The 57,671-nt window shown below is 50.5% G+C and carries 47 protein-coding genes and 1 pseudogene (2 of these 48 running past the window's edge); 32 read left to right on the top strand and 16 right to left on the bottom strand.

Annotated elements, in window-relative coordinates; translation table 11 throughout:
• The 15 genes from purQ to M1D61_RS18900 form a co-directional block, all read left to right on the top strand.
• Positions 1-165: the 3' portion of a phosphoribosylformylglycinamidine synthase subunit PurQ gene (purQ, locus tag M1D61_RS18970; protein ID WP_046213912.1), read on the top strand. It extends 525 nt beyond the left edge of the window; 165 of the gene's 690 nt are visible here — the last part of the coding sequence; its start codon lies beyond the left edge, outside the window; the stop codon is at positions 163-165.
• The gene (gene purL / locus M1D61_RS18965; RefSeq protein WP_458120151.1) at positions 143-2,392 is read left to right on the top strand and encodes a phosphoribosylformylglycinamidine synthase subunit PurL; all 2,250 of its coding nucleotides are present in this window, start codon (positions 143-145) and stop codon (positions 2,390-2,392) included. The genes purQ and purL overlap by 23 nt, the downstream gene beginning before the upstream one ends.
• Positions 2,377-3,855, top strand: coding sequence for an amidophosphoribosyltransferase (gene purF / locus M1D61_RS18960; RefSeq protein WP_458120150.1), 1,479 nt, complete (start codon positions 2,377-2,379; stop codon positions 3,853-3,855). Before purL ends, purF begins: the two co-directional genes overlap by 16 nt.
• A gap of 799 nt (positions 3,856-4,654) precedes the next feature.
• Positions 4,655-5,701 (top strand): phosphoribosylformylglycinamidine cyclo-ligase, encoded by a 1,047-nt coding sequence (gene purM / locus M1D61_RS18955; RefSeq protein WP_458120149.1) that lies wholly within the window; start codon positions 4,655-4,657, stop codon positions 5,699-5,701.
• Entirely contained in the window at positions 5,698-6,318 is a 621-nt protein-coding gene (gene purN, locus M1D61_RS18950; RefSeq protein WP_458120148.1) for a phosphoribosylglycinamide formyltransferase, read from the top strand. The genes purM and purN overlap by 4 nt, the downstream gene beginning before the upstream one ends.
• Before the next feature lie 39 nt (positions 6,319-6,357).
• Entirely contained in the window at positions 6,358-7,905 is a 1,548-nt protein-coding gene (purH, locus tag M1D61_RS18945) for a bifunctional phosphoribosylaminoimidazolecarboxamide formyltransferase/IMP cyclohydrolase (RefSeq protein WP_458120147.1), read from the top strand.
• 196 nt (positions 7,906-8,101) lie between these two features.
• Positions 8,102-9,373, top strand: a complete 1,272-nt coding sequence (gene purD / locus M1D61_RS18940) for a phosphoribosylamine--glycine ligase (RefSeq protein ID WP_458120146.1) — start codon at positions 8,102-8,104, stop codon at positions 9,371-9,373.
• Between the two features lie 239 nt (positions 9,374-9,612).
• Complete coding sequence (locus M1D61_RS18935; RefSeq protein ID WP_458120145.1) at positions 9,613-12,216, top strand: polymorphic toxin-type HINT domain-containing protein; 2,604 nt, start codon at positions 9,613-9,615, stop codon at positions 12,214-12,216.
• Between the two features lie 8 nt (positions 12,217-12,224).
• Positions 12,225-12,734, top strand: a complete 510-nt coding sequence (locus M1D61_RS18930) for a hypothetical protein (RefSeq protein WP_458120144.1) — start codon at positions 12,225-12,227, stop codon at positions 12,732-12,734.
• 204 nt (positions 12,735-12,938) lie between these two features.
• Positions 12,939-13,745: a pre-toxin TG domain-containing protein gene (locus M1D61_RS18925; RefSeq protein WP_458120143.1), complete on the top strand. Its 807-nt coding sequence runs from the start codon at positions 12,939-12,941 to the stop codon at positions 13,743-13,745.
• Between the two features lie 28 nt (positions 13,746-13,773).
• Positions 13,774-13,983, top strand: coding sequence for a hypothetical protein (locus tag M1D61_RS18920; protein ID WP_458120142.1), 210 nt, complete (start codon positions 13,774-13,776; stop codon positions 13,981-13,983).
• Positions 13,984-14,138: 155 nt separating this feature from the next.
• Complete coding sequence (locus tag M1D61_RS18915) at positions 14,139-14,795, top strand: pre-toxin TG domain-containing protein (RefSeq protein ID WP_458120141.1); 657 nt, start codon at positions 14,139-14,141, stop codon at positions 14,793-14,795.
• A gap of 112 nt (positions 14,796-14,907) precedes the next feature.
• Complete coding sequence (locus M1D61_RS18910) at positions 14,908-15,366, top strand: hypothetical protein (RefSeq protein ID WP_458120140.1); 459 nt, start codon at positions 14,908-14,910, stop codon at positions 15,364-15,366.
• A gap of 232 nt (positions 15,367-15,598) precedes the next feature.
• Positions 15,599-15,853: a DUF7660 family protein gene (locus M1D61_RS18905; protein ID WP_458120139.1), complete on the top strand. Its 255-nt coding sequence runs from the start codon at positions 15,599-15,601 to the stop codon at positions 15,851-15,853.
• Positions 15,854-15,967: 114 nt separating this feature from the next.
• Positions 15,968-16,291: a hypothetical protein gene (locus M1D61_RS18900; RefSeq protein WP_458120138.1), complete on the top strand. Its 324-nt coding sequence runs from the start codon at positions 15,968-15,970 to the stop codon at positions 16,289-16,291.
• A 299-nt stretch (positions 16,292-16,590) separates the two neighbouring features.
• Here the strand turns inward: M1D61_RS18900 and M1D61_RS18895 are convergent, their stop codons facing one another.
• A complete protein-coding gene (locus tag M1D61_RS18895; protein ID WP_458120137.1) occupies positions 16,591-17,016 on the bottom strand; it encodes a hypothetical protein in 426 nt (141 codons plus the stop codon).
• A 464-nt stretch (positions 17,017-17,480) separates the two neighbouring features.
• Between M1D61_RS18895 and M1D61_RS18890 the strand changes: the two genes are divergently transcribed.
• The 7 genes from M1D61_RS18890 (at position 17,481) to hxlB (ending at position 25,888) form a co-directional block, all read left to right on the top strand.
• Positions 17,481-17,951: a hypothetical protein gene (locus M1D61_RS18890; RefSeq protein WP_458120136.1), complete on the top strand. Its 471-nt coding sequence runs from the start codon at positions 17,481-17,483 to the stop codon at positions 17,949-17,951.
• 356 nt (positions 17,952-18,307) lie between these two features.
• Complete coding sequence (locus M1D61_RS18885; RefSeq protein WP_458120135.1) at positions 18,308-19,147, top strand: methyl-accepting chemotaxis protein; 840 nt, start codon at positions 18,308-18,310, stop codon at positions 19,145-19,147.
• Between the two features lie 265 nt (positions 19,148-19,412).
• The gene (locus tag M1D61_RS18880) at positions 19,413-20,435 is read left to right on the top strand and encodes a LacI family DNA-binding transcriptional regulator (protein ID WP_458120134.1); all 1,023 of its coding nucleotides are present in this window, start codon (positions 19,413-19,415) and stop codon (positions 20,433-20,435) included.
• Positions 20,436-20,935: 500 nt separating this feature from the next.
• Positions 20,936-22,843, top strand: coding sequence for a PfkB family carbohydrate kinase (locus tag M1D61_RS18875; protein ID WP_458120133.1), 1,908 nt, complete (start codon positions 20,936-20,938; stop codon positions 22,841-22,843).
• 1 nt (position 22,844) lies between these two features.
• Positions 22,845-24,206 (top strand): MFS transporter, encoded by a 1,362-nt coding sequence (locus M1D61_RS18870; protein WP_458120132.1) that lies wholly within the window; start codon positions 22,845-22,847, stop codon positions 24,204-24,206.
• A 163-nt stretch (positions 24,207-24,369) separates the two neighbouring features.
• Complete coding sequence (locus M1D61_RS18865; RefSeq protein ID WP_458120131.1) at positions 24,370-25,329, top strand: orotidine 5'-phosphate decarboxylase / HUMPS family protein; 960 nt, start codon at positions 24,370-24,372, stop codon at positions 25,327-25,329.
• A complete protein-coding gene (gene hxlB, locus M1D61_RS18860; RefSeq protein ID WP_458120130.1) occupies positions 25,322-25,888 on the top strand; it encodes a 6-phospho-3-hexuloisomerase in 567 nt (188 codons plus the stop codon). Before M1D61_RS18865 ends, hxlB begins: the two co-directional genes overlap by 8 nt.
• 240 nt (positions 25,889-26,128) lie before the next feature.
• Here the strand turns inward: hxlB and M1D61_RS18855 are convergent, their stop codons facing one another.
• The 3 genes from M1D61_RS18855 to M1D61_RS18845 all read right to left on the bottom strand — a co-directional run bounded on the left by M1D61_RS18855 (position 26,129) and on the right by M1D61_RS18845 (position 29,442).
• Positions 26,129-26,881 carry an amino acid ABC transporter ATP-binding protein gene (locus M1D61_RS18855; protein ID WP_458120129.1) on the bottom strand — a complete coding sequence of 251 codons (753 nt, stop codon included), beginning with the start codon at positions 26,879-26,881 and terminating at the stop codon, positions 26,129-26,131.
• Entirely contained in the window at positions 26,850-28,313 is a 1,464-nt protein-coding gene (locus M1D61_RS18850) for an amino acid ABC transporter substrate-binding protein/permease (RefSeq protein WP_458120128.1), read from the bottom strand. The genes M1D61_RS18855 and M1D61_RS18850 overlap by 32 nt, the downstream gene beginning before the upstream one ends.
• Positions 28,314-28,647: 334 nt before the next feature.
• Entirely contained in the window at positions 28,648-29,442 is a 795-nt protein-coding gene (locus tag M1D61_RS18845; protein WP_458120127.1) for a hypothetical protein, read from the bottom strand.
• Positions 29,443-29,705: 263 nt separating this feature from the next.
• Between M1D61_RS18845 and M1D61_RS18840 the strand changes: the two genes are divergently transcribed.
• A complete protein-coding gene (locus M1D61_RS18840) occupies positions 29,706-30,629 on the top strand; it encodes a nucleoside hydrolase (protein WP_458120126.1) in 924 nt (307 codons plus the stop codon).
• Between the two features lie 265 nt (positions 30,630-30,894).
• Here M1D61_RS18840 and M1D61_RS18835 read toward each other — a convergent pair whose 3' ends face one another.
• The gene (locus M1D61_RS18835) at positions 30,895-31,872 is read right to left on the bottom strand and encodes an iron-hydroxamate ABC transporter substrate-binding protein (protein ID WP_458120125.1); all 978 of its coding nucleotides are present in this window, start codon (positions 31,870-31,872) and stop codon (positions 30,895-30,897) included.
• A 558-nt stretch (positions 31,873-32,430) separates the two neighbouring features.
• Here M1D61_RS18835 and M1D61_RS18830 point away from each other — a divergent pair.
• Positions 32,431-33,228, top strand: a complete 798-nt coding sequence (locus M1D61_RS18830) for a DeoR/GlpR family DNA-binding transcription regulator (RefSeq protein WP_017814577.1) — start codon at positions 32,431-32,433, stop codon at positions 33,226-33,228.
• Positions 33,229-33,322: 94 nt separating this feature from the next.
• Here the strand turns inward: M1D61_RS18830 and M1D61_RS18825 are convergent.
• Positions 33,323-33,421, bottom strand: a pseudogene (locus M1D61_RS18825) (IS30 family transposase); the annotation flags it as partial.
• A 767-nt stretch (positions 33,422-34,188) separates the two neighbouring features.
• Between M1D61_RS18825 and ilvA the strand changes: the two are divergent.
• From ilvA to M1D61_RS18805, 4 genes are all read left to right on the top strand, one after another.
• Entirely contained in the window at positions 34,189-35,460 is a 1,272-nt protein-coding gene (ilvA, locus tag M1D61_RS18820) for a threonine ammonia-lyase IlvA (RefSeq protein WP_458120124.1), read from the top strand.
• Positions 35,461-35,611: 151 nt separating this feature from the next.
• Positions 35,612-35,911 (top strand): putative quinol monooxygenase, encoded by a 300-nt coding sequence (locus M1D61_RS18815; RefSeq protein ID WP_458120123.1) that lies wholly within the window; start codon positions 35,612-35,614, stop codon positions 35,909-35,911.
• A gap of 493 nt (positions 35,912-36,404) precedes the next feature.
• Positions 36,405-38,558: a S8 family serine peptidase gene (locus M1D61_RS18810; RefSeq protein ID WP_458120122.1), complete on the top strand. Its 2,154-nt coding sequence runs from the start codon at positions 36,405-36,407 to the stop codon at positions 38,556-38,558.
• 145 nt (positions 38,559-38,703) lie between these two features.
• Positions 38,704-39,351 carry an S-layer homology domain-containing protein gene (locus M1D61_RS18805; RefSeq protein WP_458120121.1) on the top strand — a complete coding sequence of 216 codons (648 nt, stop codon included), beginning with the start codon at positions 38,704-38,706 and terminating at the stop codon, positions 39,349-39,351.
• Between the two features lie 195 nt (positions 39,352-39,546).
• Here M1D61_RS18805 and M1D61_RS18800 read toward each other — a convergent pair whose 3' ends face one another.
• Positions 39,547-40,506 (bottom strand): polysaccharide deacetylase family protein, encoded by a 960-nt coding sequence (locus tag M1D61_RS18800; protein ID WP_046216605.1) that lies wholly within the window; start codon positions 40,504-40,506, stop codon positions 39,547-39,549.
• Between the two features lie 358 nt (positions 40,507-40,864).
• Entirely contained in the window at positions 40,865-44,134 is a 3,270-nt protein-coding gene (locus M1D61_RS18795) for an alpha-mannosidase (RefSeq protein ID WP_458120120.1), read from the bottom strand.
• 430 nt (positions 44,135-44,564) lie between these two features.
• Here M1D61_RS18795 and M1D61_RS18790 point away from each other — a divergent pair, with 430 nt between their 5' ends.
• Positions 44,565-45,455 carry a DMT family transporter gene (locus M1D61_RS18790; protein WP_458120119.1) on the top strand — a complete coding sequence of 297 codons (891 nt, stop codon included), beginning with the start codon at positions 44,565-44,567 and terminating at the stop codon, positions 45,453-45,455.
• Here M1D61_RS18790 and M1D61_RS18785 read toward each other — a convergent pair.
• Together M1D61_RS18785 and M1D61_RS18780 are read right to left on the bottom strand one after the other, a co-directional pair.
• Positions 45,424-46,113 carry an ArsR/SmtB family transcription factor gene (locus M1D61_RS18785; RefSeq protein WP_458120118.1) on the bottom strand — a complete coding sequence of 230 codons (690 nt, stop codon included), beginning with the start codon at positions 46,111-46,113 and terminating at the stop codon, positions 45,424-45,426. The two genes, M1D61_RS18790 and M1D61_RS18785, sit on opposite strands and share 32 nt — an antisense overlap.
• A gap of 63 nt (positions 46,114-46,176) precedes the next feature.
• Positions 46,177-46,599, bottom strand: a complete 423-nt coding sequence (locus M1D61_RS18780) for a VOC family protein (protein WP_458120117.1) — start codon at positions 46,597-46,599, stop codon at positions 46,177-46,179.
• 164 nt (positions 46,600-46,763) lie between these two features.
• On the opposite strand from M1D61_RS18780, the gene M1D61_RS18775 reads away from it, so the two are divergent.
• Positions 46,764-47,009, top strand: a complete 246-nt coding sequence (locus M1D61_RS18775; protein ID WP_458120116.1) for a hypothetical protein — start codon at positions 46,764-46,766, stop codon at positions 47,007-47,009.
• A gap of 106 nt (positions 47,010-47,115) precedes the next feature.
• Here the strand turns inward: M1D61_RS18775 and M1D61_RS18770 are convergent, their stop codons facing one another.
• From M1D61_RS18770 to M1D61_RS18750, 5 genes are read right to left on the bottom strand one after another with little or no spacing between them, the layout of a single operon-like run.
• Positions 47,116-51,249 (bottom strand): S-layer homology domain-containing protein, encoded by a 4,134-nt coding sequence (locus tag M1D61_RS18770; protein ID WP_458120115.1) that lies wholly within the window; start codon positions 51,247-51,249, stop codon positions 47,116-47,118.
• Between the two features lie 48 nt (positions 51,250-51,297).
• Positions 51,298-51,846 carry a phage tail protein gene (locus M1D61_RS18765; RefSeq protein ID WP_458120114.1) on the bottom strand — a complete coding sequence of 183 codons (549 nt, stop codon included), beginning with the start codon at positions 51,844-51,846 and terminating at the stop codon, positions 51,298-51,300.
• 19 nt (positions 51,847-51,865) lie between these two features.
• The gene (locus M1D61_RS18760; protein WP_458120113.1) at positions 51,866-52,387 is read right to left on the bottom strand and encodes a phage tail protein; all 522 of its coding nucleotides are present in this window, start codon (positions 52,385-52,387) and stop codon (positions 51,866-51,868) included.
• Positions 52,388-52,432: 45 nt separating this feature from the next.
• The gene (locus M1D61_RS18755; RefSeq protein ID WP_458120112.1) at positions 52,433-52,948 is read right to left on the bottom strand and encodes a phage tail protein; all 516 of its coding nucleotides are present in this window, start codon (positions 52,946-52,948) and stop codon (positions 52,433-52,435) included.
• Positions 52,941-53,453, bottom strand: a complete 513-nt coding sequence (locus tag M1D61_RS18750) for a GNAT family N-acetyltransferase (RefSeq protein WP_458122560.1) — start codon at positions 53,451-53,453, stop codon at positions 52,941-52,943. The genes M1D61_RS18755 and M1D61_RS18750 overlap by 8 nt, the downstream gene beginning before the upstream one ends.
• 291 nt (positions 53,454-53,744) lie before the next feature.
• Here M1D61_RS18750 and M1D61_RS18745 point away from each other — a divergent pair, with 291 nt between their 5' ends.
• Positions 53,745-55,820, top strand: coding sequence for a Na+/H+ antiporter (locus M1D61_RS18745; RefSeq protein ID WP_458120111.1), 2,076 nt, complete (start codon positions 53,745-53,747; stop codon positions 55,818-55,820).
• 239 nt (positions 55,821-56,059) lie between these two features.
• Here the strand turns inward: M1D61_RS18745 and M1D61_RS18740 are convergent, their stop codons facing one another.
• Complete coding sequence (locus tag M1D61_RS18740; RefSeq protein ID WP_458120110.1) at positions 56,060-56,791, bottom strand: HAD family hydrolase; 732 nt, start codon at positions 56,789-56,791, stop codon at positions 56,060-56,062.
• Between the two features lie 232 nt (positions 56,792-57,023).
• On the opposite strand from M1D61_RS18740, the gene M1D61_RS18735 reads away from it, so the two are divergent.
• On the top strand, positions 57,024-57,671 hold the beginning of the coding sequence (locus M1D61_RS18735; RefSeq protein WP_458120109.1) for a Ppx/GppA phosphatase family protein. It continues 909 nt past the right edge of the window; only the first 648 of its 1,557 coding nucleotides appear in the window; its start codon is at positions 57,024-57,026; its stop codon lies off the right edge, out of view.

Genomic DNA, 57,671 nt, shown 5'->3' with positions numbered 1-57,671 from the left:
CATGATATCGCAGGCATCAGCAATGAACGCGGCAATGTGGTCGGCATGATGCCGCATCCGGAGCGCGCGGTCAATGAACTGCTCGGCTCAACAGACGGCAAGAAAATGTTCACATCTATTCTAAAAGCCTGGAGGGATCAACATGACGCAGCAAACACCCGTTAAGGAACCGACGGCGGAGCAAGTCGCAGACCAGCAGTTATACAAACAAATGGGTGTATCCGACACCGAGTTTGATTTGATCTGCGGTTTCCTCGGACGTAAACCGAACTACACGGAAATCGGCGTATTCAGTGTAATGTGGTCGGAACATTGCGCGTATAAAAACTCCAAGCCGCTGCTGAGACGTTTCCCGACCGATGGCCCGCGTGTTCTCATGGGACCGGGTGAAGGTGCAGGGATCGTCGATATCGGTGACAACCAGGCAGTTGTATTCAAGATTGAAAGTCATAACCATCCCTCTGCAGTAGAACCGTACCAGGGTGCAGCGACAGGCGTAGGCGGCATTATCCGTGATATCTTCTCCATGGGTGCCCGTCCGATCGCTTCCCTGAACTCCCTGCGCTTTGGCAAACTGGAGAGCGACCGGGTCAAATATTTGTTTGAGCATGTGGTAGGCGGCATCGCCGGCTATGGCAACTGTATCGGTATTCCGACCGTTGGCGGCGAAGTGATGTTCGACGAGAGCTATGAAGGCAACCCGCTCGTGAACGCGATGTGTGTCGGTCTGATCGATCATGACAAGATCCAGCGCGGCGTAGCCAAAGGGGTAGGCAACCCGGTCTTTTACGTAGGCCCTCCAACCGGACGCGACGGTATCCACGGCGCGACATTTGCTTCCGAGGAGCTGACCGAGGAATCTGAAGCACGCAAGACAGCGGTACAGGTCGGCGATCCATTTATGGAAAAGTTGGTTATGGAATCCTGTCTCGAACTGATCGACTCCGGCATCGTGCTCGGTATTCAGGATATGGGTGCAGCCGGTCTGACATGCTCCAGTGCCGAGATGGCGAGCAAGGCGGGCAATGGTCTGGAGCTGTATCTGGATCAGGTGCCGCAGCGTGAGCATGGCATGACCCCTTATGAAATGATGCTGTCCGAATCCCAGGAGCGTATGCTGTTCGTCGTGGAACCCAAGGACGAAGCACAGGCGATGGAGATCTTCGAACGCTGGGGCGTTATCTGTGCCAAAGTAGGTAAAGTGACGGACGATGGACGTCTCAAGCTGTATCATCACGGCGAAGTGGTCGGCGATATGCCGGTCCATGCGCTGGTGGACGAGTGCCCGGTCTACAATAAGCCTTCTTCGGTTCCGGCTTATTATGAGCAGATGGCCAACATTGATACAGCGGCCTTTGATGAAGTAACCGATCTGGGCGGCGCCCTCAAGTCCATACTCGCTTCTCCGACGGTAGCGAGCAAGGCATGGGTGTATGACCAGTATGATTACATGGTGCGTACGAGTACGGCTGTTCGTCCGGGTTCGGATGCCGCGGTGGTACTGGTCAACGGCACATGCAAAGCACTGGCGATGACGACAGACTGCAACTCTCGCTTCGTCTATCTTGATCCGGAAGTGGGCGGCAAAATCGCGGTCAGCGAAGCGGCGCGCAATATCGTCTGCTCTGGTGCCGAACCGCTGGCGATCACGGATAACCTGAACTTTGGCAGCCCGGAGAAACCGGATATTTTCTGGCAAATGGAGCAATCGGTTGACGGTATGGCAACCGCCTGCCGCGCACTGGAGACGCCGGTTATCGGCGGTAATGTGAGTCTGTACAACGAAAATACACGCGGCTCGATCTATCCGACACCTGTGGTCGGCATGGTCGGTCTGGTACATGATACCGATCATATTACGACGCAAGGCTTCAAACAGGATGGCGATGTGATCTTCCTGCTCGGCGAGACCAAAGCGGAACTGGGCGGCAGTGAATTCCAGTACATCGTACAGGGCAAGACCGAAGGCCGCCCGCCAGGACTGGATCTGGTCGTAGAGAAGCAGCTGCTGGACGGCGTACTGGATTGCATCCAGAGCGGTCTGGTACAGTCTGCGCATGATCTGTCTGAAGGCGGTCTCGCAGTGGCACTGGCCGAATCCTGTATCAGCGGCAAGCTGGGTGCAGAGATTGCCCTCAAAAGCATCGGTTTGCGTAATGACCATCTGCTGTTCAGTGAAAGCCAGTCCCGCATCCTGCTGTCTGCAACCGCAGCACAGGCAGATGTTCTGGAAAGCAAGCTGGCCGAGCACAAAGTACCTGCTCGCCGCATCGGTAAAGTCACATCTGCAGCACAACTACAAATCACAGTGGACGGCAAACAAGTCCTGGCGGAAGAGGTAAGCAGTCTGCGTCAGGTCTGGGAGGATGCGATTCCATGTCTGATGAATTAAATAATCAGCCGCTCTGGACCGGCGACTACTATAATCAGGGGACCGGTCCGAACGATATTTTCGATACATTAAAAGAGGAATGCGGCGTCTTCGGTGTCTACGGACATCCGGGGGCCGCGTCCCTTTCTTATTATGGTCTGCATGCACTCCAGCACCGTGGTGAAGAGAGCTGCGGCATCTGTGTCAGCGACCATACCGAATTTCATTATCACCGTGGCATGGGACTGGTCAAGGAAGTATTCGATAAAGAGACGATGGCTACGCTGACCGGCGATATCTCGATCGGTCATGTACGCTATTCCACCAGTGGCAGCAGTCATCTCGGTAATGCCCAGCCGCTCGTATTCCGCTATCGTGCAGGCGAGCTGGCACTGGCGACCAACGGCAACATCGTCAACGCACCGCAGATCCGGCGCGAGCTGGAGGAGATGGGTTCCATTTTCCAGACGACCAGTGATACGGAAGTGCTGGCGCATCTGATCGCTCGTTCGTCCAAGCCGCTCGTGGAAGCGGCCAAGGATGCATTTCGCCGTATTGTAGGCGGATTTGCCTTTATGATTATGACGAATGAACAGCTGATTGTCGCCAGCGATCCTAACGGACTGCGTCCGCTGACGATGGGCAGACTTGGGGAAGCATATATTTTCACCTCGGAGACCTGTGCTCTGGAGACGATTGGCGCGGAGATTGTCCGTGATGTGAAGCCCGGTGAACTGCTGGTGCTGAATAAGGACGGACTGCATGAAGACTTCTATACCGAGCCGCAGCGCAAGGCGCTCTGCTCGATGGAATATATTTATTTCGCCCGACCGGACAGTGATATGAACGGTGCGAATCTGCACTCTGCCCGCAAACGGATGGGTTCCATGATGGCCCGTGAATCATTTATCGATGCCGATCTGGTCACCGGCGTGCCGGACTCCAGTATCTCGGCCGCGATCGGTTATGCCGAGCAGACCGGTATCCCGTACGAACTGGGCATGATCAAAAACAAATACACCGGCCGTACCTTTATCCAGCCCAGCCAGGAACTGCGCGAGCAGGGCGTCAAGATGAAGCTGAGCGCCGTGCGCCGGGTCGTCGAAGGCAAGCGTGTCGTCATGATCGATGATTCGATCGTACGGGGAACCACGTCCCGCCGGATCGTCAATATGCTGCGTGATGCCGGAGCGATCGAGGTGCATGTACGGATTACGTCGCCTCCTTTCAAAAATCCGTGCTTCTATGGAATCGATACGCCGGATCGGCGTGATCTGATTGCGTCGTCCAAGACGGTGGAAGAGATCCGGCAGGAGATCAATGCGGATTCACTCGCTTTCCTCAGCCGTGAAGGATTGATCCAGGCGGTTGGCGGAGACAACAAGGACGACTACAAAGGCGGCATGTGCATGGCCTGCTTCGACAACGACTACCCGACCCAGACCGACTTCGGCGGCGAAGAACAATTCGGGTGTGGGTGCTGAACTGCGCCGGCTGTTCGGAACGGGGGGAGCGGGGAGAAGGTCCGCTGCGGAGAAGGAATAGGCCTGCGATCGCCCGGTTGAAATCGGGGGCCTTCGAATTGGTAGACCCGTGTAGAGGAAGGCCCCCGATTTCAAAAGGCGCTCTCCGGCCTATTTCCTTCCTCTCCGCTCCCCGCACCACGTTTCTGAGAACCTGACGGTTTCAGAGCCCTTGGGGGTAAGGGGAGAGAAGAGTGGGAGAGAACGCGCGGGACGGGCTGGACTGCTTTGCAGGAGGGAATGTTTAAGGCATTAGGAGCATTGATGTTACTTGGTAGGGATGTATGTTTTACAAGTAAGGATGGGAAGGTTTGTAAGAGTGAGTGTGGGGATGATTTGTAAAGATGGATAGATGGATAGATGGGTTGATGGGTTGATGAAATAAAAGATCAACTCTATAGCCTCTTAATCATCCTTCAAATCTCAGCCCTATAAATCAAACCCGTTCAGATTAAACCAGGTCCATCCAAACCCTACAATATAAAATAGCAGTACCTGGATACGTAATTTTTTAAAACTGAAATCCTAATCTTATGGACGGTGAGGGAATGTTTGGAGATGGGGGTTCTCCATGCTCCAGCGGAGGGGATGGAATCGTTCAGGAAGGAGCATTTGCAGGCTGGCTTTTGGGGGACCCCAAAGTCAGCCTGCAACGGCGACGCCCGAACGATCCAGTCTCGCAGCGCTGTAGCAGTAGAACGCCCAATCTCCACTCCTTCCCCCGCCAATGTCCAAAGAACCTACGAAAGGTGCGATGGCAGTGTCAGATGCATACAAACAAGCCGGAGTCGATATCGCGGCAGGCAATGAAGCAGTAGAGCGGATGAAGAAGCATGTGAAAACAACGTTCCGTCCGGAAGTAATGACCGATCTCGGTGGTTTTGGCGGGCTGTTCGGTCTGAACAAGGACAAGTACGAAGAGCCGGTACTGGTGTCCGGTACGGATGGCGTGGGTACGAAGCTCAAGCTTGCTTTTGCCATGGATAAGCACGATACGATCGGTATTGATGCGGTAGCCATGTGCGTGAATGATATTATCGTTCAGGGCGCCGAGCCGCTCTTTTTCCTTGATTATCTGGCCTGTGACCGGGTTATTCCGGAGAAGATCGAAGCGATTGTATCCGGTATTGCGGATGGATGTCGCCAGGCAGGCTGCGCGCTGATCGGCGGTGAGACAGCGGAGATGCCGGGCATGTACTCCCAAGGCGAATATGATATCGCCGGCTTCACTGTAGGGATCGTCGACAAGCCCAAAGTCATTACGGGCAGCGATATTGCAGCAGGTGATGCGGTCATTGGACTGGCATCCAGTGGTATACACAGCAACGGATTCTCGCTCGTGCGCAAGCTGCTGCTTGAAGATGGCGGATATGAACTGACTGCACAGGTAGCCGAGCTGGATAACGCTGTACTTGGCGATGTACTGCTGGAGCCAACCAGGATTTATGTGAAATCTTCGCTTGCCCTGCAGGAAGCGGTACAGGTCAAAGGCATGGCGCATATTACCGGAGGCGGATTTATCGAGAATATTCCGCGGATGCTGCCGGATGGCGTTAATGTCGATATCGAGTACGGCAGCTGGCCGATCCTGCCCATTTTCCAATTGATGCAAGCCAAGGGTGCGATCAGCAACCGCGATATGTTTACGACGTTCAACATGGGAATCGGCATGGCGATTGTGGTACCAGCCGATGAGGCAGAGCAGGCGCTGACAGTATTGCAAGAACAGGGCGAAGAAGCCTATCTGATCGGCAAAGTAACCGAAGGCGAGAAAATCGTTACTTTTACCGGAGCTGAAGTGGAATGAAGCCGATGCGAATCGCCGTCTTCGCCTCCGGACAGGGCAGCAACTTCCAGGCGATGGTCGATGCCCAGCGCAGCGGTCTGCTCGGTGCGGCTGCGGTGGAACTGCTCGTATGCGACAGACCGGAAGCACCGGTCGTGGAACGTGCCCGGCATGCGGAGGTAGATACGTTCGTCTTCCGGCCGAAGGAATACAGCAGCCGGGAGCAGTATGAGCTGGAGATCCTCGCAGAACTGGCCAAGCGGCAGATTGATCTGATCGTGCTGGCCGGTTATATGCGGCTGCTCACTCCGACGATGGTCAATCCGTATATGGGCCGTATGATCAATGTACATCCGTCATTGCTGCCAGCCTTTCCCGGTAAGGATGCGATTGGTCAGGCGCTGGCATATGGCGTCAAGCTAACCGGAATCACCGTTCATTTTGTCGATAACGGTATGGACACCGGGCCGATCATCGCTCAGCAGGCACTGCCTATTGAGTCGGAAGATACCGCCGACACGCTGGCTGCACGTATTCATGAGATTGAGCAGACTCTCTATCCGCAGGTGGTTGCCCGGATCGCTGCAGGTAAAGTCCGGCTGGCTGAAGATGGACGGCATGTAATCGTAGAGTCGTAGTATACTATATTCACATTGATCAAGGAGGCTTTTTATAACATGACGATTAAAAGAGCGCTTGTCAGCGTATCCGATAAAACAGGCGTAGTCGATTTCTGCCGAGAGCTGTCCCAGCTGGGCGTAGAGATCATCTCCACCGGCGGTACCAAAAACCTGCTGGCTGACGCAGGCGTACCAGTGATTGGTATTTCCGATGTGACCGGATTCCCGGAAATTCTGGATGGACGTGTCAAAACACTGCATCCGGCTGTACATAGCGGTCTGCTGGCTGTACGCGACAGCGAAGAGCATCAGCAGCAAATGAAAGACCTGGAGCTTGGTTATATCGACCTCGTGGTCGTAAACCTGTATCCGTTCCAGGAGACGATCTCCAAGCCGGATGTATCGTACGAAGATGCGATCGAGAATATCGATATCGGCGGTCCGACCATGCTGCGCAGTGCGGCGAAGAATCATGCCTTTGTGACTGTAGTAGTAGATGCGGCTGACTACGCGACCATTCTGGATGAGGTTCGTGCAGACGGCGATACGACGCTGGATACACGCAAGCAGCTCGCTGCCAAAGTATTCCGTCATACTGCAGCCTACGATTCCCTGATCTCCGATTATCTGTCCGAGGTACTGGGCAATCCGATGCCGGAACGTTACACCGTAACCTACGAGAAAATTCAGGATCTGCGCTACGGTGAGAATCCGCACCAATCCGCAGCCTTTTACCGCAAGCCGATGGCTCCGGCAGGTACGCTGACCACTGCCGAGCAGCTGCACGGCAAAGAGCTGTCCTACAACAATATCAACGATGCCAACGCAGCGCTCCAGATCGTCAAGGAATTCAATGAGCCGGCTGTCGTTGCCGTGAAGCATATGAACCCGTGCGGTGTGGGCGTAGGTGCTACCATCGCCGAAGCGTACAACAAAGCCTACAATGCCGACCCAACCTCAATCTTTGGCGGCATCGTCGCAGCCAACCGGACGATTGATGCGGAGACGGCACAGCCGCTGAGCGAGATCTTCCTGGAGATCGTGCTGGCGCCGGACTTTACACCGGAGGCACTGGAGATTCTGACCAAAAAGAAAAATATCCGCCTGCTCAAAATGGGCGAAATTGCTGCATCCGCCGAGCGCAAGCCGCAGCATATCGTGACCATGGTGGAAGGCGGTATGGTCGTGCAGGATAGCGATGTGCATGCCATCACCGAAGCTGACCTGAAAGTAGTCACCGACCGTGCACCATCCGCTGAGGAGATGAAGCAGCTGCTGTTCGGCTGGAAAGTTGTCAAACATGTCAAATCCAACGCGATCGTACTGGCCGCAGATGACATGACCGTTGGCGTTGGCGCAGGCCAGATGAACCGTGTCGGTGCAGCGAAGATCGCCATCGAACAGGCTGGCGACAAAGCCAAGGGCGCTATTCTTGCATCCGATGCCTTTTTCCCGATGGGCGATACCGTCGAAGCGGCAGCCCGCGCAGGCATTACTGCCATCATCCAGCCGGGTGGTTCGGTAAAAGACGAAGAATCCATCAAGGCAGCCAATGAGCACGGCATCGCAATGGTGTTCACAGGCGTCCGCCATTTCAAACATTAATCCTTTCTAACCGCTTCAGCATAGTATTGCATCCTACACAACACAAGAGAACGGAGCCGAATATCATCAGGTTTGGCTCCGTTTTCCTAAATAATCACAGGTTTTCGAGAAGCGGGATGGAGCGAGACCCATCGTCTGTATCCGGTATCCCTTTTCCGTACTATCATTTCTCTATCAAAAAGGAGCGTGATCCTTTATGGATATACTCGTAATCGGCAGCGGCGGACGCGAACATGCCATCATCTGGTCGCTGGCCAAAAGCCCGCAGGCCGATCATATTTACTGTGCACCCGGCAATGCAGGCATCAGCCAGATCGCTGAATGTGTACCGATTCAGGTGAGTGAATTCGAGAAGCTGGCCGATTTTGCCGCAGAGAAGCAGGTTGGTCTGGTCGTGGTCGGACCGGATGATCCGCTGGCAGATGGTATCGTGGACGTATTCGAAGCACGGAACATTCCCGTCTATGGACCGCGCGCCAATGCGGCCCTGATCGAAGGCAGCAAGACCTTTATGAAAGACCTGCTGCACAAATACAATATCCCGACAGCAGCGTATGCCAAGTTCGACGACTATGACACCGCGCTGAACTATCTGCAGCGCCAGCCGATTCCGGTCGTGATCAAAGCGGACGGACTCGCCGCAGGCAAAGGCGTAACCGTCGCCCATACGATGCAGGAAGCCATCGAAGCGCTGCAGAACATCATGCGGGACAAAGTATTCGGCGAAGCCGGCAGTAAAGTGATCATCGAGGAGTTCATGGAGGGACAGGAGATGTCGATCCTGGCTTTTGTGGATGGAGAGACCGTGCGAGCAATGCCGGCCGCGCAGGATCACAAGCCGGCCTTTGACCAGGATAAAGGGCCGAATACCGGCGGCATGGGCACCTATTCTCCGCTGCCGCATATCGACCCGGCGATCATCGAGGAAGCGATCGAGACGATCGTGATTCCGACTGCCAAAGCCATGGTGGCGGAAGGTCGTCCTTTCCAGGGGGTGCTGTTCGCCGGTCTGATGATCACCCCGGATGGCAAGCCAAAAACGGTGGAATTCAATGCCCGCTTCGGCGATCCGGAGACCCAGGTCGTCCTGCCGCGTCTGCAGACCGATCTGCTGGACATTTTCATGGCAACCGTTAACGGTACACTGGCCGACGTGGATATTCAGTGGAGCGACGAAGCTGCCGTATGCGTCATCCTCGCCTCCGGCGGCTATCCGGGTTCGTACACGAAAGGTCTGCCGATAGAAGGACTGGACAGCGTCGAACAAGGACTGGTATTCCACGCGGGTACCGCCAAGAACGAAAGCGGCGAGTTCGTGACCAATGGCGGTCGTGTGCTGGGTGTGGTCGGACTGGGAGCGGATATCGCTGCTGCACGCACACAGGCATATGAGCAGGCGGCAAAGATTACCTTTACCGGCAAGCACCAGCGCAGCGATATTGCGGCGAAGGCGCTGGCAGGAAAGTAAGTATAGACTGGAAAGAACAAAGAACAGCCAGGCCACTCTTCGGAGTGGCTTTTTTTGTTATGTAAATGGCTAAACAGTTAAAAGGATGAAAATGTGAAAATATAACTTTTAATATTCATAAAACTCAGTAGGTTACCTATTGAGTAGGGATTTATCGTCTAAATTAGCTAACCGATGTAAATGATGCTATTCAGGGTCATACGTCACAGGCGGCCGATGCATTTGGACAGATTACGCAGATGGTCGATGCCAACGGCAACCAGGCACAATACCAGTACGATCTGCTCGGACGTCTGACCAATGAGAAAGATGCGGCAGGCGGCAGTCACACGTACACGTACAACAAGCTCGGACTGCTCAGCCAGGAAACGGATAAAAACGGTCGGGATACGAAATATACGTATGATGCGGCAGGCAATCTGATCCAGTTTGCCGATCAGGCTGGCAGCGTAGCATATCAATACGATGCTAACGGTAATATCCTGTCGGTCACCGGCAGCGATGGCAAAGTGCTGCGCCGCACATTTGACGCACTTAACCGCGTCGAGACCTATACGGATGGCAAAAAGGTACATTACACGTACGATAACGCAGGCCATATGTCCACAGTCACCGACTGGAACGGACGCAAGACCAGCTATGGCTATGATGCCAACGGACGTCTGACATCGACAACCCGTCCGGACGGTACCAAGGAGACACGTTCCTACAATGCTGCCGGTCAGATGACCAGCAAGACCGATCTGAACCCGGACGGCAGTGTACTGACAGAGAGCAGTTACACGTACGATGCTGCCGGTAATATGATTCAGGAACAAGGCGGCGAAGTTCAGAATCCGCTGAACAGTGTCACTTACGACGTATATGGTCCGGGTCTGTCTCCAGAACTGGAAGACGTCATGATCCAGAGCGGTATGGCAGAGCCGACTGCAGACCGTAATGACAGTGTACAGACCGATGTTTACAGCGCTCCTGCTGGAACAATCAATGCTTCCCTGACATCTTCGGATGCAGGTAATACAGCAGAAAGTCTAACCGTAACCGAAGATGTATACGGACTGTATGGCGATCTGCAAATGACCTACACCGCAGATAACCGTCTGGCTACGGTCAACGGACAAGCCGTAACGTACGATGCGGAAGGCAATATGCTGAACGGCCCGCTGCATGGCAGCATGCAGGATTACCGCTATGATGCCCGTAACCGCCTGATCCAGGCTGGTGGCGTAAGCTATGGCTACGATAACGAGAACAACCGCAACGCCATCACGGTAAATGGCGTGACAACGAAGCAGATCATCAACCCGCATGCCGTGCTCTCTCAGGTGCTGATGGAGACCGACAATGCCGGTACACCGCAAGCCTGGTATGTATATGGGATGGGACTAATCGGACGTGAAGATGCAGCTGGCAACTACCAGACGTATCACTTCGATCTGCGCGGCAGCACGATTGCTCTGACCGATGCACAGGGACAGGTAACCGATACGTACACGTATGACACGTACGGTGAACAACTGGAGCACGAAGGTGCGAGCCAGCAGCCGTTCCAGTACAATGGACGTGACGGTGTGCAGACCGATGCAAATGGTCTGTACCAGATGCGTGCCAGATACTACAATCCGGAGATCAAGCGATTTGTGAACCGGGATGTGCTGACAGGCAGTATCGATAATGGATTGACGATGAACCGGTATGCGTATGTGAATGGCAATCCGGTGTCGTATATTGATCCATTTGGACTGAGTGCGGACGGAGCCGACTGGATGGTCATTGGTGGTGACGCTCTTGCAGACATGACCCCTGTAGTGGGCTCCATCAAAGCCTGGCAGCAGACCATTACCGGCGTAAACTATATCACTGGTGAACAGCTCAGCGTGAGCGACCGGATTGGTGATCTCGTAGGCGGCTTTGCTGGGTTGGCTCCTGTTCCTGGCTCTAAATATGCGGGTAAGTATACTGTTAAAGGAGTCATCTGGGCAGGGGAAAAGGCAGCAGATTTGTTTGGCTGGAGTACCAAAGCTGAAAAGTCTGCGGGTAAGCTCATCAATGCCTGCAACTGTTTTACAGCCGGAACCAAAGTAAAGACCGACCAGGGTGATAAAAATATCGAAGATATTGAGGTCGGCGATCAGGTTCTGTCCAAGGATGAAGCGACAGGTCAAGAAGATTACAAGACGGTCACCGCTACATTCAATCATATGGCAGAGGAAATCTATACCATTTATGTGGGTGGTCAGGAGATTGAATCGACCTACAACCATCCATTCTGGGTAGACGATAAAGGATGGACCTATGTCAAGGACCTGAAGGTTGGCGACTGGCTGGTAGAAGATGATGGAACGAAGCAGCAGATCGAGAAGATAGAACTAGAGCAGCGTCAAGCCAGAGTATACAATATGACCGTTGCCGACTTCCACACGTACTTCGTGAGTGACCTGGGGATCTGGGTGCATAATACGAATAATGGAGATTGTGACCTTGGTGGTATTATTGAGGGGATTGGTAAAGTAGATCCTATTTTCAGTCCCAACTTTGATAAAAAACTAAAAAAACATGCTCAAGATATTTATGAAACTTCACGAGATTTAGATGTCCCAGTCAAAAAGGGTGATAAAGAAGGAATGAAGAATTTTATTCTATCGATTGTAACCGATTCAAAAAATGCAGCCAATTCGAAACCATTTGAATGGAATACAATTAGCTCAGTAGATGCTTTCGTTAAAGGCAACGCAGTTGTTTTAATTAATCGCAATACAAACGAAATATTAACGTTCTTGAATAAAAAAGGAGATCGTTTATCAAACAAATTGAAATCCGAATTAGATTTGATCTGGGAGTGAGATTAAATATGAATAATTATATAATTTCTTTCATAAGAAAATTTGATTATTTTTTTAAGCAACAAGAAATTTTGAATGTTATTTATTTATATGATGAAGAAGATAATGAAAAATTAGACCATGTTCTTTTCTTTGAGACAATCTATGATAAGGTTATAGGAATATATATAAGGGGTATGAATCCATTATTTTCAAAAAATCGGATTTATGATTTAGATGATTTTAACTTATTTGCTAGCTATGAGAAAATCATTGAAACTAAAGAAAATATGGTGCTCAAGGTAGAGCAGATGAAGCTTTTTTTTAGTACTCAATATAATGAGTTGTTAGGTTTTTATTTGTCAGATAACGATGCAACCAATTCTATATTTATTGCATTTTTACAAGATGAAATATATTTAGAAAGAAATTGTAGTGAATATGGTGCCAGACAGCGAATTAAAGAAAAAGTTACTCATGAAGCTATTATCACTTATGAAAAGAAATATAAAGATGACTGGAAACAAATAGACTTATAAAATAATTTGATTTATGAGACTATGTTTAATTATTCTAAATACCTTAGCTGATATCTATATAGATATCGGCTTTTTCTATATGGATTTGAAAGTGAACAATATACGGTTTAGCAATCATTAAATGAATATTGGTTAGCTCAATACCGGTCCAACGGTCTGTACCAGATGCGTGCCAGATACTACAATCCGGAGATCAAGCGATTTGTGAACCGAGATGTGCTGACAGGCAGTATCGATAACGGATTGACGATGAACCGGTATGCGTATGTGAATGGTAATCCGGTGTCGTATATTGATCCGTTTGGCTTAAGTGCGGATGGAGCCGACTGGACGCGAACCGCGTTTAGTGTTGGAGCTGACGTGACTCCATTTGTGGGTACGGTAAAAGGATTACAAGAGGTATTTACTGGTGTGGATCTGATTACCGGAGAACAACTATCAGTTTCCGATCGAGTTGCGACAGGGTTTGGAACAGCTCTAAGTGGGCTTCCTTTCGGTAAGGTAGTTGGAAAGACTGTTGCGAAGGAAGCCATTGATGGCGGAGCCTGGTTGATTGGGAAACTAGGCAAAACCACTTCTAAAAATGGCCATTTTAGTGAAGAGACAATTGTAAAAAGATATATGGCAGATGGGCGCGCTATAAACGATATAACCAACTTGCCTGGTACAAAAGGTATGAGAATTCCTAATAGGTTATCTGTTGAAGATATGGATTTTCTCACTAAAGAGTATGGAGTTGAGTTTGCACAGATTTATCGAGCAGGAACTGGGAGAAATGGACGTGGTGGATACTACGAGTTGTATTCAGGAGTACACAACCGTGTTAATGTTCCTCTTGGTAAAGATGTACGGTTAATATCTCATACTCATCCACGTGGGACAGCTCGACCTAGTCCAGATGATCTAATACTCATGCAATTACTAGAAAATGCTGGATCGCCTCAACGTACTTCGCAGATCGTTCCTGTAGGTAAAGCACCTGTCAATTTTGATAAAAATGGATTAAAATAAAATATATTCTTTCATGTAGGAGGAAGAAATGGACCTTAATGACTATAAAGACATGTGGACCATACACAAAGATCAATATGCTTTACTCGAAGTGGCCCAAAACAAATATGCCATTGTGGATATTCAAAATAAAGCTGCCGTTATAATTGAAGATAGTAAATTTTCAGAAGAAGTAAAAAGACAAATGATGAAACATGGCAATAAAATTCTAGATAATAGTTGGTTTTCTAACAACTAAATCAGTATTAGTTACTACTAGTAAGTAATAATGAACTGAAGTTAGAAAATTGAAGTTTAAATTACAAAGACGACGTCGATATCTAAAAAAAGCAACCTTGATGGGCAAAATGCCTCTCAAGGTTGCTTTTTTCAAAATTAGAGATCAAGCGATTTGTGAACCGGGATGTGCTGACCGGCAGTATCGATAATGGATTGACGATGAACCGGTATGCGTATGTGAATGGCAGTCCGGTATCGTATATTGATCCGTTTGGCTTGAGTGCAGAAGGTTCAAGCTGGTTGGAGATTGGATTAAGTCTTGGAGCAGATGCTACTCCATTTGTAGGTACGGTAAAAGGTTTGCAAGAGATATTTACAGGAGTAGACTTGATTACCGGAGAGCAACTTTCAGTAGCCGATCGAGTGGCTACTGGGGGAGGAACACTTCTCAGCTGGTTCCCGGGTGGTAAAATCGGAGGCAAGTTCCTGATTAAAGAGACCATTGACGGTGGAGCCTGGGTGATTAGTAAGATCGGAAAATCACATGCGGATGATGTGATTGGAACTGCACCTAAGTTGACTCGTCCTACAGCTGGGGACAATATGGGATTGATGTTGTCTAAGGAGATGGGAGAAGTTCCAACACCGAAGTATGTTCCGAAGGACGCTAGCGGTAATCCTATGCCTCTTCCTAGAACAGACGGAAAAATGATAAATGGAACTGTTCATGTGCCTGAATCAATGAATCCTCACACACAGATTGGGTGGCAAAAAGGCAGAAAAGGGGATTACATTCAAACCCTTGAGTGGGGGAGAATGGCATTCCAGTAAAACGTACAGATTGGACTGACCATGGTCGTCCGCAGAATCATACCAATCCACATGACCATCCTGCAGTCTTTCAAGATGGCTCATGGAGTTTTAAGTAATGGAGGTGGGAAAGTTGGAGGACAATTATCTTAAAAAACCTACTTTTATACTTAGATTAAGTGGGGAGCATTTTCAAAGTGAGATAGGTTGCTTGGGAAAACAGCTTGCTCAAATACTAACCTGCATCCAGGATGAAACTTCCAGTTTTACTTGGTTTGCTTTTGATGTATTTGGCAGCAGTAACCAACCATTCGAAGTGTTGTTCCCAAAACCATACTCAGAAATCCTAAGCACAGATGACCTGATTAAAAAAGCAAAAGAAATAGTGCAGTTCCATTCGGGAGTGTTCATCGGGATTAGGAAGGGTAAAGAAATAGGGTGGGAAACCAATACATTACCGGAAACAGAAGAAAGTGAAGGGTTACAACATCCTGAGGCTGAAATAGAAATTCGTCCATTTGATACTTCGTATTTTGAAATTTACGGTATGGACATTGAAATCGGAAATAAAATAAAGTTTAGTTTTATGTAATTGTTTTGGGAGCACCAGTAGAAATTATACTGGTGCTTTATTATATTATATGGTTGAGGGGGCTACCCAGTGCCGAATGAACCCATCATTCAATCAATAACACATATAATCCATGTAATACCTGTATAAAAATTTTAACATATGGATGGAAAATGACCACAAAAAATGGTGGAGCTTCAATTAAATTAAAAATAGGCGATGGAAATAATCTGATGATAAAGTAGAGGAGAACATGGAATTATATAAAGAAATAAAAAAAGTTAGTGATAAAGATCAATTTACAGAATTTATTGGTTTGTTAGTTAAGGATTTTAAATCAAATCCTGATGACTGGGAAAATAGAGACATTGAGAGTTTTCTCGAAGGGATCAAGTCTTGGATAGAGGATATGGAAGGATATTATGAAAATAACAATTTACCAATACCACAAAATATAGATTGGAACTTTCTTGCAAATTTATTTTATGTGGGGAAATTGTATGAATAATGAATGATCCTGCTAACCTTGATTGGCTCGTAGCCTTTCAAGGTTTTCTTTTTTTAAATAAATAGCTAATCCACAATTAAGCAGATCATCAACCCGCATGCCGTGCTCTCCCAGATGCTGATGGAGACTGACAATGCCGGTACACCACAAGCCTGGTATGTGTACGGGATGGGGCTGATCAGGCGCGAAGATGCAGCCGGGAACTACCAGACGTACCACTACGATCTGCGCGGTAGCACGATTGCGCTGACCGATACACAAGGACAGGTGACCAATACGTACACGTATGACACGTATGGTGAACAGCTGGGGCATGAAGGTGCGAGCCAGCAGCCGTTCCAGTACAATGGACGTGATGGTGTACAGACGAATGCGAACGGTCTGTACCAGATGCTAGGTAGATCTAGCAGAATAAATAATGGAAGGAAGCAGCAGTAGGGGAGAAGGTATCTAAGTAAAAATACCTACCAATCTGGATCATTTAAATTTATATTGTGGCTGTTCTCAATCAGGGAAATCTGGCAGGTACTCATTTCATAAATGCTGATCTGCGTAGATGCGGATCTTGCAGATGCAGACGTATGGAATATCGATTTTAAATAAGAAGCATTAAAAGACGCTGTTATGCTCTCCAGGAGGATTGAGTACATCATGTTAGAAGAATCCATCTACAATGACTTTAGCATCTGGCCGCCCTTTTTCAATCCTCTTGCATATAGAGCTGTCAAAATAGAATCCTAGGCCTTTTCCACCATCGACAAATCATCGTACCCGATAATCTGCTCGCCTTTCCAGTGCACCAGCACCCCATGTGGGCGGCAAATATCCAGTGTCCCTTCCGCGAATCGTACCGACCAGTACAGATCATCCCAGAACGTTACTTCCGGATGGGATACAACCGCGTTTTCATCCTCTCCAGGAGGGCAGCCGAATTCGGCGATGAGAAACTGCCTGGCATCCCGGCAGTATCGATCCAGGTGACGCAGCTTCTCACGTATAAATCCGTAAGGCAGGTGTTCGGTACGATTCTGTTCATCCAGCTGGATGGAGAAGAATATACTGGCCGTTTCTCCTTCCTTGCTCGTACCCTGTGCGAATGCCGGACCTTTTGCTGGCTGGTGAAGCGTCAACTCTCCTACAGGTGTCAAGATGCGATCTGTCATATGGGCTGCCTCCCCGTGCAGATTGGATTTTGAGCTAAATGGCCTCTAACCGCAATATGGTACATATGTCCTTAATTTAACACACCAGCCCTCTGGTGAAGCGGGATAAAGGAATCTCGCTGCAGGTATCGGAGTACCTGTTTCTCATTTTCGGTGTTTTCGAAAAGCATTTGAAGGTTAAAACCATTTTCATAAGCTTCTTAGCTATATGTGCATAACTATTGATAAGTGATCTTTTTATCCTTATTATACGAAACAGGGATCATGCAGCATGTTATATTTTCAATTAAAATTAAAGTATAGTGAATGTTAAGCAGCGATCTGAAACTACATAGAGATTTGCCTGTATCAAGACAGGAGTTGGCCTGGAAGGGAGGTGATAACCTCAGCAGACTAGTTGGATACGCACCGATTCACCGAACATATTTGCACTTTTCTGTATAATAGAAGGAGAGAGAAAAACAATGAAAAACAAAAAATATTACACTTTATTGCTGGCAGGTACGCTGCTGACAGCAACAGCCGGGGGCTATGCCAGTGCAGCGCCTGTTAGCAGTGTCGCTGCAGAGGGTGGAGGCACGATAAAAACTCAGGATACTTCCAATACAACGGTCGACTACTATACCCTGACCGAGAAGGACGGTGCCTTTGTAGCCGCTCAATTTAATTCGTCCGGAGATAGTTATGTGGGGCTGGATGTACAGCAGGATGGCCTGATGGTCGTGTCGATCGAAAAGTATAACTTCGAGACGCGCAAGTGGAACCCGGTCCAGGTGAAGCTGATTAATGGCTCGGACAGCGTCTATTACCGGGTACCCACAGATGTGATCCATATTCCTCCTGTGCCTTACCGGGTAGTTCTCTCCACAACAGGCACAGCGGATGTTACGATTGAGACGACCTATACCTGGGAAAGTGACAGTGACCCGAGATAACAAGAGACGGAATGCTGGATCATATCAACCAGGTGTAGTTTTGAGATAGCGGTAAGCAGCACGTAGAATATATAGTAAATTAGAGCAACAACGAAAGCAGACCATGGATCGATCTATCCGGTATGCAGTCTGCAGCAGATTGGGTAGAATGATACCGCCAAAAGGATAGAGGATCCGGTGCTGCCGGAATCCTGCGAGTGACCAACCCGCAGGATTCCTTTGTACATAACAGGCCGATCCGGTTGGAATCCCAGTAAGATTTGGGAATTATCCCCTTGCATATTATGGATGGAAGCCGCTCTGCCGATACTAAAAGAGTAGAGATTGGCCAAACCATTGTTCAGGGGGATAAAAAAATGAGTATTGTGGAATCCGTTGTTCAGTCGATGCCGTACATACAGCAGCTGATTCGGGAAGATTGTATGCTGGCCGTTATGGACCGGGAACGTGTGTTATATGCTTCACCTGCCCGCTCGTTCAATATTGGTCTGCATGCGGGAGACGTACTACCGCCGGATCAACAGAACTTTGTATTTCTGAAAAGTAAAACCGAACGCAGCTTTTTGCATTTTCCCAAGGAAGTGCTGGGTACCGCTGTCGATGTGTTATATGTGCCTATCCATGATGAGAAAAGACAGGTCGCAGCTGTCATTGCACTCGGCATGAGCATGGACAACAAGCAGCGGATGGAAGAACTGATGCATGCAGCGGCAGAAATCACCAGCCAGCTCGTAAGCAATGTGCATCATGTCGCGTCCCATTCCGATCAGCTGTCTTCCGTATCCAATCAGGTGCTCCGCAATTCCAAAGAAGCGGTACGCAAATCGTCTTCGGTCACCCAGATTACCGGTGTCATCCGTGAAATCTCCGAACAGACGAATCTGCTCGGACTGAATGCGGCGATTGAAGCCGCACGTGCCGGTGAAGCTGGCGCAGGCTTCAGCGTTGTTGCTCAGGAAGTACGCAAGCTTTCCGTGGATGCCAAGCAGGCCACCGGACAGATTGAAGACTCACTGAACGATATTCGCAGCTCTATTGTCCAGATGGAAGGAGATATTTCGCAGATTTCCTCTTCATCCACGCAGCAGGCCGAGCTGGTCGTTAATTTCCAGGAAGCCCTGCAGAACATGTCTGCAATCTCTGCCGAGATTCAGGTGCTGTTCAATACCATTTTATCCTATGACAAAAATAAATAACCCTTGCAGTGAGCAGAGACCGGAAGATTCATTTAATGAAGAGAACGGTCTCTTTGTTATCTATTTTTGCCGAGGGAACGGTGATATTCCGGTGCACCGCACACATCCCGATATCTGCGGGCTAACTGCTGTATTGAGCAGCAGCCGGTTCGCAGGTTATGATAAGGATGAATCATACCGGAAAATAGGGAACCGTAACAGAAGCATCTGCAATCATTAATCCTGTATATCCACGAATCGTCACTAAAGAAAGGGCAATGCACATATGGCGAAAGTAACGATGGCTGATGTAGCCCGTGAGGCAGGCGTGTCCAAAAGCACGATCTCCCAGTACCTCAATGGGCGTTATGAATATATGAGTGCCGCTACCCGTGAACGGATCGCCGCTGCAATCGGGGAGCTGGACTACCGACCGAACATACTGGCCCGGGGACTCAAGCAGAAGCGTACCTTTACGATCGGGGTCATTGTGGCGAATATGCTGCATCACTTCTCGATCGAGATCTGCCGTGGCATCGAGAGCTACTGCCGGGAGCAGGGAATCAGCGTTATTCTCTGCAATACGGATGAAGACTATAGCCGGGAGCAAAATGATCTGGAGATGCTCCGGTCCAAGCAGGTGGACGGTGTAATCGCCTTTCCTTCGGGATCGCTCACTCCGGTCTATCGCAAGCTGGTCGAGGAGAAATTCCCGCTGGTCTTTATCGACCGCAAGCTGGAGGATGTGCCGGTCAACCGGGTCGTGGTAGAAAATGAACAGGCTGCCCATGAAGCGACCACACATCTGATCGGCGCCGGGTACAAGCGTATAGCGATGCTGACCGCTCCATTATCCATCTCCACCCGTCTGGAGCGCGTCGAAGGTTACCGCAGGGCCATGCAGGAACAGCTGCCGCAGATCGAGCCGCTCGTGATCTCCGAAGAGGTCAGCCAGCTCAAGCAGCGGCTGATGGAGCTGGAGCAGCAAAATGCACTGCCGGAAGCGATTATTGCCGGGAATGATCTGGTGCTGCTGGAAGCGCTGGCTTTTCTCAAGGAAAAAGGGTTGCAGATTCCCCGCGATATGGCGCTGATCGTATTCGATAATATTCCGTTCGCCGAGCTGCTCACGCCGACACTGTCGACGATTGTACAGCCTGCCCACGAGATGGGGCGTGAAGCGGCTGCGATGCTGCTGGCAGATATTGAAGCGGAGAGCCGCAAGCAGGAATGGCCGCCGATTCAGGAAAAGCAGTTCTCCTGCCGCTTGATGATCCGCGAATCGTCCGGGCCGTCTGTGCCGGTCTGACTGTATTCGGGAGGCGAATATTCCTTTTGGCAAAGAAGGCATAACCAATATAGTAGTAGAAAAATAATATCCCACTAGCAGGACCAGTACGCAGCCGCTTGTAAAAAGCAGCTGCGTTTTTGCGCTGTCAGGGTACAAACTGCATGATATGGATCGATCCGCCTTATCCGGGAATGAGAAATATTTTATAGATAACGCTTACAAAAAAAGGTTGATATTATAAAATGACAGGTTTATACTGATTTTATAAATCGATTTACTAAATCGGTTTATGTAAGCGATTAACGGTTTATATGTATAGCAGGAAAGATTCTCGTTTTGCTTATGAAATCAAGCAGAACAAGCAATGCTACAGGACACATAATGCTACAGAATACAAAATACTAAAGAACATACAATCCAGCGAAATCCATCATTCAATAAATAAAGCATCGGGATTCGCACATCATTATTAATTTCAAATCCGCAGGCATGACCAGAGAGAGGAAGGAGTATACAGCATGAGAATCATCATCCCTACGTCGGTATTCAGTGAAGTGGTATCCGGGCAGCAGACACAGATGGAAGCAGCCGCAAGAGCAGCCCGTATTGGAGCGGAGGGCATCGAGATCCGTAGAGAGCTGTTCACGGACAGCGAGAATATAGAGAGCCAGCTGAGAGCATGTCGGCAGGCGATACAGTCGACAGGGCTGCAGACGACGATCTATTCGGTACCCATGCAGCTGTGGCAGCAAGATTATCGGCTGGATGCGAACGTACTCTCTCTGGCGTTAAATGAAGCAGAGCTGCTTGGAGCCGATAAGGTCAAGCTGTCGCTCGGACACTACGATGCAGAGCTGTCACCGCTGGCAGTACTTGAAGCATTTTTGAAAGCGTATTATTTACCAAAAAATACAAATCAAAAAAACAAAAATCATTCGAACAGAAAAAAAGTACAACTGCTGATTGAAAATGACCAGACGACCTATGGCGGTGACCCGGCACGACTGCGGGCCTTTTTCCAGGAAATAGAGAATTGGACACTGGAAGGCATGCCTCCGGTCCGCATGACACTGGACACCGGCAACTGGCTGTACGCCGGTTATGAAGATGCACTGCAGGCAGCCGGGCAGCTGTCACCCTACGTCTCCTATATTCATGCCAAGTATTCCGTGATTCATGCTGACGAAGTGGTCACTCTGCCGCTGCCGGAAGAGCCGGATGCCCTGTGGAGACGAATCATCCGCCAGCTGCCTCGTACGGCGCTGCGGGCGATTGAATTTACACTGACGGACGATACCGCAATCTCTCATTACTGCAGCCTGCTGGCTGGCGAAGGAAAGGAAGAAGAGAACATGTCACAGCAGTATGGAAATGTACAGAACGTACAGACAGACGGGCATCCTGCGCTGGATGTGGTTACCTTTGGAGAAGCGATGGCGATGTTTGTCGCGGAGCAATCCGGGCCGCTGCATGAGGTGAGTCTGTTCAGCCGCAGACTGGCAGGAGCGGAAGCGAATGCGGCTATCGGGTTTGCCAGACTGGGACTGCGTTCCGGCTGGGCGAGCCGTGTGGGCAGTGATGTGTTTGGTACCTTTGTCCGTGAGAAGCTGCTGGGTGAAGGTGTAGATTTGGGACATGTGCTGACCGACAAGCAGTCTCCGACCGGCTTCCAGCTCAAGTCGAGAGTTACTTCCGGTGACCCGGAAGTACAGTATTTCCGCAGAGGATCGGCAGCGAGCCGGATGAACCGGGAAGAGCTGGATGAGGCATACTTTACCTCGGCACGGCATCTGCATATGACCGGTATTCCACTGGCATTATCTGCAGCCAATCGGGAGTTTGCTCGTGGGGTGATCCTGGCGATGAAGCAGATGGGCAGAAGCATTTCCTTTGACCCGAATCTGCGTCCGCAGCTGTGGGAGAGCCGACAGCAGATGGTGAGCGTCATCAATGAATTTGCCGCGTATGCCGATCTGGTGCTGCCGGGGATCGAGGAAGGCGAGATACTGACAGGTTCCCGTGACCCGCAGCAGATTGCACAGTTCTATCTGGATCGCGGGGTGAAGCTCGTCGTGGTGAAGCTGGGGCCATCCGGCGCCGCCTATTACAGCCATGAGCAGTCCGGCCAAGTGGTGGGATTCATCGTACCCGAAGTGATCGATACGGTCGGTGCCGGTGACGGATTTGCCGTAGGTACGGTGAGCGGCTGGCTCGCCGGACTGCCGCTGGAGCAGGCGGTCAGCCGCGGCTGTGCGATCGGTGCGCTGGCTGTACAGTCGGTCGGCGACCATGAAGGTTATCCGACCGAAGAACAGCTGCAGCAGTATATGCAGCAGACCGCACGATTGATTGTCCCGGCAGAGCCATCTGTACATGCCACTGCAGCTTCCTCAGTAACATCCTCATCTCTGGAAGGAGTGAACTAACATGGGAAATGTAAAGTCTACCAACAATCATGGCACATCCGGGCAATCTGTTACTCCGCTGCCGGCTTCACGCTGGCTGCGACTGATTCCGATTATTTTCATTACTTACAGTCTGGCCTATCTGGATCGTGCCAATTACAGTTTTGGCGCAGCATCCGGGATGGCACATGATCTCAATATATCGGCAGCGATGTCTTCGCTGCTGGGAGCTTTATTTTTCCTCGGGTACTTCTTCTTCCAGATTCCCGGTGCCCATTATGCGGAGAAGCGCAGCGCCAAGAAGCTGGTGTTCTGGTCGCTGATCCTGTGGGGTGGACTGGCTGCGGCGACCGGTATGGTGACCAATGTGGATGTGCTGATCGTTATCCGGTTTGCGCTGGGTGTGGTGGAGAGCGCTGTCATGCCGGCGATGCTGGTGTTCAATGCGCACTGGTTTACAAATAAAGAGCGTTCCCGGGCGAATACGTTCCTGATCCTCGGTAACCCGGCTACTGTACTGTGGATGTCGATTGTGTCCGGTTATCTGGTATCTTCGGTCGGCTGGCGCTGGATGTTCATCATTGAAGGGATGCCGGCGATTATCTGGGCCTTTATCTGGTGGAAAGTGGTTCAGGACAAACCATCCGAAGCCAAATGGCTGACCAATGCGGAGAAACAAGCGTTGGAGACCGAGCTGGATAATGAACAGGCAGGCATGAAGCAGGTGAAAAACTACCGCGAAGCTTTCCGCTCGCCGACCGTAATCAAGCTGTGTCTGCAGTATTTCTTCTGGAGTATCGGGGTATACGGATTCGTAATGTGGCTGCCCTCCATCATCGCCAAAGCACCGAACATGAATATGGTATCGACCGGCTGGTTATCTGCGGTCCCTTATCTGCTGGCGGTTATTCTGATGCTGGTGACGTCCTACTTTTCCGATAAAATGCAGATTCGCAAAGGATTCGTCTGGCCGTTCCTGCTGATCGGTGCGCTGGCCTTTTACGGTTCGTATCTGATCGGACCGGATCATTTCTGGATTTCCTTTGTCCTGCTCGTTATTGCGGGCGGAGCGATGTATGCACCGTATGGACCTTTCTTCGCGATCGTACCGGAAGTGCTGCCGCGTAATGTGGCCGGTGGCGCGATGGCGCTGGTGAACAGTCTCGGTGCACTGGGTTCCTTTGCCGGATCGTATATTGTTGGTTACCTGAATGATCTGACTGGCGGCTTTGACGCTTCGTATATGTTCATGGCCGGTTCGCTGCTGCTGTCGGCGATTCTGACGATGACTGTAGGCAAAAGCAATAAGCAGTCGACTCCGACCGGACAGGGTACGAGCGGCAAAAAGAACTGGAAACAGAAAGTGAGAACGACCCAGCTCTAAGGAGATATGGATATAAAAGAAACGGTCGTGCCGACACAAATCGGAAAGTCGCTTCCAAATAATATCGACTCCAGTGCGCATTGGACGAGTACGAAATAGTAGATAAATAGGGAATAGTGGATAGGAGCTAAATCATACTGCAATCGGAGAGGTGGAAGAAAAAATGAGTAAGCTGGAAATCGGCAAGACAGGCTTTACTAATACGAATAGCAAGGTCAATCTCGGTAACAGTAACAATGCCAAGCCCAATGCCAGTACGGACAATAGTACGAACCTGCATGCCGGTACAGACGCAGCAGATGGCCTGGGTGCTGTACAGCCTGTACGCATTCAGCTGGCGCTGGATCGCATGACGATTGAGCAGGCGGTCGATATGGCCCGTCAGGTGCAGGATGCCGTGGAATGGATCGAAGTCGGCACGTCCCTGATCAAGGAGTTCGGTATGGACAGTGTGCGCCGGATGAAGGAAGCTTTCCCGGACAAGGTCATCGTGGCGGATATCAAGACGATCGATAACGCCAAATACGAATTCGAACTCTGCTTTCGTGCAGGGGCGGATGTGGCGACCGTCATGGCTGCTGCACCGGATGCCACACTGGATCTGTGTATGCAGACTGCACAGGCTCATGGCGGTACGGTCATGATTGATCTGCTGAATGTATCGCCGCAGCGGACAATGGAGCTGCAGCGTTATACAGAGGCTGTACTGTGCCAGCATGTGAGCAAGGATCAGCAGGAACACACAGGCCAACTGCTGGGTAAAGGGAATCAGGAGTACCAACAGGAGCATACCGGCCAGGCACTGGCTAAAGGGGTTCAGGAGCATCAGGAGCGCATCGGTCAGGCACTGGGTGAAGAGGTTCATGAGCATCGCCAGAAGGTAGCAGGCACCGAGAATGAAAGAAGTCAAGACATCACGCTCGCTGCGTGTCCATCCATCGCTGCAGCCGGGGGCATTACACTGGAGACATTGCCGGCCATTTTGCAGGATCAGCCATCCGTCGTTATCGTCGGTTCGGCCATTACCAAAGCCGATGATCCTGCCCGGGCGGCACGTGATATCCGCAGTCGTATTAACGAAGTGATGCAAAATATGCCGAAGGGAGTCCATACTCATGACTAATACCACCTCATCGATCAAGGCACAGCGCATTCTGGAAGAAATTCAGCAGGTCGTTAGCCGTGTACCGGAAGAAGCAATAAACGGACTTGCCGCGACACTCGCTGCAGGAGGCCGTATCTTCGTCACCGGGGAAGGACGCTCCGGCTTCATGGCCAAATCTTTTGCGATGCGGCTCATGCACCTGGGAGCGAACTCCTACGTAATCGGGGAGACGATCACACCGGCGCTGGCATCCGGCGATATCCTCATCGCCGTATCCGGCTCCGGCACGACCAAGGCAGCCGTATGGACCGCCGAGAAAGCGAAAGAGCTGGGCTGCACCATCGTGGCGGTAACTACCGACGAGTCATCGCCGCTTGGTCAGCTCGCTGATCAGCTGCTGCATATCCCTGCAGCTACCAAATATCGCCGCGAAGGCGAGGCTGCCAGCATCCAGCCGCTTGGTTCGCTGTTTGACCAGTGTACCCATATTCTGCTGGATGCGGTCTGCCTGAGCTATGGAGAGCTGAAGCATGTGGAGCATGGCGCTGCATTTGCCAAACACAGCAATGTGGAGTGACACCGGATTGCGAGGATTTTTCCCGGTGGCTGGACTGCAGATTGGATAACGGGACAGCTAAATGGGACAGAGACAAATAGTCTGTCACCTCATCAATCACAGGTCGCAAAAAACCGCGTACAGAGCATCTCTGCTCTATACGCGGTTTTTTATAGTTATACGGTCATACGAGTGTACAGTGGTAAGTTGTGTTCCAAATTAGCAAAGTTCCTGTTTGCGGCAGGCCTATATTCGGTTCGCTTACAGCACTTTCTCCAGGAAGCTGATCGTACGCTCATGCTGCGGATTGCCGAATACCTGCTCCGGCTCGCCTTCTTCCACGATGTATCCGCCATCCATAAAGACAACGCGGTCAGCCACTTCACGGGCAAAGCCCATTTCGTGGGTAACGATCATCATCGTCATGCCCTCGCTCGCCAGGTCTTTCATAACGCCGAGTACTTCGCCGACCATCTCCGGGTCAAGCGCAGAGGTTGGCTCGTCAAACAGCATTACATCCGGGTTCATCGCCAGCGCGCGGGCAATCGCCACACGCTGCTTCTGACCGCCGGACAAGCTTGCAGGGAATGCATCCGCTTTGTCAGCCAGACCAACGCGATCCAGCAGCTTCAGCGCGATTTCCCTCGCTTCTTTTTCGGTTTGCTTTTTGAGCTCGACCGGAGCGAAAGTGATGTTTTTGAGTACGCTCATATGCGGGAACAGATTGAAGTGCTGGAATACCATCCCGATATTTTCGCGTACTTTGTTGATATCGGTCTTGGGATCGCTGATGTTGTAATCGTCGACGATCACTTCACCGGCAGTCACTTCCTCCAGCTTGTTCACGCAGCGCAGCAGCGTACTTTTACCGGAACCGGATGGCCCGATAACACATACCACTTCGCCTTCGTCGATTTTCATATTGATATCCTTGAGTACTTCATTGGAGCCGTAGCTCTTTTTGAGGTTGGAAATTTGAACTTTACCCACGGCGTGTTCTCCTTTCGAGCGCATCTGCAATCTTGGTCAGAATTGTGATTACGATCAGGTACATGATGGCAACCATTCCGTAGATGACGGTAGATTGATAGTTGTCGGCTACGATCAGCTTACCGGATTGGGTAAGCTCGATTAGACCAATAGCAGACATGATGGACGTATCTTTCAGTGTGATGACCAGCTGGTTGATGAACGATGGAATCATCACTTTGACTGCCTGTGGAATAATAACCTTGATCATGGCTGTACGGTGTGACAGACCGAGTGAACGTGCAGCTTCCAATTGTCCTTTGTCGATCGACTGGATACCACCACGGATAATCTCTGTCACATAAGCACCGGCATTCAGGCTGAGTGCCAGTACGGCAGCCACAATCAGCGGCATTTTAAAGCCGAGAGCGCCGGGAATACCAAAGTAAATAAACAATCCGAGTACGAGCAGCGGAATACCGCGGAAGATATCGACAAATACAGTCGCGATCGCACGGGCCGTCTTACTCGGGCTTACTTTCATAAAGCCGAAGATCAATCCCAGAATAAATGCAAAGAACAGAGAAAGGATCGTGTACATCAGGGTCATTCCGAGACCTTTCAGCAGGGCTGGAATCGCATCGGACACGACTTTCCATTTGCTGACCGGTGCAGGTGGTGTAGTGGATTCTTCACCAGGCTTGGCGCTGCCCAGGTATTTGGAGACGATCTGATCATATTCTCCACTTGCTTTAACATTGGCAAGTCCTTTGTTGAACATTTGCAGCAGTTCCGGGTTTTGGCCTTTGTTGACTGCAAAACCGTAAGGAGCACCGCTTTCCTTTTCCGTAGCGGTCTTCAGCTGCACCCCTTTTTGGATGGCATATGCCACCACGGGAAAATCTTCAAAGCAGGCTACCGAATTGCCTGTGGTCACTTCTTCGTACATTTGCACGGAATCATCAAACGGTACGAGTGTAAATCCATATTTGTCCTTGATCGAATTGGCGAAGTTATAACCTTCTGTACCTGTTTTGACAGCAACACGCTGTCCGCGCAAATCTTCATAACTTTTGACTTCATTGTTATCCTGGCGTACCGCCATAACAACACCGGATTCATAATAAGGCTCCGAGAAATCAAATGTCTGCTTGCGCTCATCGGTAATACTCATACCGGCAATCATGCCATCGAGCTGATTGGATTGCAGACCTTGTACGGCAGCGTTAAAACCAAGCGGCCGGATCTCGTATTTGAAATTCTGATCCTTGGCAATGGCAGCGAGCAGATCAAGGTCGATCCCTACATACTTGCCGTTCTGCTGAAATTCGAACGGTGCAAAAGTAACATCCGTTCCAATAGAATACGTCTTGCCTTCTCCGGCTTGGGCAGTGGCCGTCTGGCTTAAGTTACCGGCACATACCACGAAGAAAAGAAGGAAAACCATGGATAACCACATAAACCTAGATTTCTTCATAAAATCCTCCATTTCGTTTACTCTAATTAAAGAGGGGGACTAATATCACATGATATGTCATATTTAATATCTTATACCACATGTCTTCTTATTCTACAAAAAAATTAACTAATTGACTATAGTGCTATATAGATGGAGTAAACCAGTTAATCGTGTAATTATAGAAATCCACATTAACTATAAAACTGTATAATATTTTTCAATAAATTTTAAGAAGTTGAAAAGTTTAAAAGATATAATTAAATAGCAACCGTCTCTACTAGAAGTAAGAGAAACGGTTGCTATTTTAGATACTATGTTCACAATTATTGAATCAAGTTACTTTACATTATGATTAAAATCGTCCAGTTATAAAGAATGGTGATCTAAATTCATGTACAACTCCTGAATTTGATATACCAGCAACAAGTTCTATTCCCATTTGAGTAAGCAATCCTCCATCTAGAACTTCAACCCATCCTTTATTACTCAAATCAATAAGAATGGTTTTTCCGAATTCTAATCCATATTGAGGTTGTATTTTAGTAGACTGTAGTTGACCACTACCATTAATTCCAGGTCCTTGCTGATTAATGCCTCCTGTTACAGCAGATATTCTACTTCGGTCAGGCGTACCTTCATAACGATAATAAATTTTGTCTAATCCGTAGTATGTGTTACCGTCTTTATTTTTAGCATGATAAAACATTCTAATTGTAACAGTGACATCGGATTTACTATCTTTTTGTGTATCTGACTGATCTTTATTACCTGGTACTGCTGCAGCTGAAATATCTGTCACATATTGCTTCATTAATTCGCCGTTATTTATATTTTTTAATTCTCTGTAAAGATGAGTTTCATTATTTGTAATGTTAGAGATATAGGTAGATTCTGTTGCTGATTCTTCTAATAATGAATTTTTATTAAATGTATTTTGCTGAGTTTTATCAGGGACTAACTGTAATGGACTAGCAACTTTTGAAGAATCACTATTAATATCGTATTGTTTAATAATAGAATATCCATCTGGAATAACATCACTTTCTGGAAATTTATCTGTTTCAGTAGCTGAAACAAGATTTGCTGAAGAAAGAACGATAATACTTGCAACTGTTACACTCAATAACTTTTTTAAGATTAAATTCATAAGCGGATACCTCCATTTATTTTATTTATTTCCAACTATAGGTTACAAAAAGAGATCAACAATTGCAAATTTTCATATGTAATTTTTTTCTTATAAAGGATTTGTATAGTTATAACTTGTAAACTAATGTATGGTGTTAATAATTTTATAAATTATATTAAGAGTATATAAATATAATGTTTGTTAAAAGATATTGTATATTTAAAAGTATAATTAAACTTGAATTTAATATCTTTTATTAGAAAGGAAAGGGAAGAACAATAATGATGAAATTTGTAATTCTGGATGTAGATACAGGTATCGACGATTCCCTCGCGCTGGCGTATGCGGCGCATTCACCCGAGCTGGAGCTGCTCGGCATTACGACTGTATTTGGCAATATCTCGGTTGAGGAAGCGACTCGCAATACGCTCGTTGTACTGGAGCAATTGGATCAAGAGATTCCGGTCTATCCGGGCGAAGCCAAGCCACTGAGCCGCGATTACACCAAGCCTTTTGCCCGTCATATTCATGGAGAGGACGGCATCGGCAACCAGTATCGCCAGCCTGCGCCGCGCCAGCCGGAGCGTATGGAAGCAGCCGAATTTATCGTACAGCAGATCCAGCAGAATCCTGGGCAGGTAACCGTGATCGCGGTAGGCCCGCTGACGAATATTGCACGTGCAATTCAGCAGCAGCCGGACATTGTAGGACAGATCGGTCGTCTGGTCGTTATGGGCGGCGCGGTGACGGTACCGGGCAATGTAACGCCTTTTGCCGAAGCCAATATCTATTCCGATCCGGATGCAGCGGCACTGGTACTTGGATCGGGCATGCCGATCACCCTGGTCGGTCTGGATGTGACAATGCGCACTCTGCTGACCGCCGATCATCTGGAAGAGTGGAGACGCACCAACAGCGAGCTGGCGCTGTTCCTGGCGAATATGACCGACTTTTATATGGAAGCGTACAAAGGCGTCGTCAAAAGCGGCCGCGGCTGCGCACTCCATGATCCGCTCGCGGTCGGCGTGGCGATCGATCCGAATTTTGTCCGTACCGCCTCTTATGCCGTGCAGGTCGAGTGCACCGATCCGGATAGCCTCGGCAAAACGACAGGCATTCACGATACACCTGCTGTACATATTGATGTGGCGCTTGATGTGGATGCAGACCGCTTTCTGGAGCATTTCCTGAGCCGTGTGATTTGACTGCGTTCTGCAAAAGCTGGCTGAATATTATTGAAGCGGCAGCCTTAACAGAGCAACAGCCGTAGTAAAGCAGCGTATCCATAGATATCAATAACGCCCTGATCAATTGCGATCAGGGCGTTATTATTTGTTTTGGCCGTAAATATGGAGAAAATTGCGCATACCATACAGGCTGCTGGAATAGATTGTTACTATATACATGTGGACATGCGTACATATAGAGCAAGATCCAATGAATAGCTGCTTCAGACAGCTATAACCGGGTTTATTTTGCCGGCTGGCTGTTGAGGATCATATCCACGAATAATGGAATTTGCCCTTTGATTGCGATAGGGTCATAGGGATAGAAGGTATTATAATCATTGTAAAAAATATGATTGTTTTTGGCAGCAGGCAGTGAACTCCATACCGGCGACTTTTTCAGTTTGTCCAGTGCTTCGCTTTTGCCTTCGGGATCATAGAACGTCAGGAACATATAATCCGCATCATGTTCCGGCAGGGCTTCCAGCGAAAGCTGGGTTGTCTGCGCATCTTTGGCTATCTTGGCAGGCATCTTCAGCTGCAAAGCATCATATACAGCCTGACCACCGCGTCCGGCATTATCGCCAAAGATCCAGAGTGCATTTTTGTCAGTCAGCTCATACAATCCGACTGTGGTATTGGCGTCTACTACGCCCTTAATTTTCTCGCGTCCGGCAGCAGCGGCTTTGTCATAATCGGCGAGGAACTGCTTGGCCTGCTCGGTGTTGCCTGTCAAATCTCCAAACAGATTTACCGTTTCACGGATATTTTTGGCTGTGCCAAACGGAATATGCACAGTAGGTGCAATTTTGGACAGCGCATCATAATTATCATCGTACATTACGACGATCAGATCCGGGTCAAGCTCAAGAATTTTCTCCATATTCAGCGGAGTGCCTACATCCTGAGCCTTGCGCTCAGCCAGCTTGTCCTTGATAAAAGGATTCTTGAACGCTGTCGGTTCTACACCGATCACATTCGCATCCACAGCCAGCAGTTCACCACCATAGTAGTCGGTGATAATACGCTGAGGCTTGGCCGGAATAGTGATTTTGCCTTTGTCCGTATCGAATTCACGGGTGGTAGAAGCCGTAGTCGCTGCTTCACCGGTCGTGTTGCTTGCCGAAGAGGTGGTGCCTGTGGAACTGCCACCGCATGCGGTAACAATAACCGACAGGGCTAGTGTCAGCGCGAGCAGCAGCGCGGGTTTGTGCTTGAACATAATAACCTCCTGATCTCTAATGGGCCGCTGTCTGAATAGACACGACATATGTAAGATGGTGTGACTTTATGATAATGATAATCATTTTCATATAGAAAGACAAGAGGTATCCCATGAATTATACAAAAGTTGTGCTTTGGGAGAAGAGGCAGCGAGCGTAATGATCCCTTTTATTCAATAACTTCAAAAGAGATAACAACAACAAAATACATTAAATGTAAAAAGTGACACTAAATTGAGATTTCCAATGATTAAATAAGAGAATAAGCCCTTTTTTATTGTGAGTAACTCCTAAATACGGTATATTGAAATATATGAACATTTTGCAGACGCAGGGTCATTAACAGTGCAAACAATAAGCGTTTACATGCGGTTATGATGCCAATTATGCGGATGCAGATGAAGCATTCCGCCAGTGCAATATACTGGCACATCCAAGCGGTTAACTGATTTTATGATCCATGCCCGACAGGTTGGAATACCTAATGATATATGGAAACGGCTACGAAGCTTGCAGATTAGATTGATAATTTATAATAGTAAGGCCAGGTGTACTCAATGAGCAGCAAAAATCCGAGGCGACAAGACGCATTATCCGCAGCACAACGCAAAATGGAAACTCTGCGTATCCTTGAAGCGGAAGGGACAGTCCGGGTATCCGGGCTCAGCCGCCGTTTTAATGTAACTGAAGAGACCATCCGGCGTGATCTGGAACGGCTGGAGCTGGAAGGTATCGTTGTGCGGACTCACGGGGGAGCGGTATTCAATCGCAACCGTGAACAGTATGAATCTCCGGCGATTCAGCGGGAGACCCAGAACATAGAAGAGAAGAAAGCGATCGTAGAACATGCACTGTCCCTGATTCAGCCGGGCGATGTTATCGCACTCGATGCGAGCACCACCTGCCTGCATCTGGTCAAACAGCTGCCCAACCGTCCGCTCACCGTCCTGACCTATTCGCTGGCGATTGCCAATGAGCTGGTACCCAAGACAGAGATTAACGTGATTCTGATCGGCGGTTATCTGGACCGCGATTCCATGGCGAACACAGGCATTCATGCCGAGAAAATGGTGGAGAGCTATCATGTGGACAAGTTCCTGTTCTCCTGCCACGGCTTTGACCTCACCCGCGGATTGACCGAGCCATCCGAAGCGCATGTTCAGCTCAAAAAGAAGATCATCGAGATCTCCGATGAACTGATTCTGCTGACCGACAGCTCCAAGTTCCGCCGCAAATCCCTTGTCCGCTTCATGGGCATGGAAGATCTCAACCGTTTTATTACCGATGACCAGCTGCCCGAAGAAGCGATCCACGAGCTGGAAGAAATGGGCGTCCAGGTCATCGTCGTCGACTAAGCATACCACCGCCGCATTTTCCATTTGCGCGGGTTGAAGGCTCCTTGTATAGGAGCCTTTTGTTGTATGACGGATTGTCAATCCCAATGCAACAGTCATTTTGAAACGATGCGTGTGTCGACTTCCAGCCTAAACATTTGCGAGGCCGGTTGTTAATCAGGTGAAGCGCGTGCTGAAGCTCAGCGTCGGACACGAATCCGGCCATGAGCCTTTCTATATTTCATTCGAGGTGTTGCACTTTATTTTACAATCCGTCAAACAAATAAACTGTGGAGCAGCAATAAGGAATGTACCATTGAGAAAAAGTGAGCAATAATGCAGAAATAGATGGGCAGCAAGCAATGTGGAAATAGGCAAGCAGGTCTAAAATCAATGGAGTATCTCTTTTGCCCGTCTGCATGCCAGGGGACGAACTGCTTCGTGCACTTCGTGCACATGGTTTATGTGGCACAATATTTAAAAAATAGAGAGAAAATTCACTGATCCATAATAATATTCTCAGAGCATGAATGAGATCTCCGCCCTTATCTTTGAACCCAAAGTAAATAGACCCCGCTGAGCGAAGCAAAAGGAATCGTACTGAAGCTCTCCTTTAAGATCGTCTATCCACTGCTGCAAGCAGTTATTCAGGATAGGCGATCTTAACAGAGAGCGGAAGTACGATCCTTTTGTGCAGCGCCTGCTGACCCTTATCCACTTTTTTCAATATACGCAACGCATACATTCCACCCATAACTAGCTATATGCCCACACGCAAAATGCACCGTATCCACAGCAGCACCATTCCCGCCAATGCACAAAGAAGTTTGCCATTTTCATAAAGATACTTGAAAATGAATAAAGTTAGGAGTACTTTAGAAAAATGGCAGGTTAGTGAGAAAGTGAAAGTGAAAGTGAACGAGAACGAGGATCAGACAAGATAACTATTAGACTCAGGCGTCTGGAGTGAGGAGAGAATCGATGAAAGCAACGGATGAATACAATTCGCAGACCGTCGGCATGGAGGATATTATACGTGCCCATCATGTGCTGAGGGATGTGATTGTGCGTACGCCCCTGCAGCGGGATGCGACATTATCGGAAAAATACGGATGCGAAATCTACCTGAAGCGTGAGGATATGCAGGTGGTCCGCTCTTTTAAAATTCGGGGCTCGTACAACCGGATCCGCAGTCTTTCCCCTGAGGAGCTCAGCAAGGGTATTGTATGTGCCAGTGCGGGCAACCATGCGCAGGGATTTGCCTTTTCCTGCAGACATCTGAATATACGCGGCAAAGTCTATATGCCGAGCACCACACCGAATCAAAAGGTGAAAATGGTGAAAAAGTTCGGCGGTACGAATGTGGAAGTCATTCTCGTGGGTGATACATTTGACGATGCCTATGCCGAAGCGATGAAAGTATGTACGGAGCAGGGGATGAGTTTTATTCATCCATTTGATGATCCGCATATTATCGCAGGTAACGGCACGATCGGTATGGAAATTATGGAGAGTCTGGATACACCGGCGGATTATGTATTTGTGACGATTGGCGGCGGGGGTCTTGCGGCTGGTGTCGGAAAGTATATTCATACGATCAGCCCATCGACCCGTATTATTGGAGTCGAGCCGTTGGGTGCGGCTTCGATGAGCGAAGCGATTGCCCGCAATGAAGTCATTACCCTGGACGAGATCGACAAGTTCATCGACGGGGCAGCGGTTAAGCGGGTCGGACAGATGACCTATGATATTTGCCGCGAGGTGCTGGATGATGTGGTCAAAGTGCCGGAAGGCAAAGCCTGCTCCGCGATCCTCGATTTGTACAATGAAAATGCCATCGTCGCCGAGCCGGCAGGAGCACTCCCGGTCGCTGCGCTGGATATGTACCGCGAGCAGATCAAGGGCAAAACGGTCGTCTGCGTCATCAGTGGCGGCAATAACGATATTGACCGGATGCAGGAGATCAAGGAACGCTCCCTGATCTACGAAGGATTGAAATACTACTTTACGATCAAGTTCCCGCAGCGTGCGGGTGCCCTGCGCGAATTCCTGGAAAAGGTACTTGGACCGAATGACGATATCGCCCGTTTTGAATATACCAAGAAGCACAACAAGGAGAACGGCCCGGCACTGGTCGGGATTGAGCTCAGCTCCCCGGATGATTACGGCGCGCTGATCGAGCGGATGGAGAGTCATAATATCCAGTATGTGGAATTGAACCGTGATCCGAATCTGTTTAATCTGCTGATCTGATCGGGATGGTGATGGATATGTCCATCGTTACATTCACATCATAGCTGCGCCAGGAATAAAATAGCTGCTTGGGTTTGGGATTTATCGCATATTAGGGTATACTTATAAAGTAAGCATATTACAGTTCATAACTACTGAGGAGGATATACCTATGTTCATTATTCATGCGAATATGTTGATCAAACCCGAGAAAGTCGATCAGTTCCTGACCGAGATTGATGCACTGGTAACAGCTTCCCAGGCAGAAGAAGGCAATATCAGCTATGTGCTGAAACGGGATGTGAAGCAGTCCAACCTCTTCACTATGGTCGAAGAATGGAAAGATACAGAGGCGATGCAGGAACATAATGCAACTGCACATTTCCAAAAGTTTGTTAAAGACATGCAGGAATTCGCAGCGGCTCCACTGGATGTCAAAGTATTCGAAGCCACAGAAGTGAAGCAGGGTTAATCCCTACGAATCATTATTATGAAATACGGCATCAAGCGGATAGATTCACTCTGTTCCAGCCGCTTGGTATCGACTGCCTGGCTCGCCAGTATGTTCTTATATGTATCCTCCCATTTTTGGGAGGATATTTTTTGTGTTTACTCTACATAATCGCTAACTTTCATCCGATATAATCCACTAAGTTAGCTTGTCGAAACTTTCCGAAATATGATTAAATTCGTTGATTTTATCCTTTCCATCCTCCTGTTTCCCTTCCCTATTCCTGACTATAATCGCAGCCTTTCGTGATGAATCAATACATGCATCCTTATTCGGAAGTTGGCACATTCTGGCTAAGACTATAAGACAGACAGCACAGCTACTTCGTTCGGCGGCCCGCCGGAGTCGAATATATATCGTAATCCTGATGGAGAGCCTGGCAGCTCTCCCGAATGATGAACCGGAAGCCATGAACGAGTCTGAATCTTGTCTGACCAAAGGGAGACCCGCATCTATGAAGAAAATAATGCCCGTATTTACAGCCTCCCTGCTTACACTGTCCTGTGTGCTTGGTACAGGTCTGGTGTATGGGGAAGAGTCCGTCGTTACAGCGTCTGGCCCCGACCAGGAGGTCATCGTTGTCTACAAAAACCAGGAAGGCAAGGAAGCGGTTCTGGAGCAGAGTGTGAAGATCCAGCACGAATTTGCCACCGTTCCTGCCGTGTCGGCTACAGTTAGTCCAGCGGACCTGACAGAGCTTGTACAGGACCCGAATATCGCTTATGTGGAACGCAATGTTCCTTTTACTATTGCGGATGAGCAAGTGATCGCGCAGGCATCAGCCATTAATGTGAACGAACAATCCCGCTGGAACTATCAAGCCCAGCAGCCTAATATCGCCTGGGATAAAGGATACAACGGTACCGGAATCAAGGTGGCAGTCGTCGACTCCGGTATCGCACCCCATCCGGAGCTGACGATTGCCGGCGGCGTATCAACCGTTGATTATACGTCGTCATATACGGATGATAACGGTCATGGTACCCATGTCGGCGGCATTATCGCTGCACGGAACGGAGACGGACAGGTGACCGGTATGGCTCCTGGCGTTCAATTGTACGCAGTCAAGACTATGGGACCGGACGGCAAAGGCAATCTGCAGGATGTACTGGAAGGTGTCGACTGGGCGATCAAGAATGGTATGGACGTGATCAATATGTCGCTCGGTACCGAGTACGATTCCCAGCTGTTGCACAATATGCTGGATCAGGCCTACAATAATGGCATTCTGGTTGTCGCTTCCGCCGGCAACAGCGGTGCAGGTACGGATACGGTCAACTATCCGGCCCAGTACAGCAGTGTTATCGCTGTTGCAGCGGTAGATAGCAATCTGAATCGCGGCAGCTTCTCCTCTACCGGTCCCAAAGTGGAAGTGTCTGCACCGGGTGTGGATATCGTCTCCACTTATCTGAATAACCAGTATGCCATCATGGATGGAACATCTCAGGCAGCACCGCACGTCGCTGCGATGCTGGCTATTCTGAAGCAGCAGTATCCGGGCGCATCCTCAGCTGCGTTGCGCAGCGATCTGCAGAACTATGCAGTCGATCTGGGTCCGACAGGCCGGGATAACCAGTATGGTTACGGCTTTGTGACCTTCAAGCCGCAGGTCGATACGACAGCACCAGGCGAAGTGAAAAATCTGCAGCTGGCTGCCAAAGGGACGGATTATCTAACCTTTAACTGGCAGAACCCGACAGACAGTGACTTTGCTAAAGTCCATGTATATGACGCACAGAACAACCGGGTACAATCCGTGACTGGTAATGTTTATTCAGCAGCCGGATTGACCGCTGATACCAATTATACTTTTACAATGAAGACCGTGGATGTTAAAGGTAATGAATCTTCCGGAGTTACCATCTCCGGACGTACAGCAGCTGTACCGACTACCGAGAGCACACCAGCTCCTGCACCGGCACCAGCTCCTGAAGCGGTAACGCCAGCACCAGCACCTGCCGTATCGGTTCCGTTTGTACCGACTCCACCTCCTAGCGATCAGGTCGCACAAATTCCTGCCGGTGGCGGAGGGGGCGGTGGAGGTGGCGGCGGTGGCGGCGGTATACCGAGACCTGCTGCACCAAAGGCTCAGGATACAGCACCAGCCGCTCCAGCTGTCACTACACCAGCCCAGAAGGCACAGCAGCATCTGGACAATGCCAAGTCTTCCGGTAAGGCATCCGACTTTATGAAAGCCCGCTTTGCCGCGAAGGATATGAACAATGCCGAATTCAACAAACAGCTCAACCAGCTCAAACAAAGTCTGGGCATCAAGGATCTGCCAAGCAAAGCGAATTTGCGTGCATCGGTGCCGGTACGTATCAGCCTGCAGGCTGCACTGAAGAGCTCGACGTACAAATATATCGACAAGTCCTCGATCACTGCCGATAATGTCACCATACTGGATGGCAGCGGTAATGCGGTCAGCAACGTGAATCTGTCCGTGAAGTTCAACCGGATCTTCATCACCGCTGCCAACGGATCGTTCGCAGCGAACCAGACGTATACCGTTATTATTGAGAAAGGGGTCAAAGGCAAATCCAGCGCAGCTGCAGATCAGTCTATTGGTCTGACGAACCCGCTTGTGATGCAGTTTACGACCCGTTAATCACTGCTTTATTCACTATTACCGAATTACCACCGGACCTGTGCCGAGCTGTACTGCCTGCGGGCGGAAGCACCGGGCAGGGCCGGTATCCCATCCCAACCATTTACACATCATGCCGATGTTGAGAATAGAAAGGTGTACAGCCATGAATCTAAAATCATTCACAAGCATGCTGCTCGCGGTCTGTCTGCTGCTGTCCCTGTTCAGTGCAGGTGCATCGCGGACGACGGAAGCGGCGACAGGTCTTCCTTTCTCCGATATTTCCGATAAGTACTGGGCGCTGGAGACGATCCAGTGGGGGTACAGCTCCGGATTGGTCAAAGGCTATCAGGACGGCCAATTCAAGCCGGGCAAGACGGTTACCGAAGCTGAATTTCTCACGATGCTGATCCGCTCCTATGAGCCGGAAGTGACCGCCAGCACCAAGGGAAACTGGGCGGCTCCTTATTATAATCGCGCCAAAGCGCTGAACTACCCGGTTAAAAGCTACACCGCTCTCGCTTCCCGCAATCAGGTGATCACCCGTGCCAAAGTGGCGGAAATGATCGCTGCGGCAGACGGCGTTAACTTCAGCGGCAACAATGCGATCCGTTATCTGCTCGCATTTGGCCTGGCGAACGGCAGTGACTCCAATCAGGTCTCGGTCGCTTCTTTCAAAGGCAGCCAGCCGCTGACCCGTGCTGAGGCCCTGCAGTTTATCAAAAACTTCACCGATTATGGCGCTGGTGCCCTGCTGGATCGTCCGCAGGAAGCCTCGGACCCGACCGATATCCCGCCGGTTGCTGACCGTTAATCGTTGAGCATTTTCTTCTGACCGTTTCAATTTGGAACAGAAGCGATACACCGGATAGAAGAGATGTACTGGATAAGAGATTGGACAAGCTTCTAAACAAGATCGAACCAGGTGAGAATATTTAGATCAAAAAGGACCGGAGATGCGGCGTTTGCCAGCATTCCGGTCCTTTTTGCTTACTTATATGGAGCTCTTTTAGAACGCCACCGGTGCAGAGCCGTCCGGGTCATGCTCCAGATTCAGCAGCTCTCCGATATTGGTGCTCGACACGACGGTCAGTCTTTTCAGCTTGAGCGGGTCATCGCCGGGGCGGACAAAGCCCTGATGCACGGTAAAGGCCATCCGGTAGCCGGACTGCTTGAGCGCGTAGATCATCTGCATCCGGAAGTCGCCGAATGGATAGGCAAAGTACGGCGTATTGATGCCTGCCTGTTCGCGCATGATATGATCATCGGCCATAAACCGATCCGGGTCCATACCGGCAGCATAATCATCTCCGCAGTGCAGAGGTGCCTTGAAATGCAGATCGTACGTATGGCTGTTGTATTCAAATACATCCTCGCTGGCTTTCATTTCTTCGCGGGATACATAGCTGGTGCGCGAAGGATTGAACTTTTGCGTCTTCTCCTGAATCTTGGAGCCGACGACGAACATGGTCGCGTGGAAGCCGTACTTTTTCATAATCGGATACGCATAGATGATGTTGTTCTGATATCCATCATCAAAGCTGATCACGACGGTCTTCTCCGGCAGCGAGATCTGTTCATTCACATACTGCTCCAGCTGCTGCAGGGTAGCGGTATGATAATGATGGTCATGCAGGTATTTCATATCCTGTTCAAACGACTCCAGGTTGATAATGGAGTTGTTGGTCGGTTCGGTATTGAGCTTTTGCGGGACGATATAGTGATACATCAGTACAGGCACTTTGTCGGCGGTGCCTTCCGGTACCACATAATCGGCAGCCAGCGCCACATTGTGGTCATCCAGCTGGTTGTAGTGTTCGTAATAGAACACCTCGTTTTTGGCGGCCACCCAGGAACTGCATATTTTGTGGGCCAATACGGAAGAATGCGGGAAATTCACCCCGAGAACATAGACGACGAGCAGTATCGCCAACACGGCGATGGAGTACTTTTTCCAGGGCTTACGCATACTTGTGAATAAATCTCCTTCGTTTATGGGATGTGCTGGGGAATATCAGCGATATGGTGTGCATCAGACGATGCACCTTATGAACCAAGAGGATGAGCGATTATATGTAGCATCCGTTCTCTATCTTATCGAAAAAAAATAGTGTAAAAGTTACAGCTGGCCAAAAGAATAGTAACAAGTTGAGGGTTGAATTTCGGATAATATGCAGCCATCCCTGTAATGACACGGGATGAGACAGATGTCGAAAATGCGCAAAAAAAGGCATTACCGCCCTCATAAGACAGTAATGCCTGCATGCAAATGCTTGTCAAATGTCATTCATCCTGTGCTGTGGCAGTATGCTTATCCGTACCGGAGATCAGGCTTCCGGCTGCAGCTCAATCTCCAGCGTTCGGATCTCATATGGCTCCAGTACAAAGCGGATCGGCAGTTCGCGCTGGAACTCCTGCTCCGGCTGCTCCATCAGATTGCATTCGCGGTAACCGGCCACAGCGAGTGAACTGTCCAGTGTCAGCGTCTGACGGCTGCCGGAAAAGTCATGCACACGCAGGATGACCCGGTTATGATCCTCAGCCTTTTTGACAGCGGAGATCATCGCCGTATTTCCGGATAGTGTGAACAGGGAAGCCGAACCTGTGCCCATGCTGCCCTCTGTGATGCGAAGCGGGTTGTTTAGCGCCCATGCAGCAGGCACCGTGCCGCCCTGCAGCCAGTCGCCCTGATGGGGCAGCAGGGAGTAGGTGAACTCGTGGTATCCCTGATCCGCCTCGGTATCTGGATGGATCGGGCACTTGATCAGTGACAGGCGCATCACATTGTCCTTGATATCATAGCCGTATTTGCAGTCATTCATCAGGCTGACCCCATAGCCGCGATCCGACAGATCCGCCCACTGGTGACCGACAGATTCGAAGCGTGCGCTATCCCAACCCGTATTCCAGTGGGTCGGGCGTCTGACATTGCCATACTGGATATCATAAGTGGCTTCGGTAGCGCGGATATGCACGGGAAAAGCGACCTTGAGCAGCTGCTGGCGCTCATGCCAGTCTGCCTGTGTCACAAAGTCGATCCGGCGATCCTCCGCATACAGGATCATCTGCTGCGTAATGCTGGATTGTCCGGTCTGCCAGCGGAACTGGACGACGGCGCGCAGCGCATTGCATTCGACCACCTCGGTCTGCACCAGAGACGTAATTTCTTTCATTTTCTCCTGATAAAAGATATCGATATCCCATGCATCAAAATTCAGCGGCTTGTCCTCGAACAGCTGCAGCACATTGCCCTGAGCTCCCGGAGCCAGCACCTCACGCTCGGCCTGCCGGTCATACAGCCGGGTCAGCTGACCCTCCTCGTTCCACTCCATTTCGTACAAAGGAGACGTCGCTCTGTAATCTTCAACGATCAGAGGCAGCCCGGAAGTGGATGCGGTCACTGTGGATATGGTAGAGGCCATGGATGTTGGAGATACCGAGGCTGCCAGGAATGCTTCAGACGATTCGGCAGTGACAGACGGATCAGCGATGGATGGATCAGGTTCATCCGAAGTGTCCAGTGTGATTGTTGTGCAGCCAAGTGCCGGTACACGATCCACCCGGATGATCCACTGATCCTGCTGCTGCACAGCCGTCAGTTCCTGTCCGTCGGCATCTCTCCAGCGGCCTGCCGGAGTCTCTTGCTGTACTGGCAGGGTAATGATCTCGGTACGCGGCCATGGCGAGGAGTTCCAGACGGTATATGATGATCCGGTCAGGGAAGCATCATTCGCCGTCGCTGCCAGTTGCTGACTGCCCTGTTCCCAAATATCACTGCCGATCTGCCAGGCCTGCTCATATTCGATCCTGCTGTCTTCATAGACTTCACGGATCGAGGAGCCGGGGATAATATCGTGGAACTGGTTGCGTAGGATGATTTTCCAGCCTTCATTCAGTTCCTGCTGCGGATAGGCAGACCATTCGCCCGACCGGGCGCTCTGCCAGGTGCGAATCCATTCGGCATCCCGGTACAGCAGTTCCAGCTTGCGGTTCATGCGCTTATTATAGGCCTGACTGGTATACGTTCCCCGGTGATATTCCAGATACAGCTCACCATCCCATGTATGCACATAGCTGTCCGTCTCCGCGACCGTCTGCTGCAGACGGCGGAAGTAGTCACCGGCTGTGCCTGTACGTACGTGGGGCAGGCCGGGAACCCGGTCCAGCCGCCGCCGCATCTCCAGCATCGTGCGATTGACACCGCCTCCGCCATCACCGTAACCATAAGCGACGAGCAGTTCGCGGTTCATTTCCTTGTCCCGGTAGGCTTCCCAGCTGCCCTTGACGGTCTTCGGCACGAGCTGGCCGTTATACGTATAGAACCAGGAGCCCGGTTGAGACCACGGCTCTGTCGTCGTGATGAAATGGGTGAGCACCTCGGAACCGTCGATTCCGCGCCAGCGGAAGGTGTCATGCGGCATCCGGTTGTACTGGTTCCAGCTGATCTTGGTCGTCATAAAGGTATGGATACCGGATTTGTGCAAAATTTGCGGCAGTGCCCAGCTGTAACCGAACACATCCGGCAGCCAGAGATAATCCGATTCTACGCCGAATTCCTGTTTGTAAAAGCGTGTCCCCATCAGCAGCTGCCGGGTCAGCGATTCACCGCTGATCAGATTGCAGTCTGCTTCCAGCCACATCGCACCGCCGGCTTCCCAGCGTCCTTCAGCAATTTTCTCCTTGATCTGTGCATACAGCTCTGGCGCATCCTGCTTGAGGTAGTCATACAGCTGCGGCTGGGTCTGCAAAAAGACATATTCCGGGAAACGTTCCATCAGCCGCATCACGGTGGAGAACGAGCGGATCGCTTTTTCCCGGGTATGCTTCAGCCGCCAGAGCCAGGCGACATCGATATGGGTATGTCCGACAGCCGTCAGCTGAATGGAACTGTGCTTTCCGATCTCTTCCAGCATGGACGTCAGCAGCTGTTCCGCCTGCTGCACACTGTCATAGAACGCCGGAGTGCCTGGTTCGGACCAGTCGATCCGGCGAAAAGCACGGTCTATCGCCCGCAGCAGATCGGCGCGCTCGGACGAATGCTCCTCCAGCACTTCCACCGTCTCCAGAACCGTCAGACCGGTGTAATACAGATTATCCGCGGATTCGTCAAGCCAGCAGATCTCGGCTGTTCGCAGTTCATGCCGCTGTACCCGCGGCTGCCCGCCGCCTTCAAGCCCTGACCACAGGCGAAAAGTTAGCTGATAACTGCGTCCGGCCGCGTCATCAGGCAGGAAGACTTCGATATGATTGGAATCCACTCCCTGATAAGGCTGTCCGTTCAGATACAGCAGCGACTCAAATCCGGAGTTGGTCCCGCCGCCGGTCAGACCAAAATGAAAACGCCCCAGCAGCTGACGTCCCTGCCAGCTCTCCGGAACTTCCGCTTCGGCAGCGAGCCAGATATAACGGTCACGTCCGCTCCAGTGCTCGCCCAGCTCCATCGTCGTCCAGCTTTCGTCCGGCTGCGGCGCAGCGGGATGAATCGCTTCGCCCATATCTTCTTTGGCTGCAAAGGAGGGGATCGGGATCGCTTCACGGTAACGGTAGGCATTCAATTCCTGCAGTCGGGATTTCAGCTTTTGCTCGGTTAAAAACATAGGTTCACTCCTTCAGGGTTGGTAGGTATAGCAGCGAATGTTGAACTTTCTTTTATAGTTATCAAAGGGCAGGCTGCTGCATGGCCAAGCGATGAAAGACCACCAAAATGCTGGATAAAGGCTACAAAAGAGCTAAAGAAAGAGCATGAGAGTAAGGTAGTCGTAATTGGGGTACGATATGAGGGAATGGTCACATATTCAGAGACGGCTGACAATATGTAGCCTATGAGCAGGGGGAATGGAGCTGCATATCTGACATATTTTCCGGGATAATGCGGTTGGCAGTATGTGTGGTCAAAGGGGAAATGACGTATCCATCCGCATAGGACTATCTGCATAATCAACATGTATTCCATATTTCGATGAGCGTTGAACTATTGGGCGTTTATACTGAGTGAGACCAATTCATGATGAACAAAGGAGAATGATAATGAACATGCTCAAATTTATGCCCTTAATCTTGCTGACTACTTTTCTGATGGGATCGTCTTTTGCAATCGGAAAAATGGGGCTCGCGTACGCCTCGCCGCTGATGCTGGCCGGGCTGCGATTTGCGCTGGCGGGAGTGATTATGGCGGTAATCGTCCGGCTGGTACGCCGTCCGCATCCAATACATAAGAAAGAATGGATGAAAATGCTGATTATCGGTGCCCTGCAGACGGCAGGCGTGATGGGATGTATCTTTATCAGCTTGCGTACGATTACGGCGAGCGAGTCGTCGATTCTGACCTTTACCAATCCGCTGCTGGTTGTGGTGCTCGGTACGATATTCGCAGGAATGCGGTACCGCTGGTATCAATGGCTTGGGGTACTGCTGGGCGTAGCGGGCGTGAGTATTACGCTGGGCGCGCAGCTGGAATGGAAAGCAGGAGTAATCTATGGATTGTGTTCGGCGGTCTTCTGGGCGACAGCGACACTGCTCGTCAAGAAATGGGGCAAAGGATTGGATACATGGGTGCTGTCCGCTTATCAGATGCTGGCGGGCGGGGTGCTGCTGCTGATTGCCAGCATGCTGCTGGAAGATCCATTTTTCCATTGGAACGGGGAGTCGATCATCATTCTGCTGTGGCTGAGTCTGTTGTCTTCGATCGTGCAGTTTGCTGGCTGGTATTATGTACTGCAAAAAGGCGACCCGGCGAGAACGAGCGCCTTTTTGTTTCTGGCGCCGTTCTTCGGGGTGCTGACCGGCTGGCTGCTATTGGGAGAGCCGCTGTATCCTTCGCTGATCGGCGGCGGACTGTGCATTATCGCCGGGATCTATCTGGTCAACCGCCAATTCCGGCCGGCCATCAAGGCCAATCCAGATGAAAATGCTGCCTGAATGCCAGGCGACCCTGGTCCGTTACTTTGACAGCGCGGATAGAAGGTACGCGGATGATCCATTCTTTTTGCAGCAGCAGATTCACCAGCTCATGTCCGAGTGCGCCGCCGAGATGATGCCTGCGTTCGCTCCAGTCCAGGCAGGCATGGGCAAAAGCACGGCGCTTGCGGCGCACGAGCGTCAGATTCAGGCCAAGACCAGCGAAAAAGGCTTCGCCTTCAGTGGTGACCTTGAATTCGCCGGACTCGGGCAGCAGATAGCCGGAGCTTACCATCGCCTCGGTCAATTTCACACCGAGCTGCCCGGCCAGATGATCGTAGCAGGTGCGAGCTTCGCGCAGGGACTGTACTTCAGTAGACTGGCGCAGCGAGCGTATCTGCGGCGGGGGCGACAGTGTCAGCATCGTCTCCAGCATCTGCGCCACCTCACGATTCGCTAGCCGGTAATAGCGGTAGCGTCCATGACGCTCAGCCGTAATCCAGCCGCCCTGAACAAGCTTGGACAGATGGAAGCTGGCGGTCTGTGGCGTGACGGATGCCATATAAGCCAGCTCTCCGGCTGTATGAAACCGTCCATCCAGCAGGCCGGTCAGCATAGCGGCGCGGGAAGTCTCCCCGAGCAGGGAGACGACTTCGGCGATATCGGGATTGATGCTCATGATATTCCTCCTCAAATGGCATTCCTATGTAATTGATACTTTGATTGCAGAGAATGTTCCTGATCAACTCATCCGTCTGGCAATGGGATGATCTTCGTTTAATTCCAGCAGATCCCACAGATTGCCGTACAGGTCTTTGAATACAGCGACCATGCCATAATCCTGCTTTTTGGGTTCGCGTACAAACTCGATTCCCCTGGCGACCATTTCGTTATAATCTCTCCAGAAGTCATCCGTATTCAGAAACAGAAATACCCTGCCACCGGTCTGATTACCTATAAATGGCTGTTGTTCGGACTTGGATGCTCTGGCGAGCAGTATGGTCGTGCCTACCGAACCTGGCGGAGAAATCACAACCCAGCGCTTGTCCTGTTCCGGTTGGTAAATATCTTCGACTACCGTGAAATGAAGCTTGTTTGTATAAAAGTCGATCGCTTCGTCGTACTCCTTAACTACCAGTGCAATATGAACGATAGATTGAATCATAAAAGGCTAGCCTCCACGTATTATAATAAATGCTATACTTGCCGGTATTCATAATTTTTACTGCTCGTGATCATAATATAACGGTATTTTTCTTCTCAGTTCATCCCTTCTATAGTAAGTGTAGACAATAAATTCATCACAGGCAATGAACAGGGGAGAAGAACATGAATATCGTAGGAAACAGTATATCCAGACCAAAAAACAGACAGGGATTTGTCTGGGGAATAGGAGTGACGCTGGTGATTGCGATTGTGATCGGTATTATGTGGAGAGCAGGAATGGGCGTACGGGAGAATATGGATTTATTTCGCCGCATAGGCATGGGCGCCTTCACTGCTGGTCTGATCGGTTCGGTTATTCTTTCCGCATTGGGCTTGGTACTGATTCTGTTGTTCGGACTGAATGATTAACGATTCTCCGTTTATCCTGCAGAAGAGAGACTTGGTAATAAGATGATGTAAAAAGCCGGCGTAACTCAGGATGCTCTCGCATCCGGGGTTACACCGGCTTTACGTTTTAGATCAAATCGGATTTTTGCAATAAATTCTGTACCATAAGTGCGACTTCGGCACGGGTCACATGCATTTTGGGCGCAAGCATCTGCTGGCTTCGTCCCTGTACGAGACCTGCTTTCAGATTATAGGCGGCGGCCTGGTGTGCCCAGGAGGCTACGCTATTTTTATCCTTGAAATTGTTCAGGGCAGAGGCGGCATTAACGCTGCCCAGCTTGTCCTGCAATCCGCTGAGCTTCATCGCCTGTGACAGGATGACCATGGCCTGCTCCCGGGTAATTTTGTCCTGCGGCTTGAATGTGCCGTCGGCATAGCCCTGAATCAGCCCGTAGGAAGCGGCTGTCTGCACGGCACCGCTGAACCAGTCGGAAGACTTCACATCGCTGAATGTTTTACCGCCGGCATCGTTTTTTAGTCCCAATCCCTTGACGATAATAGCGGCAAATTGAGCGCGTGTAATATCCTGCTGAGGCTTGAAGGAACCGTCCTCGAATCCTTCCACAACCATGCGTGATCCCATATTGTTGACGGCATTGACCGCCCATGGCTGGGTCACATCGCTGAATGTAATCGGATGCCAGACAACGGCATACGTGCTGTTGGTCAGACTGTTGATGACGGCATGGTACCGGTTATCCCGCTGTTCGACTTTTGTAGGGACATGACGGGTGGTACCGTCAGCTTCAACGACAATCCCTGTAGTGATCCGGTTCGGATCAATATCCTGAGGCAGAACGACCGAGCGCTCCACATAGGCATTGAACCGGCTGACATCTACGACCTGCCCGTTATGGACGGCCTGAATGTCCAGATTCACAGGTGGTGCGACCAGACTGAACGATTGGGCGGAAGCTGCCTGATTAACGATTGCGAGCGTATCCGCATCAGGTACAGCAATGCGGATACGTACCTGGATATCCTGCAAATTCACGCTGCTGCCCAGCTGTGAAGAGATGGAGGCGATATTGATCTGGTTGGCCGGAATTGTGTAGGTAGCCCGGTTGGTGACAATCTCCAGCGTCGCCTGCTGCTGCTCCATATTGCTGACCATCTGTCCGTTCAATTCCCCGATAATAATATCGGCATTGGAAGTGACCGGAATAGTGACAACCGCGCCATTACCTTCGGCGGCCAGGCGATCAGCCAGACGCTGCTGGTCGATCGTTACCGTCGCTGCGGATTGACCGCCGATCTCCGACTCGGTCACTGTGCCGGCCCGTTCGATTTTTCCATTTACCAGAATATCTGCGCCGGAGCTGACTGGTGCAGACGGATCAGGTGTGGATGGATTGGATGGTGTCGTCCCTCCACCGGAACCGCCGCCTGATCCACCGCCACCGGAATTGTTGTTATCATCCTTGTCTTTTTGCCAGATGGCGTACAGAGTAATATTCTGATCGGCAATCTTCAGTGTCTGGCCTGGTTGATAGGTTGTCCCGAAGCCGTCCGGCTGAGTGTTCCAGCCGTTAAAGCTGTGCCTGCTCAGCGCCAGATTTCCAGTGTTGGCAGCTACCGTAACCGTATCGCCCTGACGATAGATGTTGGCATCTGTCGGAGAGGTACCGGATGTGCTGCCATTGCCGCTATAAGTGACCTTATAGGTGAATGGAGCGGTGACCGTTACACTGGCAAGCCGACTGTTGGAGCTGGCGGTCTTGCTGCCATTCATGCTGTCGTCGGTATTTGTGACGACCACATAATAGTATATAGTACCCGCGTCGGCGGCCGGTGCAGTATAGGTACTGGATGTAGCGGTAGGAATAGCGCGGGCATCGGAGAGACTGCCGGTTGTATTCTCATACCACTGGTAGCTTAGTACTCCGCTGGCTGCAGCAGTGACCGAGAGTGTAACCGGACTGCCGACAGCAGTCGTCTGATCGACCGGCTCTGCTGTAATTACCGGAGCTTTCGCATTATTCAGCGTATTGACGGTAACCGAGACGATCTGGCTGGTGACCGAAGCTGTCGGGTTGCCTGTACTGGTATCGTCATTGTTGGTAATTACCACATAGTAATACAGGGTGCCTACAGTGTCGGTCGGTGCATTGTAAGTGGCACCGGTTGCACTGCTGATTGCTGTACTGCCTGTCGTGCTGTTGGTCGTATTGCTGTACCACTGATAACTGAGTGTACCGCTGGCTGTGGCAGCTACAGTGAGCTCGACAGGTTCTCCAACATTGACCGTCCGATTGGATGGCTGGGAGGTGATATTTGGCGCTTCCGCATTGGTTTTTGCTTTGACTGTCACACTGGCGGGCTGACTGGTGATAGTTGCCGTCTGTGCACCGTTTACACTGCTGTCGGTATTGGTGATGACCACGTAATAATAGGTTGTTCCCGCACTGGCAGTTGGTGCAGCATACGAACTGTTCGCAGCGCCGCTGACAGGTGTACCGCCAGTATTGCTGCTGGTCGTATTCCTGTACCACTGGTAGCTGAGCGTACCGCTGGCAGTCGCGTTCACCGCCAGTATTGCGCTGTCGTTGACGTATACATTTTGGCTGACAGGCTGGGAGAGGATGGCTGGCGGTGAAGCATTGGTAATCGTGTTCACCGTTACATGTGCCGCCCGGCTTGTTGCGGCAGCGGTTGGGTTGCCATTTACCGTATTGTCCGTATTGGTAACGACTACATAATAGTAAAATGATCCGGCTGTATCTGTCGGTATGGTATAGGTGCTGGAGGTCGCACTGCTGATCAGTGTACCGCCGGTATTGCTGTTCGTTGTATTCCGATACCACTGATAGCTGAGCGTACCGCTTGCTGTAGCGGTGACAGACAGATTGGCAGCTTCACCAGTGTTTACTGTCTGGTCGTCAGGCTCTGTGGTAATCGTTGGTGGTGAAGCGTTAGTAAGTGCATTTACGGTAACGGTGGCTATCTGACTGGTGGTGGAAGCGGTCTGCGTACCGTTTACCGAGTTATCCGTGTTAGTCACAACTACGTAGTAGTAGGTGGTGCCTGCAGCGGAGGTCGGCGCAGAATAAGAACTGCTTGTTGCCCCGCTGATTAGCGTGCCGCCGATCGTACTGTTGGTTGTATTACTGTACCACTGGTAGCTGAGCGTACCGCTCGCTGTAGCAGTGACGGACAGATTGGCCGTATCGTCGACATTGACCGTCTGATCGACAGGTTGTGTGGTAATTGTTGGTGGTGAAGCATTGGTAACCGCATTTACGGTAACGGCAGCCGTCTGGCTGGTGGTTGAAGCAGTGTTGGTGCCATTTACCGAGTTATCCGTGTTGGTTACAACTACGTAGTAGTAGGTTGTGCCCGCAGTGGAAGTAGGGGCGGAATAAGAGCTTGCTGTTGCCCCGCTGATCAGTGTACCGCCAGTCGTGCTGTTGGTCGTATTACTGTACCACTGGTAGCTGAGTGTACCGCTCGCTGTAGCGGCAACAGACAGATTGGCGGTTCCGTCAACTGTTGTGGTTACATCGGCAGGCTGAGAAGTAATGACCGGCGCCGAGGCATCGGTCGTTGCGCTAATATTGGTTACCGTAATATTGTCAAAATTCAGATTGGACGGGGCAATGCCGGAAGCGAATGTCCATGTAATATCCATGGATGCCACATTGGGATACGAATAGGAATCGGAGCTGCCCATCAGCTCGGACAGCTGGTAAATACGGACATTGCTGCCGACTTCCATCGTATAGGTGCCATTGCCGCCAATCGTGGCAATCGTACTGCCTGCCGTGTCTTTTAACACGATTTGCAGATTACTGAGAACATTATCTCCAGGAGCAGCACCCTCAAAGATGCTTATCCCGAGATCCTTGAAAGTGAAATTGTTATTGACACTTCCACCTTCGGCTTTGAGTGTAATGGAGCCGCTCGTATTTTCATTTTGCTGATTGTCGGTATAAAAAGAAGTCTCTACAGTGCCTTGGGGAGGCAGCGAAGCGACCATACCGTTGCTGACAGCGAACTTATCAGCAATTTTCTGGAAGCCGGTGCCGCCGGAATTGTTGGCGCCCAATCCACTGAAATCATAGGTTCCATCCGCCGTGCCGGTCTGGGCATAGGCAGCATAAGGGGAAACGTTGAACATAAGCATGACAGCCAGCATAAACATGACCGGCCATTTGGAAGCATGAACAGGTTGAAGCTTGAGGGAGTTACGCTGTTTTTGCATATCTGAAAATTCCTCCATCCTCAGTCTATGGGGTTCAGGCGTCTCCGGTTAATCGGGTCTGACCGGATATTCACCCTGTTCCACGCAGATGATATAGTAAATTGCGACATACGGCTGCATATTGTTATGGGGCTGCACCGGATTGCTGCCTGCCGGCAGTAGGGCAGCGGGGTGAAGCGGCTGAAGTGCGGATATAGTATCCGTATACAGCGCCTTGGGTGCAGGCGGTCTGCCGGAAGTCAGCGTCGCCCAATAATGATTGGAGGGAGTGCTCAGACCCTGGCTGGAATTCTGGGAGACAGCGGTATGAATATGGGACGGCAGCTGGTTCGGTGTTAGGCTTACTGCTGCTGTCCCGGTCGGTTGGCCGAGAGTGCGCGGCGTCAGCCCGGGACCATTGCCCGAACCGATAGGTACAGAACCCATCAGATTCGGCAGATTAAAATTTTGGGAATCACCTCCATAGTTGTTACCAATAATGGAATAGAGTGCCTGATATTGCATGACCGGCAGAGATTGTCCATTACAAAACAGCCAGTTTAGCGGAGCAAAGCTGCCAGCGAACAGGCGGATCTCCCCGAGATATGCGTCTGCCATGAATAATAAGCCTCCTTGGTTAAGGCCGCTGCGGGTAAATACCCTGCGTGGCGATACAGAATTGGACAGACAGGTAGGGCTGCATATTGCTGTGGGCGGTACTGCCGCCAGTCGCTGTCAGTGTACCCGGATTCATGGCTGCCGGCGTTGAACCGGCGGCGACCGGTGCGTACATTGGCGGCTGAGCTTTGGCCCAGATCTGGTTGGCGGGCTGCGTCTGATTGGCAGTGGCAGCTGTCGCATTGGCATTATGGGTATGCTGCGGCATCTCGGCGGCATTCAATGTATGAGCAGATTCACCTGCGGATGTACCGACAGGGAGCGGGGGATTGGCCGCTGGATTTGGATGCAGTGCTGCTCGGCCTCTCAGATCAGGCAGCTGAAAGTTGCTTTTGCCGTCACCGCCAAAGGTAATACCGATCAGGGAAAAAAGAGCTGTATTGCTGTTGATCTGCAGCAGCTGTCCATCACAAGGCAACCAGCCGTAAGGTGCATAATTAATAGGAAATAAACGGATTTCTCCTATAAAGGGTTCAGCCATACCAGTACCTCCTTGGATATCATTATCTTCAACACAGGCAGCGGCTCACGAACGTGGAGGGTAGATACCAACGAGTGCAATAATAAAAGTAAGCGGCAGGGAAGGCATCATGTTATTGTGAGGCTGGGAAGCGCCGGCGGCAGAGACCGCTGACGGATTCATGGGAGCAGGAGTCGTGCCGGTGCCATCCGAGTACATGGCTGCCTGTGCCCAGAGAGCGCTTGCATCCGGAGACTGCTGGGTGGCCGGCGTGGATAGAGCCTGTACCGTATGGGAATGGGCAGGCATCTGGGCAGTGGTCAGACTGACCGTTTCGCTGCCAGACTTTCCACCTAGCGGGTACGTATTGTTGGGGACTGCGGAATAATGAATGGGTACCCGTCCGCGAAGATCGGGCAGGCCAAACGTATTTACACCGTCTCCTCCGTAAACGACGCCAATCAGGGAATACAGCGCCTGATTGGCATTAATCGGAAGCAGTCGTCCATCGCATGGTGCCCATCCCTGTGGTGCATAATCACCGGTAAACATGCGGATTTCACCCAGATAGCTTTCACTCATTTTCCAAGACACCTCCGTTACTGGATTGAAAAGCGGACCACTCCATTTCCATGTGAAGCTCTTGTGTGCATACTTCGGTAAATCCCATCCGCCGGTACAACCGCTGTGCATCCGGATTATCCAGTCGTACCTGAAGAGTGATCGGTACGCGCTGGACCACTGCTTGCTGCTGCAGTTCCCGCAGCATAAACGTGCCAGCTCCCTGGTTGCGATAATGGGACAGCACAGCGAGGTCTACCAGCCGGTATCCCTGTTCTCCGTAAAAGACCGTCATCTGACCAATCGCCACATCACCGAGTGTAATCCGCCGCCTGTCCAGCCGGGGATACCGGGTGTTCAGATGAGTCTGCTGCATGTTAAACTGCATATGTAAAAATGAGTGCAGCTGTTCCGGTGTCCAACCCCAGGAAGATACCTCCGGCAGACGTGTGTCGGCATAGACTTCAAACCAAAGTGCCCGGTCTGCGTCAGTCATCACCGCAGCAGCAGGTACGGAAGAAAACATCAATGACCAACCTCCTTTTACCTAAAAGTAGATTATAATTACATTATATCCCTTTAATTATAAAAATATACTTATATATTATGATTATTCCAAAAAACAATAACATAAAAAGAATGGAGAAGTTCCAGATAATCCTGGAACGTCCGTTCTTGCTGGCAATTACCGACCACACGACAGGATTGATCGTGCTTATGGATGAGCTTCACCGTCCGGTCTGAACTGCTTCATGGTAAAATACAAGCAGTTGGATCAATAACATTCAGATCCATGGACAATGGAAAGGGGATGGCTATGGAATACTTTATTGCTGTACTGGCAATGCTGCTATTGATTGGAATCTCCAATGTGTTGAACCGCCTGATCCCCTTTGTTCCTGTGCCGTTATTCCAGATTGCGCTGGGCATTGTGGTGGCCCTTGTCGGGATCAAGATTGATCTGGACCCGGAGCTGTTCCTCGTCTTGTTCATTGCCCCGCTGCTGTATAACGATGCCCGGCAGACTCCGAGGAATGAACTGTGGAATCTGCGCGGACCTATTGTGCTGCTGGCATTCGGGCTTGTATTTATAACTGTTCTGGTCGCCGGCTATGCGATTCATTATCTGATCCCGAGCATTCCGCTGCCTGCGGCCTTTGCACTGGCAGCGATTCTGTCGCCAACGGATGCGGTAGCGGTAGGATCGCTGGCCAAGCGTATCCATCTGCCAGGTTCCATTCATCGGCTGCTGGAAGGGGAATCCCTGCTGAACGACGCTTCCGGGCTGGTTGCTTTCAAATTTGCCGTAGCCGCAATGGTAACAGGGACATTCTCGCTGTGGCAGGCTTCGTTTAACTTTGTGCTGGTTGCGCTTGGCGGTCTGGCTGTCGGCACGCTGATGTCCTTTGTCCTGATCCGGTGCCAGGTACTGGTCCGCAAATGGGGCATGGAAGACATTACCGTGCATGTGCTGTGGCAGATCCTGACGCCATTTGTGATCTATCTGGTGGCCGAGGAGATTGGTGTATCCGGCATTCTGGCGGTCGTCGCCGGCGGAATTATTTATGCCATGGAAAAGGATCGCGCCGAATCGGTTCAGCTGAAAATGCAGATCGTCTCCACCAGTACATGGTCGGTGATCGTCTACATTCTGAACGGTCTCGTATTTATGATGCTGGGCAGCCAGATTCCCGAAGTCATGGGCAGTATTTTCTCGGACCCGGCCTTTAACAATGGGATTGTGCTCAGCTATGTCGCACTGATTACACTGCTGCTTTATGTGCTGCGCTTTGTCTGGATCTATCTCTACTGGAGCGTACGTTATATGATGAGTCGGCAAATGGAAGATGACAAGCCGGATCTGCACGGCATTCTGCTCACTTCATTGTCTGGGGTACGCGGGGCACTGACGCTGGCTGCGGCCTTCTCGATTCCGTATGTGCTGAACGACGGATCTGCCTTTCCACAGCGGGAACTGATCCTGTTCATCGCGGCAGGGGTTATTCTGCTCAGTCTGATTCTGGCGAGTATCCTGCTGCCGATTCTGTCTTCCAGACCACAGCCTGTCGAATCGGGAGCAGCGGTTACCGTTGGCCAGCCGCCGACGATGCGGGATATGGACGATCATGTTCGGATGAAAGTGCTGCAGGCGGCGATCCAGTCGGTGGAATCGAGTACGACCGAGACCAACCGCGAGGTGGCGCAGGGACTGATCACGGATATTACGCAGTACATGTTCCGCAAAAATATGCTCAAGCAGCAGATTATGGATGATCCGGATCTGAACCCGCAGGAGATCGAGCTGTATCTGGCCGGTATTCAGGCCGAGCGCAAAGTCGCCCGCCGGATGCGGGACAGCGGAGAGATTACGCCGGAGCTGGCGATGGAGTTCGAGTACCGGCTGGATCGCATTCAGACGGTGCTGAGCAACCGGGTGGATACGGGTATTGCCGAGTGTGTGGACAAATGGAAAGGCATGCTGCCGATGCATATTCCCGCTCCGCTGCCCTTATCCGAGCAAACCCATTCCGGTGAGACCGACCCACAACAGGCAGTGGACAAAATTCGCATGCTAAAGCAGCTCAAAATGCAGGCCTGCCCGGCCGCAATCGAGTCCATTCGCAGCCGGATCGATGACCAGAATGAAGAAGCGGCGAACAAGGTGATCGCCAAATACCGCAAGGTCATGGAATCGATCCGTTATTATACGGAGAAAATGGTACCGGACATAACGCTGAACGAGGGCAAGCTGAACCTGATTACGACAGCTGTACAGAATCAGCGGGATGCGGTGCAGGAGCTGTACGAGAGCGGCGAAATCGACCGCCAGCATGCCCGCAAAATGCGCAGCTTTGTGCAGGATCTGGAGAAGTGGATTTTGATGGAGAGTTAAAGCGACAATTTTAAATATTAGACTTTTAAAGAATTAAATGGTAAATTATTGGGCATAGAGACCATACCTGTAAAAGACCCGGGACACATTGTCTCGGGCCTTTTTACTGTTTGATGGATGGTGGCTGCTAACATGCTGCCGACGAGAGTGTAAACACTGGTAAAGAAACTTACAAATACCCGGCTTGGTGGAGACACTCCCAATAATGATCCTATTCCGGACGGCCTGGTTGCCAGTCGTTATGACTCTTCGCTGACAGTTATCGTACTCCAGATTGCCCGCAAAATCTCAAGCGGAGGATGTTCACCGTCCGCTACATAATCCGGCCGGTATTCCGCCTGCTCCGGAATCTGGTGCTGACGGGGGTTCATCCAGATCGACTGCCAGCCGGCACGCTTGGCGCCGACGATATCATTGGCATACGAGTCGCCAATATAATACGATTCCTCCGGCCGAATGTTCATACTCTGTTCCACATGGCGGAAAAGGCCGGTATCCGGCTTGGCGATGCCCAGCTGACCGGAGATGAATACGTTCTGCTCCTCCACCCACCGATTCATGCGCAGCTGCCGAACCTTGCTCGCCTGATGCTCTGCCGGCCCATTCGTAATAATGCCCAGCCGGATGCCTATCCGGATCGCAAAATCCAGCAATTCCTCCATCTGCGGGTCCACAACAATCCGCTGCTGCTGCTCCGCATAACGCTCCTGAAAAGCAAGCGCCTGTTCGGCAGTGATCCGCATGCCGCAATCTTCCATCGCGCGGGTCATCCGGTATACATGCATATCGGCATTGCTCATCTGTCCGCTGCTGACCTGTTCAAACACTTCATCGCTGTAAACTCTGCTTTTGATAAATATTTGATCCACCGGACCATCCTCATACAATTGGCCGAATACTGATTGATACGCCTCAGTAAAAGGTGTTAATTGATCATACAGTGTATCATCCACATCGATTAATAGATTCATTTCGTGTACCTCCTGTATCCTTGCCATACCCTGTAGTCTGCTAGCACCTGGAAAAGGACGCAGAAACTATTTCGTATGTACAATAGTGCTTTATTGTAGACTGTACTAAAATAAGTTAGACTGTAAGCGTGATTATGTAGGAACGATCCGGATTTGTAAACCCGTACAGATCGGATTATACGGATAAAAGCAGCATTTTCCCGGCTGAACCCGTAAACGACAGGAGGATATTATGCAGAATACAATGGAGCACAGCCGTGTAGGCATTATGGATATAGGATCCAACTCGATTCGTCTGGTTATTTATGAGACGAGTCCGTCTGGAGGTTACACCGTTCTCAAAGAGTGCCGCGAATCCGCACGTCTCAGTGCCATCGTGACACCGGAAGGACAGATGCCGCTGGAAGCAGTGAGCGTGATTGTACCGGTACTCCGCCAGTTTGTGGAAGTGAGTCAGGTCTACGAAGTGAGCGAGATTCGCGCAGTCGCTACAGCGGCGATCCGCAATGCGGTGAACGGCGAAGAGGTCATCCGCTACCTGAACGAACATACCGGCCTGACTATTGAACTGCTGCCCGGCGAGATGGAAGGACATTACGGATTCATCGGTGTCGTGAACCGGATCGATATCAAGGATGGCTATATTATCGATATCGGGGGCGGCAGCACGGAGATCACCCTTTTCCAGAAGCGCAAGCGTGTGGCGACCGTCTCGTTCCCTTTTGGCGCGGTGAATATGAATGTACGCTTTGGTAATCATGTCAATGGCAAATGGGACGAAAAATCGGTCTCCGAACTGGAAGCCCTCGTACTGGAAGCAGCGCGTGAACATCCCTGGATCAGCAGCAATCCGGGTCTGCCGCTCGTCGGTCTGGGTGGT

It is taken from the genome of Paenibacillus sp. Z6-24 (genome assembly GCF_054161335.1).
The sequence above is the reverse complement of the archived record's forward strand: the minus strand, read 5'-3'. Positions and strand labels throughout refer to the sequence as shown.

Bases quoted from the DNA above. Each gene is read 5' to 3' on its own strand.
- ilvA (WP_458120124.1), top strand. From the start codon at position 34,189: ATGAAAGCAACGGATGAATACAATTCGCAGACCGTCGGCATGGAGGAT.
- M1D61_RS18805 (WP_458120121.1), top strand. From the start codon at position 38,704: ATGAATCTAAAATCATTCACAAGCATGCTGCTCGCGGTCTGTCTGCTG.
- purH (WP_458120147.1), top strand. From the start codon at position 6,358: ATGACGATTAAAAGAGCGCTTGTCAGCGTATCCGATAAAACAGGCGTA.
- M1D61_RS18790 (WP_458120119.1), top strand. From the start codon at position 44,565: ATGAACATGCTCAAATTTATGCCCTTAATCTTGCTGACTACTTTTCTG.
- M1D61_RS18815 (WP_458120123.1), top strand. From the start codon at position 35,612: ATGTTCATTATTCATGCGAATATGTTGATCAAACCCGAGAAAGTCGAT.
- M1D61_RS18880 (WP_458120134.1), top strand. From the start codon at position 19,413: ATGGCGAAAGTAACGATGGCTGATGTAGCCCGTGAGGCAGGCGTGTCC.
- M1D61_RS18935 (WP_458120145.1), top strand. From the start codon at position 9,613: ATGGTCGATGCCAACGGCAACCAGGCACAATACCAGTACGATCTGCTC.
- M1D61_RS18800 (WP_046216605.1), bottom strand. From the start codon at position 40,506: ATGCGTAAGCCCTGGAAAAAGTACTCCATCGCCGTGTTGGCGATACTG.
- M1D61_RS18845 (WP_458120127.1), bottom strand. From the start codon at position 29,442: ATGAATTTAATCTTAAAAAAGTTATTGAGTGTAACAGTTGCAAGTATT.
- M1D61_RS18900 (WP_458120138.1), top strand. From the start codon at position 15,968: ATGCTGATGGAGACTGACAATGCCGGTACACCACAAGCCTGGTATGTG.
- M1D61_RS18755 (WP_458120112.1), bottom strand. From the start codon at position 52,948: ATGAGTGAAAGCTATCTGGGTGAAATCCGCATGTTTACCGGTGATTAT.
- M1D61_RS18765 (WP_458120114.1), bottom strand. From the start codon at position 51,846: ATGGCAGACGCATATCTCGGGGAGATCCGCCTGTTCGCTGGCAGCTTT.
- M1D61_RS18920 (WP_458120142.1), top strand. From the start codon at position 13,774: ATGGACCTTAATGACTATAAAGACATGTGGACCATACACAAAGATCAA.
- M1D61_RS18895 (WP_458120137.1), bottom strand. From the start codon at position 17,016: ATGACAGATCGCATCTTGACACCTGTAGGAGAGTTGACGCTTCACCAG.
- M1D61_RS18745 (WP_458120111.1), top strand. From the start codon at position 53,745: ATGGAATACTTTATTGCTGTACTGGCAATGCTGCTATTGATTGGAATC.
- M1D61_RS18830 (WP_017814577.1), top strand. From the start codon at position 32,431: ATGAGCAGCAAAAATCCGAGGCGACAAGACGCATTATCCGCAGCACAA.
- purN (WP_458120148.1), top strand. From the start codon at position 5,698: ATGAAGCCGATGCGAATCGCCGTCTTCGCCTCCGGACAGGGCAGCAAC.
- M1D61_RS18870 (WP_458120132.1), top strand. From the start codon at position 22,845: ATGGGAAATGTAAAGTCTACCAACAATCATGGCACATCCGGGCAATCT.
- purF (WP_458120150.1), top strand. From the start codon at position 2,377: ATGTCTGATGAATTAAATAATCAGCCGCTCTGGACCGGCGACTACTAT.
- M1D61_RS18840 (WP_458120126.1), top strand. From the start codon at position 29,706: ATGATGAAATTTGTAATTCTGGATGTAGATACAGGTATCGACGATTCC.
- M1D61_RS18865 (WP_458120131.1), top strand. From the start codon at position 24,370: ATGAGTAAGCTGGAAATCGGCAAGACAGGCTTTACTAATACGAATAGC.
- M1D61_RS18885 (WP_458120135.1), top strand. From the start codon at position 18,308: ATGAGTATTGTGGAATCCGTTGTTCAGTCGATGCCGTACATACAGCAG.
- M1D61_RS18740 (WP_458120110.1), bottom strand. From the start codon at position 56,791: ATGAATCTATTAATCGATGTGGATGATACACTGTATGATCAATTAACA.
- M1D61_RS18850 (WP_458120128.1), bottom strand. From the start codon at position 28,313: ATGAAGAAATCTAGGTTTATGTGGTTATCCATGGTTTTCCTTCTTTTC.
- M1D61_RS18795 (WP_458120120.1), bottom strand. From the start codon at position 44,134: ATGTTTTTAACCGAGCAAAAGCTGAAATCCCGACTGCAGGAATTGAAT.
- purL (WP_458120151.1), top strand. From the start codon at position 143: ATGACGCAGCAAACACCCGTTAAGGAACCGACGGCGGAGCAAGTCGCA.
- M1D61_RS18855 (WP_458120129.1), bottom strand. From the start codon at position 26,881: ATGCGCTCGAAAGGAGAACACGCCGTGGGTAAAGTTCAAATTTCCAAC.
- M1D61_RS18770 (WP_458120115.1), bottom strand. From the start codon at position 51,249: ATGCAAAAACAGCGTAACTCCCTCAAGCTTCAACCTGTTCATGCTTCC.
- M1D61_RS18835 (WP_458120125.1), bottom strand. From the start codon at position 31,872: ATGTTCAAGCACAAACCCGCGCTGCTGCTCGCGCTGACACTAGCCCTG.
- M1D61_RS18775 (WP_458120116.1), top strand. From the start codon at position 46,764: ATGAATATCGTAGGAAACAGTATATCCAGACCAAAAAACAGACAGGGA.
- M1D61_RS18930 (WP_458120144.1), top strand. From the start codon at position 12,225: ATGAATAATTATATAATTTCTTTCATAAGAAAATTTGATTATTTTTTT.
- M1D61_RS18810 (WP_458120122.1), top strand. From the start codon at position 36,405: ATGAAGAAAATAATGCCCGTATTTACAGCCTCCCTGCTTACACTGTCC.
- M1D61_RS18890 (WP_458120136.1), top strand. From the start codon at position 17,481: ATGAAAAACAAAAAATATTACACTTTATTGCTGGCAGGTACGCTGCTG.
- M1D61_RS18750 (WP_458122560.1), bottom strand. From the start codon at position 53,453: ATGTTTTCTTCCGTACCTGCTGCTGCGGTGATGACTGACGCAGACCGG.
- M1D61_RS18905 (WP_458120139.1), top strand. From the start codon at position 15,599: ATGGAATTATATAAAGAAATAAAAAAAGTTAGTGATAAAGATCAATTT.
- M1D61_RS18785 (WP_458120118.1), bottom strand. From the start codon at position 46,113: ATGAGCATCAATCCCGATATCGCCGAAGTCGTCTCCCTGCTCGGGGAG.
- hxlB (WP_458120130.1), top strand. From the start codon at position 25,322: ATGACTAATACCACCTCATCGATCAAGGCACAGCGCATTCTGGAAGAA.
- M1D61_RS18780 (WP_458120117.1), bottom strand. From the start codon at position 46,599: ATGATTCAATCTATCGTTCATATTGCACTGGTAGTTAAGGAGTACGAC.
- M1D61_RS18875 (WP_458120133.1), top strand. From the start codon at position 20,936: ATGAGAATCATCATCCCTACGTCGGTATTCAGTGAAGTGGTATCCGGG.
- purD (WP_458120146.1), top strand. From the start codon at position 8,102: ATGGATATACTCGTAATCGGCAGCGGCGGACGCGAACATGCCATCATC.
- M1D61_RS18760 (WP_458120113.1), bottom strand. From the start codon at position 52,387: ATGGCTGAACCCTTTATAGGAGAAATCCGTTTATTTCCTATTAATTAT.